The organism is Paracoccus spongiarum, assembly GCF_030732095.1.
GTDB lineage: Bacteria > Pseudomonadota > Alphaproteobacteria > Rhodobacterales > Rhodobacteraceae > Paracoccus > Paracoccus spongiarum.
The window spans coordinates 1-57,671 of the sequence record NZ_JAVAMQ010000014.1 but is presented as its reverse complement, the minus strand read 5'-3'; the positions used below and the strand labels follow the sequence as shown (position 1 = coordinate 57,671).

Genomic DNA, 57,671 nt, shown 5'->3' with positions numbered 1-57,671 from the left:
GTTCACCCAGAACGGCCGCCGCGCCATCCTGAACAAGCTGGTCGAGGCCGAGGGCTTCGAGAAGTTCCTGCATGTGAAATACATGGGCACCAAGCGGTTCGGGCTTGACGGCGGCGAGGCGCTGATCCCGGCGATGGAACAGATCATCAAGCGCGGCGGCGCGCTGGGCGTGAAGGACATCGTGTTCGGCATGCCGCATCGCGGCCGGCTGTCGGTGCTGGCCAATGTGCTGTCCAAGCCCTACCGCGCGATCTTCCACGAATTCCAGGGCGGCAGCTTCAAGCCCGAGGACGTGGACGGCTCGGGCGACGTGAAATACCATCTCGGCGCCAGTTCGGACCGCGAATTCGACGGCAACACCGTCCATCTGTCGCTGACCGCGAACCCCAGCCATCTCGAGGCGGTGAACCCGGTCGTGCTGGGCAAGGCGCGGGCCAAGGGCGACCAGTTGGGCGACATGATCGACCGCACCTCGGTCCTGCCGATCCTGCTGCATGGCGACGCGGCCTTCGCGGGCCAGGGCGTGGTGGCGGAATGTCTGCAACTGTCGGGCATCCGCGGCCACCGGACCGGCGGCACCATCCACATCGTCGTGAACAACCAGATCGGCTTTACCACGGCGCCGCATTTCAGCCGCACCTCGCCCTATCCGACGGACATCGCGCTGATGGTCGAGGCGCCGATCTTCCACGTCAACGGCGACGATCCCGAGGCGGTCGTCCACGCCGCCCGCGTCGCCACCGAGTTCCGCCAGAAGTTCAAGAAGGATGTGGTTCTGGACATCTTCTGCTATCGCCGCTTCGGTCACAACGAGGGCGACGAGCCGATGTTCACCAACCCGGCGATGTATACCAGCATCAAGTCGCACAAATCGACGCTGCAGCTTTATACCGACCGGCTGGTGGCCGACGGGCTGATCCCCGAGGGCGAGATCGAGGACATGAAGGCCGCCTTCCAGGCGCATCTCAACGAAGAGTTCGAGATCGGCAAGGCCTACAAGCCCAACAAGGCCGACTGGCTGGACGGCAAATGGTCGGGCTTCGAACGCGAGGGCGCGGAATATGTGGCTGGCGAGACCGGCATCAGCCCCGAGGTGATGACCCAGGTGGGCCGCGCGCTGACCGCCGTGCCGGATGGCTTCAACCTGCACAAGACGGTCGGACGGCTGCTCGAATCCAAGAGGCAGATGTTCGAGACCGGCGAGGGCTTCGACTGGGCGACCGGCGAGGCGCTGGCTTTCGGTTCGCTTCTGGCCGAGGGGCATGGCGTGCGGCTGGCCGGGCAGGACAGCACCCGCGGCACCTTCAGCCAGCGCCATTCGGCCTTCATCGACCAGAAGACCGAGGATCGCTACTACCCGCTGAACAACATCGCCGAGGGTCAGGCCCGCTACGAGGTCATCGACTCGATGCTGTCCGAATATGCGGTGCTGGGCTTCGAATACGGCTATTCGCTGGCCGAGCCGAACAGCCTCGTCATGTGGGAGGCGCAGTTCGGCGACTTCGCCAACGGCGCGCAGATCATGTTCGACCAGTTCATCTCGTCGGGCGAGAAGAAATGGCTGCGCATGTCGGGCCTCGTGATGCTGCTGCCGCATGGCTGGGAAGGCCAGGGACCTGAACATTCCTCCGCGCGGCTGGAACGCTTCCTGCAGATGTGCGCCGAGGACAACTGGATCGTCGCCAACTGCACCACGCCTGCCAATTATTTCCACATCCTGCGCCGGCAGATGCATCGCGGCTTCCGCAAGCCGCTGGTGCTGGTCACCCCGAAATCGCTGCTGCGCCATCCGCTTGCGGTCAGCAAGGCGGCCGAATTCCAGAGCGGCTCGACCTTCCACAGGATCCTGTGGGACGATGCCGAGCGCGGCAATTCGCCGACCAGGCTGGTCCCCGACGACAAGATCAGGCGCGTGGTGATCTGTTCCGGCAAGGTCTATTACGACCTGCTGAAGGCGCGCGACGAGGCCGGCATCACCGACATCTACCTGCTGCGGCTGGAACAGTTCTATCCCTTCCCCGCCCAGGCGATGGTCAAGGAACTGGGCCGCTTCAAGCAGGCCGAGGTGGTCTGGTGCCAGGAGGAACCCAAGAACCAGGGCGGCTGGACCTTCGTCGATCCCTATCTGGAATGGGTGCTGGAACGGCTCGGCGCCCGGCACAGCCGCGCCCGCTATGTCGGGCGCAACGCCGCCGCCTCGCCCGCTACCGGCCTCGCCTCGCGCCACAAGGCCGAACAGGAGGCCATCGTGGCCGAAGCGCTGAATCTCGAAGGATGATCCGATGACCACCGAAGTCCGCGTGCCCGCACTGGGCGAATCCGTCACCGAGGCAACCATCGCCACCTGGTTCAAGAAGCCGGGCGATGCCGTCGCGGTGGATGAAATGCTGTGCGAGCTGGAAACCGACAAGGTCACGGTCGAGGTGCCCAGCCCCGCCGCCGGCGTCCTGGCCGAGATCGTCGCGGCCGAGGGCGAGACCGTCGGCCCCGACGCGCTGCTGGCGCAGATCGATGAAAAGGGCAGCGGCGCCGCGACCGAAAGCCGGAAAGAAAAACCGCAGGCCGCAGAGGCCAAGAAGACCCCGGAGGGACAGAAGGACATGAGCGGCAATCCCCTGGACGTGATGGTGCCGGCGCTTGGCGAAAGCGTGACCGAGGCGACTGTCGCCACCTGGTTCAAGAAGGTCGGCGATCAGGTCGAGGCCGACGAGATGCTCTGCGAGCTGGAAACCGACAAGGTCTCGGTCGAGGTTCCGGCTCCGGCCGCCGGCGTCCTGGCCGAGATCCTGGCCGAGGAGGGCGCGACCGTCGATGCCAAGGCGCGGCTTGCGGTCATCACCGAAGGCGCGTCGGGCGCGAGGCCCGCGGCCGCCGCCCCCCAGGAAAAGGCCCGCGAGGCCGGCCCCGAAGAGGTGACGCCGCGCGCCGGCGCCGATGTCGAGGACGCCCCCTCGGCGAAGAAGGCGATGGCCGAGAAGGGTGTCAGCCGCGATCAGGTCGAGGCATCGGGCCGTGACGGCCGGGTGATGAAGGATGACGTCGCGCGCGCAGCCTCGGCGCCAAAGCCCGCTGCCGCCGCTGCCCGCGCCCCCTCGCCGGCCGACGATGCCGGCCGCGAGGAACGGGTCAAGATGACGCGCCTGCGCCAGACCATCGCCCGACGCCTGAAGGACGCGCAGAACACAGCGGCGATGCTGACCACCTACAACGAAGCCGACATGTCCGGCATCATGGCGCTGCGCAACGAATACAAGGACGCCTTCGAGAAGAAGCACAAGGTAAAGCTGGGCTTCATGTCCTTCTTCGTGAAGGCCTGCTGCCACGCCCTGAAGGAAGTGCCCGAGGTCAATGCCGAGATCGACGGCACCGATGTCGTCTACAAGAACTTCGTCCACATGGGCGTCGCCGTCGGCACGCCCTCGGGCCTGGTCGTTCCGGTCGTGCGCGATGCCGACCGCAAGGGCTTCGCCGCGATCGAGAAGGAAATCGGCGATCTGGGCGCCAAGGGCCGCGACGGCAAGCTGACCATGGCCGAGATGCAGGGCGGCACCTTCACCATCTCGAATGGCGGCGTCTACGGCTCGCTGATGTCCTCGCCGATCCTGAACCCGCCGCAATCGGGGATCCTCGGGATGCACAAGATCCAGGATCGCCCGGTGGTCGTCGGCGGCCAGATCGTCATCCGGCCGATGATGTATCTGGCGCTCAGCTATGATCACCGGATCGTCGACGGCAAGGGCGCGGTCACCTTCCTTGTCCGCGTCAAGGAGGCGCTGGAAGACCCGCGCCGCCTGCTGATGGATCTCTGATCGCGCCCGCCGCGGCGGGGCCGGATCGCCCGGCCCCGCACCTCCCGAGGTCCTCGATGCCCGCCGGTCCCCATACCCCTCCCGCGCCACGCTCCGATGCCCGGTCCCGCCTTGTCCCCGCCCGGGCGCAGGGCTGCGATCAGGACCGGTGCCACGCCATGAAGCCCCCTTCCCCCCGCCCCAGGCCAGGAGAATGCAGATGCAGATGATCGCCCGTTACAGCGTCGCAGATTACGCCCGCTTCCGCGCCGCCTTCGATGCCGATGCCGAGGATCGGGGCCTGAACGGCCTGTCGCTTCTGCAGCTTTGGCGCGAGGATGACCGCAACGCCTGGGCGCTGTTCAGCGTCGGCGACGCCCGCGCCGCCCGCGCCTGGCTCGAGGGCGCGGCCGCCGTGTTTCATTCGCAGGCCGGTGTGGACGCGACCAGCTTCCACTTCGTGGAAACCGCATGAGCCAGGAACTGACCGTCCTTGCGCTGGCCGCCCTGCTGCAGGCCGCCCAGATCGGCCTGGCTGGCTTCGTCATGAATCGCGATGTCGGCAACGCCTGGAATCTCGGTCCGCGCGACAGCCAGCCCGATTTCTCGCCGCTGACCGGCCGCCTGCGCCGCGCTGTCCAGAACCATTTCGAGGGGCTGATCTTCTTCACCATCGCCGTGCTGGTGGTCGTCCTGGGGGATGCTGCCTCGGGGCTGACGGCGGGCTGCGCCTGGCTCTACCTTGCGGCGCGGGTGCTCTATGTTCCGGCCTACGCCCTCGGCTGGGCACCCTGGCGCTCGGTGATCTGGGCGACCGGCTTCCTGGCCACAATCGCGATGCTGCTTGCGGCCCTGCTGTGATTTGCCCTGGTTCAAATATCCTGCGGGGGTCCGGGGGCGCAAAGCCCCCGGCTGCCGCCACCGAAAGAAGGACATGAAAGATGTATGACCTGATCGTGATCGGCGCCGGCCCCGGCGGCTATGTCTGTGCCATCCGCGCCGCCCAGCTCGGCCTCAAGGTCGCCTGTGTCGAGGGCCGCGAGACGCTTGGCGGCACCTGCCTCAATGTCGGCTGCATCCCGTCCAAGGCGCTGCTGCACGCCAGCCACATGCTGCACGAGACCCATGAGAACTTCGACCGCATGGGCCTGACCGGCGCCAAGGTGAAGGTCGACTGGCGCAAGATGCAGGGCTACAAGGCCGACACCGTTCAGGGCAACACCAAGGGGATCGAGTTCCTCTTCAAGAAGAACAAGATCGACTGGCTGAAGGGCTGGGCCCGGATCGAGGCGCCCGGCAAGGTCCGGGTCGGGGACGACCTGCACGAGACGAAGAGGATCGTCATCGCCACAGGCTCGATCCCGGCCGCGCTGAAGGGGGTCGAAGTCGACAATGCCGGCGGTGTGATCGTCGATTCGACCGGCGCGCTGGCGCTGCCGAAGATCCCGAAATCCATGGTCGTCATCGGCGCCGGGGTGATCGGCCTCGAACTCGGCTCGGTCTATGCGCGCCTCGGCGCCGAGGTGACGGTGATCGAATATCTCGACGCCATCACGCCGGGGATGGATGGCGAGGTGCAGAAGCAGTTCCAGAAGATTTTGACCAAGCAGGGATTGACATTCGTCCTCGGCGCGGCGGTGACATCGGCCGAGGTCCAGAAGGGCAAGGCGCGGCTGACCTACACGTTGAGAAAGGACGACAGCGAACACCAGATCGAGGCCGATTGCGTCCTCGTCGCCACCGGCCGCCGGCCGCAGGTCGAGGGGCTGGGGCTTGACGATCTGGGCGTGACGATGACCGATCGCGGCTTCGTGCAGATCGACGACCACTGGGCCACCAGCGTCGCGGGGATCCATGCCATCGGCGACTGCGTGCCCGGCCCGATGCTGGCCCACAAGGCCGAGGACGAGGGCATGGCCGTGGCCGAGGTGATCGCCGGCAAGCATGGTCATGTGAATTACGGAGTCATCCCCGGGGTCATCTACACAACCCCCGAGGTCGCGAATGTCGGCCTGACCGAAGAGGCCGCGAAGGACAGCGGCCGCAAGATCAAGCTGGGCAAGTTCCCCTTCATGGGCAATGCCCGTGCGAAGGCCGCGATGCAGGCGGAAGGCTTCGTCAAGCTGATCGCCGACGCCGAGACCGATCGCATCCTCGGCTGCCACATCATCGGCCCCAATGCCGGCGAGATGATCCACGAGGTCTGCGTGGCGATGGAGTTCGGCGCCGCGGCCGAGGATCTGGCGCTGACATGCCACGCCCACCCCACCACCTCCGAGGCGGTGCGCGAGGCCGCCCTGGCCTGCGGCGACGGCGCGATCCATGTCTGACGCCACGCCCGTGCCCGCCACGCCCGTGCCCACCGCGACCGTGCCCACCGCGACCATGCCCGCCGCGACCATGCCCGCCGCGACCGGGCTTCCTGCGGGGCGGCTGGCGCGGCGTGGCCTGATCCTCGGCGCGCTTGGCCTTGCCGCTTGCGGCCAGCCGCGCCAGAGGATGCCCTCGGGGCTGCGCAGCACCGGGCTGTACCCCAACGAGACCCCCTATCTGCGGTCGCGCATCAATTTCTGGGCGCGGCATTACGGCGTCCCGGCCGAACTGGTGCAGCGTGTCGTGATCCGCGAATCGACGCACCGCCCCGAGGCGCGCAACGGTCCCTATTACGGGCTGATGCAGATCCTGCCGCAGACCGCGCGCACGATGGGCTATCGCGGGCCGGCCTCGGGGCTGCTGGATGCCGACACCAATCTGCGCTACGGGGTCAAGTATCTGCACGGCGCCTGGCTGGTGGCCGAGGGTGATCCCGATGACGCGGTCAGGTGGTATTCGCGCGGCTACTATTACGAGGCCAAGCGCAAGGGGCTGCTGAAGCGCACGGGCCTGCGCAGCTGACGTGCTGCGGTCGGCAGCCGCGACCGGCGCGGCCCTCGCGCCCTCGCGCCCCCGCGTCACGCCTCGGGCGGATCCCCTGACGTCTGCGCGCGGCGCTTGCGACGCCCGCGCCCGCCCTCGCCCCAGGCATTGAAGGCGAGCTCCGGCAGGTTGACCGTGCCGCGTAGCGATGCATGGTCGTCGGTCGCGTGCGGAATCGCGTTCGCGGCCACGAAATGCTCCTGGAAGCGCGGGGCAAGCGCCGTCTCGACCCGGATGATCCGGCGCACCTCGGCCTCGATCTCGCGGCGTGCCGCCCGCGAACACAGCGCCATCCGCGCGCCCGTGCCCGCGGCGTTTCCGGCGCTGGTCACCCGTTCGGGCGGGCAATCCGGGATCATCCCCAGGACCAGCGCGTGCAGCGGCGAGACATGCGCACCGAACGCGCCCGCCAGCACCACCCGGTCGAGGCTGTCGATCCCGAATTCGTCCATCAACAGCCGCGCCCCGGCATACAGCGCGGATTTCGCCAGCTGGATCGCCCGGATGTCGCCCTGCGTCACCGTGATCTGCGGCCCGCCTTCCGGGTCGCCGCCATGCAGCAGATAGGCCTGCGTGCGGCCCTGCGGCAGGCAGCGCGGGCTGCCGGTCTGCTCGGCCGATCCGATCAGCCCGCTGGCGTCCAGCAGCCCGGCCATCCGCATCTCGGCCACCCCCTCGATGATCCCCGACCCGCAGATGCCGGTGATCCCGACGCCACGGATCGCCTCGGCAAAGCCCGGCTCGTCGGACCAGGGCGCGACGCCGATCACCCGGAAGCGCGGTTCCTTCGTCAGGGGGTCGATGCGGACCCGCTCGATGGCCCCCGGCGCGGCACGCTGGCCACAGCTGATCTGCGCGCCCTCGAAAGCCGGGCCGGTGGGCGAGGAACAGGCCAGCACCCGGGTTCGGTCGCCCAGGATGATCTCGGCATTGGTGCCGACATCGACGATCAGCACCGGCCTGTCCGAACTCTGCGGCGCCTCGGCCAGCACGACGGCCGCCGCATCGGCGCCGACATGGCCGGCAATGATCGGCAGCATATAGAGCCGCGCCGAGGGCGCGATGTCCAGCCCGACCTCGCGCGCGGGCAGGCTCAGCGCATCGGTGGTCGCGGCGGCGAAGGGCGCCTGGCCCAACTCGACCGGATCGATCCCCAGCAGGAGGTGATGCATCACCGGATTTCCGACCAGCACCGCGTCGCAGATCCGCCGCGGATCGACCCCCGCCTCGCGCGCCAGCGCCTCGACCAGCCCGCCCAGCCCGGCGCGGACCGCCTGCGTCATCTCGGCCGCGCCGCCGGGGTTCATCATCGCATGGCTGACCCGGCTCATCAGATCCTCGCCAAAGCGGATCTGCGGGTTCATGATGCCGCAGGAGGCCAGCACCCGGCCGTCGTCCAGCGCCACCAGATGTCCCGCGATCGTCGTCGAGCCGAGATCGATCGCCAGCCCGCACAGCGGCCCCTCGGGCAGCCCGGCCAGCAGATCGACCAGCAGCGGCGGACCTGCGCCCTCGTCATGGACCACCGCCGTCACCGCCCAGTCCGCCGCGCGCAGCACCCCCTGAATGCGGGCCAGCAGGACGGGCTCGGCCCGCAGCCCCCCTATCCCCCATTGAGATTCCAGTGCCTGTCGCAGGCGCTGGAAGTCACCGCCCATCTCGTCCAGACCGGCAGCTGCGACCGCGACATGGAAGGCCCGCACCGCCGGATCCATGGCCATGGCACGCTCGGTCGCGGATTTGCGGATCACCTGCCGGTGCAGCTGGCTTTCCGGCGGCACATCGACCACCAGATCGCCCTGGATGCGGGCCTGGCATCCCAGGCGCCGCCCCTCGGCCAGGCCGCGCAGCCGGTCATAGCGCGCCTCGACCTCGTTCCGGGGCGACAGCGCGTCCTCTTCGACCTGCACGCCATGCTTGGCAAAGGCGCCGCGGCCCGGCACGACCTGGCACCGCGAGCAGATACCGCGTCCGCCGCAGACCGACTCCAGATCCACTCCCAGCCGGCGCGCGGCCTCCAGCACCGTGATCCCCGCCGGAACCCGACCGCGCCGGCCCGACGGCGTGAAGATGACCAGTGGCTCGTCGCGCATGCTGCCCCCCTGCCTCTGTCCGGCCTAGCCGCCGCGACCCCGCGGCGGCCCTACCAAACCGCCGCCGCACGGACCGAAAGCGACGCTTCCGGTCCGTCAGCGCCGGGCCGGGGGTGAATTGCGGCCCGCCGGGACGCAAGAGGGGGCGTCAGCGCCCCCTCGTTCCGCGCCGTCAGGCGCAGATCGTGTCGCGCCGCAACGCGGCGCGTCCGCTAGGATTGCCCTCGGGCCCCGCGCGGATCAGGCACCCTTGTAGATGTCGACCAGCTTCTGCAGCATGTCCAGCGCATCCTCGCGCGACCGCTGGAAGCTGTTGCGCCCGATGATGCTGCCATTGCCACCGCCGTCGCGGATCGCGCGGGCATCGTCGAAGACCGCATCCGCGCCCTTGGCCGCCCCGCCCGAGAACACCACGATGCGCCGCCCGGCAAAGGCCGCCTGCATGCAATGGTCAACGCGCGCGGCCTGGCTCGACACGTCGATGCCGCGATCCTCATAGACCTTCCTGGCTTCGGGCAGCATCAGGTGATCGGTCGACAGCTTGATCTTGATGACATGCGCGCCGATCAGCGCCGCGATCTGGGCCGCATAGGCGGCGATGTCGATGGCCGTCTCGCCGTCCTTGCTGATCGCCTCGCCGCGCGGATAGGACCAGATCACTGTCGCCACACCCTTGGCAGCGGCTTCCTTGCGCATCGCGACGATCTCCTCGAACATGTCCAGCGCCATGTCCGAACCCGGATAGATCGTGAAGCCGATCGCCGCGCAGCCAAGCCGCAGCGCGTCATCGACGCTGGCGGTGATCGCCTGGTTCTTGCCGGCGGAGTCCGACATCAGGCTGTTGGCGCTGTTGACCTTGAGGATTGTCGGGATCTGTCCGGCAAAGCTGTCGGCGCCGGCCTCGATCATGCCCAAAGGCGCGGCGTAGGCATTCAATCCCGCATCGATCGCCAGCTGGTAATGGTAGTGCGGGTCATAGCCCGCCGGGTTCGGCGCGAAGGACCGTGCCGGGCCGTGCTCGAAGCCCTGGTCGACGGGCAGGATGATCATCTTGCCGGTGCCGGCCAGCTTGCCGGTCATCAGCATCCGCGCCAGCTGTGCCTTCACCCCCGGCGTTTCGCCCTCGTAATTCGCAAGGATCCGGCGCACCGTATCGGTCATCTGCATCGACTGTCTCCTCTGGTCATCGCAGGCTGAATAGCATGCGCGCGGGCCAAGGCAACGCTGGTGACGCTAACAGCCCGAGCCGCCGGGAAAACCCCGGTTTCGTCCGCAAAATGCCCGCATTCATAAAAACTTAACCAGTCTTGACTCGCGGCGCTAACGATTAACTTGCATATCTTGAACCGAGGGCCAGACGAAAGGAGGTCTCATGTTCATGAACACATCCCTCGCGCATTACCAGCTGCCCCTGTTCGGGCTGAATTCCCCCGCGCTGTCCACCGAAATAGGTGCCAACCAGCGCAGCGTCTTCCTGCAGCCGATTACCGCCGCAGGCGATACTGCAACCGAAAGCTGGCCGGCCACGATCGAGGTAAAGCCCAAGGACAGCGTGCCCCAGGAATATCGCAACTGGCTTGCGCGCATTACCACCTATCGCGAAGCGACCGGAGTCACCGGCGCCCCCGCGGCGCCTGCCGAAGACGATGCGGGCACGCCGCCCGTCCAAGCCGAAGCCGGTGGAGAATCGCCGGTTGCCGACAACGGCGACCCCGTCGCCGAGCCCGAGGCCCCGCCCCCGGCGGATGCCGGTGGCGCAACCGAACCCCCGGCATCCGGTGGCGAGGCAAGCGGCGGCAGTGCCAACGGCAACGGCAACGGCAATGCCAATGGCAACGGCAACGGCAATGCCAATGGCAACAACTCGCAGAACGGCCAGTCCAGTTCCGCCAACAGCGGCAACGGGTCGGGTTCGTCCTCGGGCGGGCTGCTGGGCCTGTTGCTGGGCTGAAGCCTGCGATGCGAATGACACGACAAGGGGCGGCCCTGGCCGCCCCTTTTGCCCGTCCGTGGCCGGCCCGCCGGCCGGCCGCGCCGGTCAGGTCTGCAGCGCGGCGACGCCCGGCAGGTCCCTGCCCTCCATCCATTCCAGGAAGGCACCGCCCGCGGTCGAGATGAAGGTAAAACCGGCCGCCGCGCCGGCCTTGTTCAGCGCCGCGACCGTGTCGCCACCCCCGGCGACCGAGATCAGCCGGTCCTCGCGCGTCAGCCGCGCCGCCGCCAGCGCCGCGGCATTGGTGGCGCGGTCGAAGGGCTCGATCTCGAAGGCGCCAAGCGGGCCGTTCCAGATCAGCGTGCTGCAGGTTTCCATCGCCTCGGTCAGCGCCTCGACGGTCTGCGGCCCGGCATCGAGGATCATCGCGTCGGCGGGGCACTGATCCACGGGCAGCACCTCGCTGTCGGCCCCCGCCCTGAATTCGCGCGCCACCACGATGTCGCGCGGCAAATGGATGACGCAACCGCCCTGCGCGGCCTTGTCGAGGATCGCGCGGGCGGTGTCGGCCATGTCGCGTTCGGCCAGCGACTTGCCGACCTCGACGCCCTGCGCGACCAGGAAGGTGTTGGCCATGCCGCCGCCGATCACCAGGTGATCGACCTTGTCGAGCAGGTTGGTCAGCAGGTCCAGCTTGGTCGAGACCTTCGCGCCGCCGACCACCGCCATCACCGGCCGCTGCGGATTGCCAAGGGCCGCGTCCAGCGCCTTCAGCTCGGCCTCCATCAGCCGCCCCGCCCCCGAGGGCAGCAGCCGCGCCAGCCCCTCGGTCGAGGCATGGGCGCGATGCGCGGCCGAGAAGGCGTCGTTCACATAGGCCCCGCCCAGCGCCGCCAGCGAGGCCGCGAAGGTGTGGTCATTGGCTTCCTCGCCGGCGTGGAAGCGGGTGTTTTCCAGCAGCGCCACATCGCCGGGCTTCAGCGCCGCGACGACGCGCTTGGCCGGACCGCCGATGCAGTCCTCGGCGAAGGCGACGGGCTGGCCAAGCGCCTGTTCCAGCGCCGGCAGGATCTGGTGCAGGCTCATCGTCTCGACCCGCTTGCCCTTGGGGCGGTCGAAATGGGCCAGCAGCACCGGGATGCCGCCGCGAGCCTGGATATCCTTGACCGTCGGCACGATCTTCTCGATGCGGGTTGCGTCGGTGACGCGCCCCTCCTCCAGCGGCACGTTCAGGTCCACGCGGGTCAGCACCACCTTCCCGTCCAGGTCCATGTCGTCGATCGTCTTGAATTCGGCCATGTCGCGTCCTCTCGGGCTGTGCGGCGTCGGTCTGGCTTGTCCCGCATGGCGCGCGCCTCGTCAACAGGGGCCAGCACCTGACGCGGGCGTGATCCGCCTCGGGGACCATTGCGCGTTGCCCTTGGCCGCGTGAACCCCTAGACCGGGCGACAAACGTGGCAAAGGAGGGCCGCATGGCCGAGATCAAGGATCCCGAAAACACCGTCATCATCCAGCTGAAGGACGGGCCGGTCGTCATCGAACTGCTCAGCGACGTCGCGCCCCGGCATGCGGCCCGCATGAAGGAACTGGCCCGCGCCGGCAAATACGACAACGTCGCCTTCCACCGCGTGATCGATGGCTTCATGGCGCAGACCGGCGACGTTGCCCATGCCAACATGGAAAGCGGCTGGAACCCCGGCCGGGCCGGCACCGGCGGGTCGGACCTGCCCGACCTTCCGGCCGAGTTCTCGAAGCTGCCGCATGACCGCGGCACGCTGGGCGCCGCGCGCTCGCAGAACCCCAACAGCGCCAACAGCCAGTTCTTCATCAACTTCAAGGACAACCATTTCCTCAACGGCCAGTACACCGTCTATGGCCGCGTGATCGAGGGCATGGAGCATGTCGACAGGATCGCCTGCGGCGAGCCGCCGGCAAGCCCGGACCGGATGATCTCGGTCAAGGTGGCCGCCGATGCGTAGCCTGCTGGTGATCCCCGCGCTGCTGCTGGGTGCCGGTGCCGCGCTGGCCCAGGCGCCCGCCGCCGAGGACGGTCCCGGCCCGAACATGGTGATCGAGGTCGCCGCCGCCGACGGCACCCCGCGCGGCACGATCACGCTGGACCTGCTGTCCGAGACCGCGCCCCGCCATGTCGAACGGCTGGTCGAACTGGCCCGCGCGGGCGCCTATGACGGCGTCGTGTTTCACCGGGTGATCGACGGCTTCATGGTGCAGACCGGCGATGTCCAGCACGGCAAGCAGGGCGGCGACACCGCCATGGCCGGCATGGGCGGGTCGGACCTGCCCGATCTCGAGGCCGAGTTCAGCGACCTGTCCTTCCAGCCCGGCACCGTCGGCATGGCCAGGTCGAACGATCCCAACAGCGCCAACAGCCAGTTCTTCATCGACCTGGCCGCGGCGCCGTTCCTTGACGGCAGCTACACCGTGGTCGGCCAGCTGATCGACGGATGGGATGTGCTGAACGCCATCAAGAAGGGCGATTCCACCGCGAATGGCGCGGTCGAGGAACCCGACTACATGGCCCGCGTGACCATCGCGGAGTGACCGCCGCCAGCCGGGTCCGGTGACACGCAAAGGGGCCCTCGCGGCCCCTTTTCGCACTTGCGGCAAAGCGGCCGGCACGCCTATCCTTCGCCCCCATGGACATGCAGCGCGCCGGCGACATCACCGAAATCACCCCCTCGGCGGCGATCGAGACCACGCGCCATGGCTGGCGGGCGAAATGCCTGCAACGGCTTGTGCGGATGGCGCTGCCGGTGCCGCGCAGCTTCGCGATCTGCTCGGACGCGGTTCATGCCATCGCCGGGGGCAATCCGGTTCCGGTCAGCGCGCTGGCCGGGCTGTTCGACCAGGGCGACGGGCTGGTGGGGGTGCGCCCCTCGGCCGCGACGCCCGACTGGGGCGGGCCGGGCACGGTCCTGAATGTCGGCATCAACAACGACAGCCATGCCCGGCTGGCCGAGCGTATCGGCACGCAGAACGCCGACGCGGTCTATCTCAGCTTCGTGCAGAACTATGCCATCCACATCGCCCGGCTGGACCCCGACATGTTCGCGCAGGACGGTCCCGGCGCGCTGGCCGAGGCGCTGCGCTGCTATCGCGACGAGACGGACGAGGAATTTCCGCAGGATCCTTGTCAGCAGCTTGCCGAGGTGCTGCGCTCGATGGCGCGGGCTTGGGACGGGCCGACCGCGCGGCTGCTGCGCCAGGCCAAGGGCGCCCCGGCCGATGCGCCGCTGGGGCTGGTGGTGCAGCACATGGCGCTGGCGATGGGGCCGGGGCTGTCGGGATCGGGCAGCATCCAGTTCATCGACCCGGTCACCGGCATCGCGCGAGTGACCGGGCGCTTTCGCGGCCAGCACCACGGCAGCGCGGTCGGCACGGGGGCCGAGACGCTGTATCTGACCCGCGACCCGCGCGGCATGTCGCTGGAGGAGGTCGCGCCCGAGATCTTCGCCGATCTGGTCCGCTTCGGCGTCGCGGCCCGCGAAAGGCTGCGCGAAGAGATGCAGATCGAATTCGTGGTGACCGAGGGGCGCATCTCGATCATCGACGCCGCGCGGGTCAAGCGCAGCTCGCGCGCCAGCGTCCGCATCGCGGTGGCGCTGGCCGATGACGGGGTGATCCCCCGCCCCGAGGCCGTGATGCGTGTCGAACCCCGCGCTCTGGCCGACCTGCTGCATCATCAGGTCGATCCCCGCGCCCCGCGCGACTTGATCGCCAGCGGCATCAATGCCAGCCCCGGCGCGGCGACCGGCCGCATCGTGTTCTCGGCCGCCGCCGCGCAGGCGTCGGCCGCACGCGACGAGCCCTGCGTGCTGGTGCGCCGCGAGACCGTGCCCGAAGACATCCGCGGCATGCATGCCTCGGTCGCGGTCCTGACCGAGCGTGGCGGCACCACCAGCCATGCGGCGGTGATCGCCCGCGGGCTGGGCCTGCCCTGCATCGTAGGCGCCTCGGGGCTGACCATCGACGGGCGCAACCGCATCCTGCGCGCCGGCGGCCGCAGCTTCCGCGAGGGCGAGGTGGTCACCATCGACGGCACCTCGGGCGAGGTGCTGGCCGGCGCCGCCGCGCTGCTGGAACCGGCGCTGGACGACAGCTTCTCGCGGCTGCTGGAATGGGCGGACGCGGCGGGCGGCATCGGCGTGCGCGCCAATGCCGACACCCCCGAGGACGCGCGGACGGCCCGCAAGTTCACCGCTCAGGGCATCGGGCTGTGCCGCACCGAGCACATGTTCTTCGACATGGACCGCCTGCCGGCCATGCGCGAGATGATCTTTGCCGACAAGCCCGCCGACCGCAAGCTGGCGCTGGACCGGATCCTGCCGATGCAACGCCAGGATTTCATCGCGCTGTTCGAGATCATGGCCGGCCTGCCGGTCACCATCCGGCTGTTCGACCCGCCGCTGCATGAATTCCTGCCGCATGACCGCGAGGGGCTGCGCGAACTGGCCGAGTCGCTGGACCTGCCGCTGTCCGACGTGACCCGGCGCGTCGAGGCGCTGTCGGAGTTCAACCCGATGCTGGGAATGCGCGGGGTGCGCCTTGGCATCACCGTGCCCGAGATCTACGAGATGCAGGCCCGCGCCATCTTCGAGGCCACGGTCGAGGCCAGCCGCAAGGGCGATCCGGTCGTGCCCGAGATCATGATCCCCCTGGTCAGCGCCATGCGCGAGGTCGAACTGGTCAAGACCCGCGTGGACGCGGTGGCGGCGGCGGTGCGCAACGAGCGGCGCGCCGATTTCACCTATCGCCTCGGCGTGATGGTCGAGACACCGCGCGCCGCGCTGCGGGCCGGCGACATTGCCGCGCATTCGGCCTTCCTGTCCTTCGGCACCAACGACCTGACTCAGATGACATACGGCCTGTCGCGCGATGATGCCGGCCGGTTCATGGGCATCTATGTCGGGCAGCGCGTCTATGCCGAGGATCCGTTCCACATCCTCGACCAGGACGGCGTGGGCGAATTGCTGCTGACCGGCGCCCAGCGTGCCCGCCAGCAGAAACCGGGCATCACCATCTCGGTCTGCGGCGAGCATGGCGGAAACCCCGAATCCATCGCCTTCTGCCACGAGGCAGGCTTCGACTACGTGTCCTGTTCCCCGTTCCGCGTGCCCGTCGCCCGGCTGGCCGCCGCCCAGTCGGCGATCCGCGGCCGCCTGGGGCAGCGCGGCTGATCCGGCCGCGGCCTCTGCCCCACCCCTGACGCGGGGCTGATTCGTCCTCGCTGCCCCGGTTTCGCAACTGCAAGTTGTTGATTTTTGGTCCGAAACGGTCCCAATTTCGGGCCCGCTTGCCGAATCCCGCCAGTGCGGCCGGAATCGATGGGCGAGATCTTGCCGGAAAACCGGTTAATTCGGCCTTCGGGGCGACGTGCTGCGAAGCGGCATAGCGGCGCGGCAACCTAAAACCTTATTCATTCCGACGATCTCCGGCGCTGGCCACCTGCTCGCGGCTCTTGCGCCATTCACGACCTGTCAACGTGAATCGTCTATAGGACTGACCATGATTAAGCTGCTCAAGCGGCTGGCGCCCATCTGCCTGTGCGTCGCCGCAACCACCACCCTTTTGCCCGGCGCGTCCCAAGCCGGAGGGAACGGCTCGCTGTTCTCGGCCGATGTCGCGCTGTTCGGCGCGGCGACCGATCCGATGGAACTGCCCCGTCCGAAGCCGCTTCTATACACGGGTGCCGAACCTGTGAAGATCGAAAACGCGCCCGAACAGGTATTTCAGGCCCGTGCATCGACCCGCGTCTCGGCCGACGATGTCGCCTGCATGGCCGAGGCGCTGTATCACGAGGCCCGCGGCGAAGGCGCCAAGGGCCAGGCCGCCGTGGCCGAGGTGATCCTGAACCGCGTCGACAGCGGTGCGTTCCCCTCGACGGTCTGCGGTGTCATCAACCAGCCCAGCCAGTTCAGCTACACGATCGGCGGCCGCAAGCCGATCCGCAACAAGTCAGCCTATCTCCGCGCCCGCGCGATCGCCGAGGCGGCGCTGTCCGGCGCGCCCCGCGTCCTGACCGGCGGCGCGACCTATTTCCACACGCCCGCCGTCCGTCCGGCCTGGTCGCACCGCTTCCAGCGCACCGTCCAGATCGGTCGGCACATCTTCTATCGCCGCGGCCAGCGGATGGCCTCGAACTGAGGCCGTCGCCCGGCCCTTGCGCCGGGCTTGCCTGCGCGGCGATTTTGCTGTGAATGGCACCCATGTCACAGCCCGACCGCATTCACCTGCGCGACCATGTCGTGAACGCCGAAATCGGCGCCTTCCAGTCCGAGCGCGGCCGCACCCAGCGGCTGCGCTTTGCCATCTCGGTCGATCTGCGCACGCCGATCAGCGACAGCGGCGACGATGTCGACCGGATCCTGTCCTATGACGTGCTGACCGAGGCCGTCGACACCGCGCTGGCCGACCGGCGCTACAACCTCGTAGAGACGCTGGCGGAACGGATCGCGGCCGAGATCCTCGCCCATCCTGTCGCGGCGCAGGCCCGCGTCACGGTGGAAAAGCTGGATCGCGGGCCGGGCGCGCTTGGCATCACCATCACCCGCAGCATGCCGACACGCGACGCGCCGGCGCGCAGCCTGCCGGTCGATCTGCTGCTGTGGGACGGCCGCCCCGCCGCCCTGCCGGAGGGCGCGGTCGTGGTCGTACCGGCCAAGGCCCCGGCCGGCGAGACTCTGCCCGGCGAGGCCGGGCGTCGGCTGGCGCTGCTGGCGCTGGACCGCGCGGCCTGGTTTCTTGCCCATGATCTCGGCGTCGAGATCGCCGAGACGCGCACCGAACTGGACGCCGCGATCCGCAGCCGTGCGATGGTGGTCTGGGCGCCGGCCCGGCTGGCGGTCGATGCCCCCGAGGCTGGTGGCGAGCCGGCCGGGCTGGCGCTGTGGCTGGCGCGGCGGCTGGGATCGCGCCGGCTTCTGGTGGCGCAACGCGACGCCGCGGCACTGCCACGGCCCCCGGCCGGCCAGGAGATCCTGATCCTTCACGCGCCGCTGGCCCCGGCCGGCGCGCCGGAGGCCCGCGAATGAGCGGTGAGCGGCGCTATTACCGGCCGCTGCCCGGCCCCGGCCCCGCGCGCTGGCGGCTGGCGGGCGGCTGGACCGGGTTTTCGGGCTTCGAGGTGCTGGCCCGCGGACGGCCGCCAGAACATTGCGACGAGGCGCCCGCCGACATCCTTGCCGCGCTGGCCGCGCCGCGCGCGCCGCTGGCGGGGCTGACGATGGACCGGCCCCGGATCATGGGCATCGTGAACGCGACGCCCGACAGTTTTTCGGATGGCGGGCAGTATGATCCGGCCGCGCAGGCGGAGGCGCTGCTGGACGCGGGGGCCGATCTTCTGGACATCGGCGGCGAATCCACCCGGCCGGGCGCGACCGAGGTGCCCGTTGCCGACGAAATCGCTCGCGTCCTGCCGGTGCTGCGGGCGGTGGCCGGTCACACCCTCCTGTCGGTCGACACCCGCAAGGCGGAGGTGGCCGAGGCCGCCCTGTCGGCGGGTGCGGGGATGATCAACGACGTCTCGGGCTTCGATTTCGACACGGACCTGCCCGGCGTTGCGGCCCGCGCCGGCGTCCCGGTCTGCCTGATGCACGCGCAGGGCCTGCCGGCCGACATGCAGGACGACCCGCGCTATGGCGATGTCGTGCTGGATGTCTACGACGCGCTCGAGGCGCGGATCGCGCGGGCCGAGGCGGCGGGCATCCCGCGCCGCCGCATCATCGTCGATCCGGGCATCGGCTTCGGCAAGACCGAGGCGCATAATCTTGCCATCCTGCGGCGGATTTCGCTGTATCATGGCCTGGGCTGCCCGATCCTGCTGGGGGTATCGCGCAAGCGGCTGATCGGCAGCATCGGCGACAGCCCGGTCGCGACCGGACGCGGCCCCGGCACATTGGCGCTGACCCTTGCAGCCGTGGCGCAGGGGGTGCAGATTCACAGGGTCCATGACGTGGCACAGATCAGGCAGGGACTGCGGCTGTGGCAGGCCGTCACCAACAATGACGAGGCAGGAACATGAGCAGGAAGCTTTTCGGGACGGACGGCGTCCGGGGCCGCGCGAACACGCTGCCGATGACGGCCGAGATGGCGTTGCGGCTGGGGGCCGCGGCGGGGCGCTATTTCCGGCGTGACGGGCGCAACCGGCATCGCGTGGTGATCGGCAAGGACACGCGGCTGTCGGGCTACATGCTGGAAAACGCACTGACGGCGGGGCTGACCTCGACCGGCATGAACGTGCTTCTGCTGGGGCCGGTGCCGACCCCGGCGGTAGGCTATCTGACCCGATCGATGCGGGCCGATCTGGGGATCATGATCTCGGCCAGTCACAACCCGGCCGAGGACAACGGCATCAAGTTCTTCGGCCCCGACGGCTTCAAGCTGTCGGACGCGGCCGAGACCGAGATCGAGGAGATCGTGGCCGGCACCATCGACCCCGCGCAACCCCGCAACATCGGCCGCGCCAAGCGGATCGATGACGGGCGCGGGCGCTATGTCGAATATGCCAAGACCACCTTTCCGGCCGGGCAGCGGCTGGACGGGCTGAAGGTCGTGATCGACTGCGCCAATGGCGCGGCCTATCGCGCCGCACCCGAGGTGCTGTGGGAACTTGGCGCGGATGTGGTGCCGCTTGGGGTCGAGCCCGACGGTCTGAACATCAATGCCGGGGTCGGATCGACCCATCCCGAGGCCTGCGCGGCGGCGGTGCTGGAACATGGCGCGGATCTGGGCATCAGCCTTGATGGCGATGCCGACCGCGTGGTGATCGTGGACGAGCGCGGCCGGATCGCGGATGGCGACCAGATCATGGCGCTGATGGCGGCGCGCTGGGCGGAACGCGGCCGGCTGAAGGGCGGCGCCCTGGTGGCCACGGTCATGTCGAACCTGGGACTCGAGCATTTCCTGTCGGGTCGCGGGCTGCGGCTGGAGCGGACCCGGGTCGGCGACCGCTATGTGGTCGAGCGGATGCGCGAGATGGGCTTCAACCTGGGCGGCGAGCAGTCGGGCCATATCGTGATGACCGACTATGCCACCACCGGCGACGGTCTGATCGCGGCGATGCAGTTTCTCGCGGCGATGGCCGAGACCGGCAAGCCGGCAAGCCAGCTGGCCAGCCAGTTCGCGCCGGTCCCGCAACTCCTGAAGAATGTGCGCTATGCCGACGGCGCCGACCCTCTGGCGGCCGACACCGTCCGTGCGGTGATCGCGCGGGCCGAGGCGCTGCTGGCCGGATCCGGGCGCGTGCTGATCCGCAAGTCGGGCACCGAACCGCTTATCCGGGTGATGGCCGAGGCCGAGGACGAGGTGATCCTGCACGAAGTCGTGGACGGCATCGTGGCAGCGGTCGAACACGCGGCCTGAGATCCCGTCAGCCGGAATCGCCCCGGCCGCGCCACACCAACCGGGCCCCACGGATCGCGCCACACGGACCGCGCCACGGGCGCCGCGGGAAACCCGCGGCGCCTTCTGCGTCCCGCGGTGGCCGGGCTGCCCCTGGCATCCCGGCGGTCCTTCTGGGGCGGCAAGGGCGGGATTCAGGGTTCCAGCGCCGTCGGATCGTGGTCGTAAAGCCAGTCATAGCGGCGCAGCAGCCGGCCGGGCGCAAGCAGGCTGGCCGCGCGCAGCAGCCCATGCGCAACCTGCCGCCTTGGCCCGGTCAGGTGATAATTGCGCGCGTTGGCATCGGCGGCTGCGACGATCCGCGTGGTCCGCGGCCGGCGCAGCGTCTCGAATCGCGCCAGCGCGGCCGCCTGGTCGGGATCGGCATCAAGGCAGGCGGCCAGCACCCAGGCATCCTCGATCGCCATGACGGCGCCCTGCGCCAGAAAGGGCAGCGTCGGATGGGCGGCATCGCCGATCAGCGCGCAGCGACCGTCCTGCCACCTCGGCGCGACCTCGTGGCGGAAGAGGCCCCAGACATGGGTCTCGGCGACGGCCGAAAGCCAGGCCTGCACCGGACCGCCGAAATCGGCGAAGGCCGCGCGCAGATTGGCGGGGTCGTCCTGCCGCGACCAGCCTTCTTCCTGCCATGCGCTCCGTTCCTGCACGGCGACGATGTTGCGCAGCCCCCCGGCCAGCGGATAGCTGACGAGATGGCGGCCGGCGCCCATGAAGATCTGCGCCTCGGGGACGGCGCTGCCATCATCCGGGATCAGCATCCGCCAGGCGGTCTGATGGGTGAAGAACGGCACCGCGCGGCCGTTCAGCGCCGGTCGCACGACGCTGTGCAACCCGTCCGCCCCGATGACGAGGGGCGCGTCGGGCGGAACCTCGGACACCGGGCTGTCGAGCCGGATCCGGACCCCGGCAGCGGCGGCGGCCCTGGCCAGAAGGCCGATCAGCCGCGCCCGGTGGATCAGCCGGAATTCGGCGGCCGGGCGGTGGCGGATCAGGTCCAGCCGCGCCACCGCCGCACCGGCGGAATCGCGCAGCTGGATCGCGTGGCTGCGCAGCGACACCGGCTGCATTGCCTCGCGCAGCCCAAGGGCGGCCAGCACCCGCATGGCGTTGGGCGAGATCTGAAGCCCGGCCCCGACCTCGCGGATCGTCGATGCGCGTTCCAGCACCGTGACATCCGCGCCGCGCCGCGCCAGCGCGATTGCGGCCGTCAGCCCCGCCACGCCGGCGCCGACCACCAAGACCGGACGGGCCTTCAGGGCGCCGCTCATGGCGCTGCGCAACAGGCCGTGGGCGGCCGCCGTGCTGTCGCGATGTCGGGGGCGGCTTGCGGCATCACCTCGCGCCTCGGGCCTGACATTGCCAGGTCGGGCACCCGCACCGGAGGGTGCTGCGCCCGGCCGCGGCAGCGGTCTTGGTCAGTCGTCGCGATGCACGCGCTCGCGGCGTTCGTGCCTTTCCTGCGCTTCCAGCGTCATCGTGGCGATCGGCCGCGCATCCAGCCGCTTGAGGCTGATCGGCTCACCTGTCATCTCGCAATAACCGTATTCGCCGGTCTCGATCCGGCGCATCGCCGCGTCGATCTTGCTGACCAGCTTGCGCTGGCGGTCGCGGGTGCGCAGTTCCAGCGCACGGTCGGTTTCCTCGCTGGCGCGGTCGGCCAGATCGGGCACGGCGCGGGCGCTGTCCTGCAGACCTTCCAGGGTCTCGGCCGACTGATCCAGCAATTCCTGCTTCCAGGCCTCCAGCTTCCGGCGGAAATATTCCAGCTGGCGCTCGTTCATGAACGGCTCGTCCTCCGCGGGGCGATAGTCTTGAGGAAGGAAGGTCTGGGGTTTCATTGGTCCTCCGGCGGCGCCGGGCGGGTCTGAGGTCCGGCACCTTGCGGCCCCCTTAAAGTATGATGTGGAGGTTGTCACTAGCCCAATACACGCTATTTGTGCGTTCAGCGCCCGCGCCCGGCGGGCCGGCCTCGCCGCTGACGCTTCTTCGGCCAAGCTTTTCTCGGGAAAGGAGAGTTTTCATGCAATTCGCCGGAACGGATCGTTACGTTGCGCCACCCGAGCTGGCCATCGCCGTGAACGCGGCGGTCACGCTGGAACGGCCGCTGCTGGTCAAGGGCGAACCCGGCACCGGAAAGACCGAGTTGGCCCGACAGGTCGCCGCCAGCCTGGATCTGCCGATCATCGAATGGCATGTGAAATCAACGACGAAGGCCCAGCAGGGCCTTTATGAATACGACGCCGTCAGCCGGTTGCGCGACAGCCAGCTGGGCGATGCACGGGTGCACGACGTGTCCAACTACATCCGCCGCGGCAAGCTGTGGCAGGCCTTCGAGGCGGATCGCAAGGTGGTGCTCCTGATCGACGAGATCGACAAGGCCGATATCGAGTTTCCCAACGACCTTCTGCAGGAACTCGACCGGATGGAGTTTCACGTTTACGAGACCGGCCAGACGGTCCGCGCGGCGCATCGGCCGGTGGTGGTCATCACCTCGAACAACGAAAAGGAACTGCCCGACGCCTTCCTGCGCCGCTGCTTCTTCCACTATATCCGCTTTCCCGATGCCCAGACGCTGCGTGCCATCGTGGCGGTGCATCATCCGGGGCTGAAGCCCGCGCTGCTGGACGAGGCGCTGCACCAGTTCTTCGAACTGCGCGAGGCGCCCGGCCTGAAGAAGAAGCCCTCGACCAGCGAATTGCTGGACTGGCTCAAGCTGATCCTGGCCGAGGATCTGTCGGCCGCCGACCTGCGGCGCGATGCGGGCGAGTTGCTGCCCCGGCTGCACGGCGCGCTTCTGAAGAACGAACAGGATGTTGCGCTGTTCGAGAAGCTGGCCTTCATGGCCCGCCGGCAGACCCGCTGAACCGGCCCGCGCCGCACCCTGCGCCGCGGTTTCGCGTTGGACTGCCCGCCTGGCCCCCTCTAGTCTGCGGCCCGAAGCAAGGGAGGCTTTCGATGACACAGGGTTTCGACACGACCGCCATTCACGCCGGCGCCGCCGCCGATCCGGCCACCGGCGCCAGACAGGTCCCGATCTACCAGACGACCGCCTATGCGTTCCGCGACGCAGACCATGCCGCGCGGCTCTTCAACCTTCAGGAGGTCGGCTACATCTATTCGCGGCTGACCAATCCGACGGTTGCGGCGCTGCAATCGCGGATCGCGGCGCTCGAGGGTGGCGCGGGCGCGGTCTGCTGCGCCTCGGGCCATGCGGCGCAGATCATGGCGCTGTTCCCGCTGATGGCGCCGGGCCGCAACGTCGTTGCCTCGACGCGGCTCTACGGCGGCACCGTCACCCAGTTCAGCCACACCATCAGGCGGTTCGGCTGGGGCGCGAAATTCGTCGATCTCGACGACCTCGACGCGCTGCGCGCCGCCATCGACGCCGACACCCGCGCCATCTTCTGCGAATCGATCAGCAATCCGGGCGGCTATGTCACCGACATCCCGGCGGTGGCGAAGATCGCAGACGAGGCCGGGATTCCGCTGATCGTCGACAACACGCTGGCGACCCCCTGGCTGTGCCGGCCGATCGAGATGGGCGCGACACTGGTCGTGCACAGCCTGACCAAATACATGACCGGCAACGGTACCGTGACCGGCGGGGTGGTGGTGGACAGCGGCACCTTCGACTGGTCGGCCAGCGACCGTTTCCCCTCGTTGTCGGCGCCCGAGCCGGCCTATCACGGGCTGGTCTTCCACCAGACCTTCGGGGCGCTGGCCTTCACCTTTCACGGCATCGCCATCGGCCTGCGCGACCTCGGCATGACGATGAACCCGCAGGGCGCGCATTACACGCTGATGGGCATCGAGACCCTGGGCCTGCGGATGGAGCGTCACGTCGCCAATGCGGTGAAGGTGGCCGAGTGGCTGGAACAGGACCCCCGCGTGGCCTCGGTCACCTATGCGGGGCTGGCCTCGTCGCCCTGGAACGCGACCGCGAAGCGGCTTTATCCGAAGGGCGCGGGGGCGCTGTTCACCTTTTCGGTCAAGGGTGGCTATGCGGCGGCGGTGCGGCTTGTCGATGCACTGGAACTGTTCAGCCATGTCGCCAACCTGGGGGATGCGCGATCGCTGGTGATCCACTCGGCCTCGACGACCCATCGCCAGCTGACCGAGGATCAGCAGCGGGCGGCGGGCGCGGCGCCCGAGGTCGTCCGCCTCTCCATCGGCATCGAGAATGCCGAGGACCTGATCGCCGATCTCGATCAGGCGCTGGCGACGGCAACCGCCTGATCGCGCCTGCGGGAAAGGGGTGGATACCCCTTTCCCTTTCTCTCTCAACGGCCTGCGGGCCTCAGTTCGATTGCGCCCCGGGCTCTTCCGGCGCCTCGGTTCCGGCCGGCGCATCGGCGGCGTCCGGGGTCTCGGGCGCAGCCTGCCGACCCGCCCGGTCATCGGGTGCGGGCCGATCGCCACCGGGACGCGGCCGTTCGCAATCCGCTTCGCTGCCCAGCAGCGCATAATCGATCTGGACGCTGGTGCTCATCGACAACTCGCCCGGCTGGACCGGCACGGCATCGGGTGCCGCGCCCATCTCGGCGGCCATGCGCGCCATCGGACGCGGCCCCTCGGCCAGCTGGCCGTCGCGCAGCGTCAGGATCGGCCCCAGTCGCAGCCCCGCGGCCTCGGCCAGGACGCCCGCCTTGTGGGCCGCGTCCTCGACCGCCGCGCGGCGGGCATCGTCCTCGGCGGCCTTGCGGTCCTCGCGGGCAAAGCTGATGCCGTTGATCTCGTTGGCGCCCGCCGCCACGATCGCATCCAGCACCACGCCAAGCCGGTCGATCTCGGTCACGCGCACCGCGACCACGTTGCTGGCCTGATAGCCGGTCACCCGCGGTGCCCGGCCCTCGCCGTAATCGACCATCGGGTTCAGGCTCAGCCCCGAGGTCTGGATGTCGCTTTCGGCCACGCCCGCGCCGGTCAGCGCATCGATGACGGCCGTCTGCTGCGTCGCGTTCTGCCGCATCGCCTCGGCGGCCGTCTCGGCCTGGGTGGTCACACCCAGCTGCACGGTGGCGATGTCGGGTGCGATCCGCGATTCCCCCTGCCCGGTCACCGAGAGGCGGCCGGCACGGTGGGCGCCATCCGGCCCGCACATCTGCTGATGACCCATCTTGCGGCCCTTGCCGTCCGTCTCGGGCGAGGCCGCCACGGGGCTCGCTAGCCCGAAGGCAAGCGCCGCCGCGCCGGCCAGCGCGATACGGCCGAGGGGGTGGTGTTTCGGAAGCATTTCCGGTCCTTTCTGGTCGTGGGCGCGCAAAGCGGCGCGCGCCTGCATCCTAGCCCGGCGCCACGCGAATTTGCAGTCACAGATCCGCCAGATTTGCTTTTCTCACCCTACAATTTGCGGTAGACCAAGACAGGCCCCACCAAATCGCGGCAGATCAACTGCCACGCCCAGATCGAGCGACACGTCACATCATGAACCAGCACAGCGCTGCCCCAGAATTCGCCCCGGAATTCGCGATGAGCTTCACGCAGGAGGCCGTCGTGCTGGAACACCGCGACGGCCGCGACTGGAAGACGCTGGGCGAGGCGCGCTTTGCCGGGCGCGAGATGGCCGCACGGCTGGCGGCCCTGCGCGACGAGGCCGGCGCGGCCTCGGACAGCCCCGACACGCTGCTGGTGATCCCGGACGACCAGATCCTCTACACGACCCTGACGGTGCCGATCGGGTCGGACACCGCCGCGGTCATCGGCCGCGCGCTGGAATCCATCACGCCCTACCGGGCGGACGATCTGGCCTTCGACTGGTGCCCGTCGGAACACGGCGACATCGAGACGCTGCGCGTGGCGGCGGTCGCCCGCCGCACCCTGACCGAGGCCGAGGATTTTGCCCGCGCGCAGGGGTTCCGGCCCTTCGGCTTCGTCGCGCGCCCCGACGACGCGCGGTTTGACGGCGCGCCCGATTTCGGCCCCAGCCGTCTGGTCGGCGAGGTCGCGGCCCGCCAGCCCTTCACGCGCCCCGATCTGGGCAGCGCCCGCGTCACCGCGCCCGAGATCCACGAAGAGCCGCAGGCCGGCGCCGAACCCGAGGTGGTCACCCCGACGCCCGCCGCGCCCGAGGGCCGCGCCTTCGCGGCGGCGGTTCTGACCCGGATCGTGCCGCATTATGTCGTGCCGGCAGCCCTCCCTGCCCTTTCCGAACCTGCCGCCGCCGAGGCGCCGCCCGCGGAACCCGCCCCCGCCATCGCGGAACCCGCAGCCGCCGTCGCGGCGCCCGCCGTGATCCGGCATGCCGAGCGGCGCGACGGCGCGCCGCGGCTGTCCGCGCGGGCCGAAGCCGTGCACAACCGCGCCGCCGAGGCCCGCGCCCGTCGCGCCGCCGAGGATGCGGCCGCCGTCAGCCCGCCCGCCGCCCTTCTCGAGCGTCTGCGCGGCATCCGGCCCGGACGCCTGCCGGTGATGATCGGGACGCTGCTGGCCGTGCTGCTTGTGGTGCTGACGCTGTTCGGCGGTTCCGGGCCCGGGGACGACATCGCCGCCACCGACGCCGGCAACCCGGCGACGACCCCGCCCGTCGAGACTGCCACCGCGCCGGCAGCGGATCCGGGCACGCCGACCGCCGGCGCGCCGGTCGCCGCGCTCGCGCCGACGCCACCGGCCGTCGAGACCGCCGGGGCAGACGCGACCAGCCCGGCACCCGCTGCCGTCGAGGCGCCGGTCGGCGCCAATGCCTCCGAGGCCGCCGCGCCCGAGCAGCGGCCCGCCGAGACGGCGGCAACGACGCCTGCCGAAACGGCACCCGCCATGCCCATCGGCGTCGAGGCCGCCCCGGCCCGGACCGCCGCCACCGACAATCCCGCCACCGAAAGCCCCTCCGCCGCGACCACGCCGGCCGACATCGCGCCCGCTCAGGATGCGCTGACCCGCGCGCTGACCGAGGCGCTGGCCCAGAACGAGGCGGCTTCGGGGGCGGTCGCGGCGACCGCGCCCCTGTCCGAAGCCGCCACCGCCGGCAGCGCAGCGCCGCGCGCGACGGCCGCCACGACTGCCGAGGCGGCGGCAACACCCGCCACCGCCCCGCAGGTCGCGGCGGCGGGTAGCGCACCGGCCCCCCGTCTCAGCCGCTCGGCACGGCCGCCGGCCGGCGCGCCGGACCGCGCGGCGGTGCCGGCGGCGCCCGACGCCAGCCCCTCGGTGCCGGCCAATCCCCTGCCCTATGCCCAGCGCGGCGAGGCAGAGCCGCCGCGGGTGGCGGCAACCCGCCCGCGCAGCCGCCCGGCCACGGCAAGCGCCCCCGCCGCGGCCCCCGCGACCGCGATCCCTGCCGCATCCCCTGCTGCCGCGCCGGCCGCGTCGCAGTCGCAGCCTCTGGGCGCGTCCGGCCGCCCCCCGGCCCGCCCCGATCGCCTGACCCAACGCGACGAGGCCCGCCTGGACGCGGGCAGGCTGCAAGAGGGCAGCGCGCCCGACGACGATGCCGCCGCGCCCCTGAGCGCCAGCGAAACCGCCTTCCTGGAAGGCTTGCTGCGCGATTTGCGCACCGCGCAGAACGGCCCGACACGGCCAAGCCGGGCCGAGAGTGCCGTGCTGATGCGGCTGGCCGATGCCCGCCCGCTGCGCAAGCCCGTCGCGGTGGCGCGCCCCTCAGGGGATGCGGTTCGCGCCGCGGTGGCCGAGGCGGTGGCGACGCCGGACCCATCGGCGGCACCCGCCCCATCGCCCGCCTCGGTGCGGCTGGCCAGTTCGGCCCGTCCCGCGGCCCGACCGGGCAGCCGGGCCCAGGTCGACCCAGGCCCCGGCAGTGCCAGCCTGTCCGGCAAGGCGGTCGAGGATGCGATCGCCGCCGCCGTCGCCAACAGTTCTGCCATGCCCGGCGCCGTCGCTTTGACGGCGCTTAGTGCATCTGCCCTTCCGCCACGCCGCGCGGGTCAGGCCGCGGCCGCCGCCATCAGCGCGGTCCCGCAGGCCGCCGCCCCAAGCGCGCAGGACCTGCGCGCCGCCGCCGAGGCGCAGCAGCGCGACGACGCCCTGGCCGAGCAGCGCCGCATGGATGCGGAACTGCAGGCCCAGGCCGAGGCCCGCGCGCGCGCCCAGGCCGCCGCCGACGCGCAGGCCGAGGCCCGTGCCCGCGCCCAGGCCGAAGCCCGCGCCCGCGCCCAGGCCGAGGCCGAGGCCCGCGCCGCCGCAGCGCGCAAGCAGTCCTACACCCCGCCCGAGGCCGAGAACGAACCCGAGGTCGCCGCCCTGCCGAAGGTCGGTCCCGGCCAGGGCGCCGCCTCGGCCACCGCGACCGTGAAGGACGGCATCCAGCTGAGCCGCACCCAGATCATCGGCACCATCGGCGCCGGAAAGGCCAGCCGGGCGCTGGTACGGCTGTCCAACGGGCGCATCATCACCCTGCGCCTGGGCGACCGGATCAATGGCGGCACCATCACCGCCATCGGCAACAGCCGCATCACCTTTGTGAAGGGCGGCCGCCCGCAGGAGCTCGCGGTCCTGAACGGCCAGTGATGGAGAGTTTCCTTCTTCTTGCCACTGTCTACCTGATCACCATGGTGATCGCGGTGCCGATCTCGGCCCGCCTCGGGCTGGGTTCGGTGCTGGGTTACCTCGTCTGCGGCATCCTGATCGGGCCGGTGCTGCAACTGACCGGCAGCGGCATGTCCGACCTTCAGCACTTCGCCGAATTCGGGGTGGTGATGATGCTGTTCCTGATCGGCCTCGAGCTTGAGCCGCGCAACCTCTGGGCCATGCGGCACAAGCTGATCGGGCTGGGCGGCACGCAGGTGCTGCTGTCGCTGGCGGCGGTGGCGGGGATCGCGATGGCCTTCGGGCTTGGCTGGCCTCTGGCGATCACGCTGGGCATGATCCTGTCGCTGAGCTCGACCGCGATCGTGCTGCAGACGCTGTCGGAAAAGGGGCTGATGCAGACGGCGGGCGGACGCTCGGCCTTCTCGGTGCTTCTGACGCAGGACATCGCGGTGATCCCGATGATCGCGCTGATGCCGCTGCTGGCCCCCTTCGGCGGCCCAGACGCCGCGCAGGGCGAGGAGCATATCGGCACCGAATTCATGGCCGGGCTGCCTGCCTGGGGTGCCACCCTTGCCACGCTGGCGGCGGTGGGCACGGTGATCCTGCTGGGCCAGTACCTGATCCGGCCGGTGTTCCGCTTTGTCGTATCGTCGCGCCTGCCCGAGATGGAAACCGCCATGGCGCTGCTGATCGTGGTGGGCATCGCCTCGCTGATGATCCTCGTGGGGCTGTCGCCCGCGCTGGGCACCTTTCTGGCCGGGGTGATGCTGGCCGGGTCCGAGTTCCGCCACGAACTGGAAGCGCAGATCGAACCCTTCAAGGGCCTGCTTCTGGGGCTGTTCTTCATCACCGTCGGCGCCGGGATGGATTTCGGCGTCCTGTTCGACCAGCCGGTGCCGATCCTGTCGGCCACGGCGGGGCTGATCGCGGTGAAGGCCGCGATCCTGTGGCTGATCGCGCGCTGGGCCCGGATGGGCCACAAGGACCGGTCGCTGTTCACCCTGTCGCTGGCCCAGGCGGGCGAGTTCGGCTTCGTGCTGATCTCGTTCGCGGTGTCGCTGGCAATCCTGCCGACCGGCCTGGCGCAATCGGTCCTGCTGGTGGTGGCGCTGACCATGCTGGCCACGCCCCTGCTGTTCATTCTGCACGACCAGGTGATCCGCCGTCTGGGCGACGCCGCGCTGGCCACCCCCGACGACACGATCGAGGAACAGCAGCCCATCATCATTGCGGGGGTCGGCCGCTTCGGACAGGTCGTCAACCGTCTGGTCACCATGTCGGGCTTCCAGACCACCGTGCTGGACCACGATCTCAAGCTGATCCAGCTGATGCGCCGCTTCGGCTTCAAGGGCTATTTCGGCGACCCGACCCGCCCCGAGATCCTGATGGCGGCAGGGCTGGCGCATGCGCGGGTGCTGGTCGCCGCGCTGGACGATCCGGCCGCCAACCTCAAGCTGATCCGCTTTGCCCGCGAGCGTCGGCCCGATCTGCATATCATCGCCCGCGCCCATGACCGGGTGAATGTCTACGAGCTTTACTCGTCCGGCGCCAATGACATCGTGCGCGAAACCTTCGACAGCGCGCTGCGCGTCGGGCGCTATGTGCTGGAGAATGCCGGCCTGTCGGAATTCGAGGCGCATGAGCTGGAAAAGATCTACTACCGCCTCGACCGGGCCTCTCTGCGGGAACTGGCCAAGGTCTGGAAGCCGGGCATCCCGCTGGACCAGAACGCCGATTACGTCAAGCTGAGCCGAGAGTTGAACCGCAGCCTGGAAAGCGCGCTGATGGAGCGGTTTCCGGCCAGTGCCCGGAAGCCGCCGCCCGAGGATGACGACCGCGAGGGGCAGGAACCGGAACACGGGCTGAACCGCAGCCCCGGCGATCGGCGGACCAGCGATCAGCGGCCGGGCGGCCGGCCCTGAGCACGCCGACAGGTCCTGTCAGGGCGCCTCGCCGTCCAGCCGGGTGATGGTCCAGCCCTCCTTCTCCAGCAGGCGCAGGACGCCCTGCTCTCCCGGCAGGTGCAGCGCCCCGAAGCCTGCAACGATGCCCTTGCCGCGCCGCGCCGCCTCGGCCGCGCCTGCGGTCAGCGGGGCGATCCAGTCGCGGTTGCGGCGATCCATCAACTGCGATTGCGCCAGCGCCATCTGCTCGTCGACCTGCGCCCGGCTGAGGCCGGAAGAGGCATAGCCGTCGAAGCGCCCGAATTCCCAGATGCGCCAGACATCGCCTGCGAAATAGGCGTCGGTCAGCGTCACGGCATAGTCGTCGGCATGGGCGGCCGCGGGCAGCGATGCGCGGATCATGTCGATTTCCTGATCCGGGGTCAGGCCAGCGAACAGCGAGAAGACCGTATCCCACGGTTCCAGCGGGCGCACCGGAAGGTCCAGATCCTGCGCCCGGGCGACCAGCAGGCGATCCAGCCCTGCCGGCTGGCCCTCGTCGGCCATGGCCCGCATCATGCAGGGCGAGATGCCCAGCAGCATGGCGACATACCACGGCCGCAGCTTGGCCGTGACGACCGAGGGGGTGCCGCGATCCGCCATGGCCGCGGCCAGCAACCGCCACTCCGGCTGCGACAGCCGTTCGGGCAGGGTCGGGCCGGCGGCATTCACCATCAGGTCTGGGCTTTCAGTCAGCGCGCGGGTCAGCCGGGCTTCTTCCTCGGGACCGGCTTCGACATACAGCGCCGCCGCGCTCCGAAGGTCCGGCTCCAGCCGCTCCATCATCGGGCCATGCCGCGGATCGCCGAAATGATAGGTTCCGACCAGGGTGACGACCTGATCGCCGCGGGTCGCGCGCCACAACAGCCCGCGATGATAGGGCACGACGGCCACCGCAGCGTCGATCTGGGCGCGGCGTTCGTCGGGCATCGCGTCGAACAGGTTGCGGCCGACACATTCCGCGGCCCCCGCCCAGCCCGCAAAGCCCGCCCAGATTGCCAGTACAGCCAACAGATGACCCATTCCGCTTCCCTTCCCGTCCCGCGATCCGGCCGCGTGCCCGAGGCTGGCAGAATTCCGGCCCCGCCGCCAGCCCCCGGGGTTCCCGCCCGAAAAGCTCGCAATCCGACATTGACAGGTCGCCCCCGCTCTCCTAGATCAGCGCCATTGGCACTCACCCGATGTGAGTGCCAACAACGACACTGTAACCTGAAACACGGAGTGTTTTCACATGGCATTCAAACCGCTGCATGACCGCGTGCTGGTTCGCCGCGTCGAGTCGGAAGAAAAGACCAAGGGCGGTCTGATCATCCCCGACAGCGCCAAGGAAAAACCCGCCGAGGGCGAGATCATCTCGGTCGGCGAAGGCGCGCGCAAGGATTCGGGCGAGCTGATCGCCCCCGCGGTCAAGGCGGGCGACCGGGTGCTGTTCGGCAAATGGTCGGGCACCGAAGTCACCGTCGACGGCGAAGAGCTGCTGATCATGAAGGAAAGCGACATCCTGGGCATCATCGGCTGACAGCCGCCCGGATACGCAACTTCACGATAGAAAATTCAGGAGATTCAAATGGCTGGTAAAGAAGTCAAGTTCAGCACCGACGCCCGCGACCGGATGCTGAAAGGCGTCAACATCCTTGCGGACGCCGTCAAGGTCACGCTCGGCCCGAAAGGCCGCAACGTCGTCATCGACAAGTCCTTCGGCGCGCCGCGCATCACCAAGGACGGCGTCACCGTCGCCAAGGAAGTCGAACTGACCGACAAGTTCGAGAACATGGGCGCGCAGATGGTCCGCGAAGTGGCCTCGCGCACCAATGACGAGGCCGGCGACGGCACCACCACCGCCACCGTGCTGGCGCAGGCGATCGTCCGCGAAGGCATGAAGGCCGTTGCGGCCGGCATGAACCCGATGGACCTCAAGCGCGGCATCGATCTGGCCACCTCGAAGGTGGTCGAGTCGATCAAGGCGGCCGCCCGCCCGGTGAACGACAGCGACGAAGTCGCGCAGGTCGGCACCATCTCGGCCAATGGCGAGACGCAGATCGGCCGCTTCATCGCCGATGCGATGCAGAAGGTCGGCAACGAGGGTGTCATCACCGTCGAAGAGAACAAGGGGATGGAGACCGAGGTCGAAGTCGTCGAAGGCATGCAGTTCGACCGCGGCTACCTGTCGCCCTATTTCGTCACCAATCCCGACAAGATGGTCGCCGATCTGGAAGACGCCTACATCCTGCTGCACGAGAAGAAACTGTCGTCGCTGCAGCCGATGGTGCCGCTGCTGGAAGCCGTCATCCAGTCGGGCAAGCCGCTGGTCATCGTCGCCGAGGATGTCGAGGGCGAGGCCCTGGCCACGCTGGTCGTCAACAAGCTGCGCGGCGGCCTGAAGATCGCGGCCGTCAAGGCGCCGGGCTTCGGCGACCGCCGCAAGGCGATGCTGCAGGACATCGCGATCCTGACCGGTGGTCAGGTCATCAGCGAGGACCTGGGCATGAAGCTTGAGAATGTCGGCATCGACATGCTGGGCCGCGCCAAGAAGGTCACGATCAACAAGGACAACACCACCATCGTCGACGGCGCCGGTGAGAAGTCCGAGATCGAGGCCCGCGTCAGCCAGATCCGCCAGCAGATCGAGGAAACCACCTCGGACTACGACAAGGAAAAACTGCAGGAACGCGTGGCCAAGCTGGCCGGCGGCGTTGCCGTGATCCGCGTCGGCGGCATGACCGAAGTCGAGGTGAAGGAGCGCAAGGATCGCGTCGATGACGCGCTGAACGCGACCCGCGCGGCCGTGCAGGAAGGCGTGGTCGTCGGTGGCGGCGTGGCGCTGGTGCAGGGTGGCAAGACGCTGGACGGCCTGAGCGGCGCGAACAGCGACCAGGACGCCGGTGTGGCCATCGTCCGCCGCGCGCTGGAGGCTCCGATGCGCCAGATCGCCGAAAACGCCGGCGTCGACGGCGCCGTGGTGGCCGGCAAGGTCCGTGAATCCTCGGACAAGGCCTTCGGCTTCAACGCCCAGACCGAAGAATATGGCGACATGTTCAAGTTCGGCGTGATCGACCCGGCCAAGGTCGTGCGCACCGCACTGGAAGACGCAGCCTCGGTCGCCGGCCTGCTGATCACCACCGAAGCCATGATCGCCGAGAAGCCCGAACCCAAGGGCGCCGCTGGCGGCGCCGGCATGGGCGGCATGGGCGGCATGGGCATGGACGGCATGATGTAATCAGGCCGCTGCCCAGAGGCGGAACGGGAAAGGGCGCCCCTTCGGGCGCCCTTTCTGCTGTCGTCTGCCCGTCGGGCGGTGCGAAAGCCTTTCGCCCGGTGCATGGCGGCCATTCGGCAGGGCGTCTAACCGACAGACTGTCTCGCGCCTAGATTGATGCCACGCCGCAGCACTGCGGAGGATGTTCAGGAGAAACGACATGCACGCAAAGAAACTCGCCGGAGCACTTCGTGCGTTCTTCGATGGCCTTGTCCGGGCCCGCATCGGGGCCACGCCGCGGCTGGATCTGGAACTGAGGCAGGGCGCGCGCTGAGCGCACACCCCGCCCCACGCCGGGTCAACCGGGCTGCCTTCACGTGAAGATGAAGTAGGTCGAGCAGACGATGGCCACGATGGCCGCCCCGGCAGGCTTGGCCGCCGCCCAAGGGGTCATGTCCACCGCACGACTGTCCCGGGCCTCATATTCCGGTCTCATCGGACGCATCTTTCCGATCCACAGCATGATGCAGACATTCATGACGAAAAGGATCGCCATGACGTTCAGGAAATGCGGATAGCTTTCGGCGCCGACGATGTTTTTCAACCCGAACTGGCTGAGAATGTAGAGACCCACGCCCGAGGCGAGACCGATCTTGGCCGCGATGGGCGGAACGTGACGGGTAAAGACACCCACCAGGATGATCGTCAGGATCGGGATGCTGTAGCAGCCGTTGACCTCCTGCAGATAGCCGAACAGGCTCTGGGGTGCCTTGGCGATGAAGGGTGCGATCGTCATCGAGGCGATGGCCAGCAGCCAGCCGAAATTCTTGCCGGCCGCCACGACCTGCTCGTCGCTGGCCTCGGGCCTGAAGTACTGGCGATAGATGTCGACGCCGAACAGGGTGACCGAGCTGTTCAGCGCCGAGTTGAACGAGCTGAGGATCGCCCCGAACAGCACGGCCGCGAAGAAGCCGCGCAGCCAGAAGGGCAGCACCTCGGTCACGAGCCGCGGATAGGCCTGGTCGGCAACCTCGAGTTCTCCCTGAAAGAGATGCCAGGCGATGATGCCCGGCAGCACGACGATGATCGGGCCGAAGATCTTCAGCACCGCCGCGAAGATCAGGCCCTTCTGCCCCTCTTGCAGGTCGCGCGCGCCCAGGGCGCGCTGGATGATTGCCTGGTTGGTGCCCCAGTAGAACAGTTGCACCAGCATCATGCCGGTGAAGATCGTCGCGAACGGGATCGACGAATCCCGCCCGCCGATGGCCTCGAACTTCTCGGGGTTCTCGGTCCACAGGACGGAAATTCCCTCGAACACGCTGCCGCCGCCGATGGCCATCAGACCGAATACCGGGATCAACAGGCCGCCGATGAACAGCCCCACGGCGTTGATCGTGTCCGAGACGGCAACCGCCTTGAGGCCGCCGAAGATCGCGTAGATCGAGCCCACAATACCGATGGCCCAGACCGTTATCCAAAGCGCCGCCGTTTCGCCGACCCCCAGCACCGCGGGCACGTCGAACATCGTCGACATGGCCAGCGCGCCCGAATACAGCACGATCGGCAAAAGCACGATCACATAGCCCGACAGGAACAGCAGGGACGTGATCGTCTTGGTCTGCGCGTCATAACGCTGTTCGAGAAAGCCCGGGATCGTCGATATTCCCGATCGCAGGTAACGCGGCAGAAGCACCAGGGCCGTCACCACCATGGCGATGGCGGCCAGGGTTTCCCAGGCCATCACCAGAATTCCCTCGCTGTAGGCCTGCCCCGTGAGGCCCACGATCTGTTCGGTCGAGAGGTTCGTCAGCAGAAGCGAACCGGCGATCACCGGCGCCGTCAGCGACCGCCCGCCCAGAAAGTAACCTTCCGAATGATGCTCGTCGGTGCCCTTCGTCCAGTAATAGGACAGGATTGCAACCAACGCGGTGAAGCCCAGAAAAACGATGAAGTTGAACGCTCCCATCCTCTGCCTCCATTCTGAAATGTGAAACCTAAAGCGCTAACATAACGCTGCCGCAGTCGTGCGAATCAACCTTGCCGGGCGCGGCAGCCCCTGTCCTCGGGCTGGCGTTGACTTCGCCGGACGGCTTCACCAGCATTGCCGCAAAGAGGAGTTCCGCATGAAAACCGCACTCGTTACAGGCGCCGCACGCGGCATCGGGCTGGCCACGGCACGGCTGTTTGCCGCAGAGGGCTGGCAGGTCGCACTGGTCGATTGCGACGGCGCCGAGCTTGAGGCCGTAGCGCCCGGCATCACCGGCGGGTTTGCCGTCACCTGCGACATCGCCGACCCGGATCAGGTCGCCGCGACGGTCGCCGCGGTACTGAAGCGGACAGGCCGCATCGACGCGGTGGTGAACAATGCCGGCATCGCCGATTTCGGGCCGATCGAGGCGACGGGGTTCGACCGCTGGCGCGCAGTGATGGCCGTCAACCTCGACGGCACCTTCCTGGTCAGCCAAGCCTGCATCCCGGCGCTGAAGCGTCAGGGCGGCGCCATCGTCAACATCGCCTCGATCTCGGGGCTGCGCGCCTCGACGCTGCGGGTTGCCTATGGCACCTCGAAGGCGGCGGTCATCCACCTGACCCGGCAGCAGGCGGCCGAGCTGGGCGAATACGGCATCCGCGCGAATTGCGTGGCCCCCGGCCCGGTCAGGACCAAGCTGGCGATGGCCGTCCACAGCCCCGAGATCATCGCCGCCTATCACGACGCCATCCCGCTGAACCGCTATGGCACCGAGGACGAACTGGCCCAGGCCATCGTCTTCCTGGCCGGCGACCGCGCAAGCTATGTCACCGGGCAGGTGCTGGCGGTGGATGGCGGTTTCGAATCAACGGGGGTAGGGCTGCCGGCGCTGCGTGCGCGCGGCGGCGATCAATCCTGAACGCGCGGCTCGACGCCCATCGCGCTGCACAGCGCCTTGAACCGGACATGGGCGACCTCGCCCATCAGCTGCCGCCCGGTCGGGGTCAGCCGCAGATGCAGTTCCGACTTGCCCGGCAGATAGCGCAGCGACGCGGCATCCTTGGGATCGTCGATCGCGAACATCGCGCCAAAGCGCATGGCCTTGCCGAGGATCTCGGCATCGCGGATCTGATCCTCGTCCAGCAGCCGGAACAGCGGCGCCATCGGTGAATTGGCGCGGCTGTTCTTGTAGCGGTGCAGCAGCGCAAGGCCCAGAAAGACCCGTTCGGGATGGCTCAGCGCTGCCATGTTGGCACGCGTCACATTGTCGAAGCAGGCGTCCGCCCGATAGTCGGGGTGGGCGCGCCACGCGGTGTCATGCAGCAGGCAGGCGGCCCGCACCAGCCTGTCGCGCTGCGGCGCCACATCCGCGTAGATCGGCAGCAGGAACTGGTACAGCTTCTTGCCGAAGCCGGGCATCCGGGCCATCTGCCGTTCGGTAAAGCGGGCGGCCTCGATCAGCGGATCGCGCTTGCGCAGGCTTTCGGCCATCTGTTCGTACAGAAGCCCCTCGCGGATGCCATAGCTGGACACCGCCAGTTCCGCCGGCGAGAACGCCTCGACCAGCGCCGACAGCACCTGCGAGGCCAGCGGCACCAGTTCCATCCGCGAGGCCGAGATGTCGACCTGGTTGCGCAGCGTTCCCAGATCGCTGTCACCGATCCACGCCACGGTATCGGCCACCTCCTTGGGCGACATGCGATATTCGTGCAGCACGGTCATCGGATAGGATTGCCGTTCCATGTCCAGCCGGGCGATCGCCCGCCACGACCCGCCGACAAGGTAGATGCGTTCGTGATGGGTGCCCATCTGCGCGGCCAGATCGGCCATGATCTTGCGGACGTGCTTCTTCAGCCCGTCCTTGCCGCCCTTGACCTGCTGCAGCCGGAACGGACCCAGGGGCGAGGTGACGCGCTGCCCGACCTGGCCATCCGCCACCTCGGCCAGTTCCATCGAGTTGCCGCCGATATCGCAGACCAGCCCCTTCGCGTCCGGCCAGCCCAGCAGCACCCCCTGCGCCGACAGCCGCGCCTCTTCCTCGCCGTCGATGACATGCAGCCGCAGCCCTGTCTCGCGCTCGACCCGGCGCTGGAAGTCGGGGCCGTCCTCGGCCTCGCGCACCGCCGCCGTTGCCACGCAGGTCAGAGGTTCGATGTCCATGCCCTTGGCCAGAACTGCAAAGCGGCGCAGCGCCTCGAACCCGCGCTCGACGCCCGCGGGGTTCAGCCGGCCGGTCGCCGCCATCTCGGCGCCCAGACCGGCCATCACCTTCTCGTTGTAGAAATAGGCCGGCGAACGCGCGGCGCCGTCGAACACGACAAGGCGGATCGAGTTGGACCCCACATCGACGACGCCGACCCGGGACAAGGCCCGCTTGGGCAGTTTGGCGAACATCTTGCCGAAGGGTTCGATGGTCTTTCCGGTGGTCGTTGTCACGCCGTTCATCGCCAAGGCTCCCGTTCGCGCGTCGGGTCGTTAATGGCCCGTCGACGCGCCCCGGTCAATCCGGGGCGTGCGTCAAGGCCGGAACGTCCCGCGCGCCCGCCGTGCCGCGCCCGGAAAGTGACGGGTTTTCCATGAAGAAGCGATGACAGTTGAACAGGTCGTCGCGGCCGTCTGGCAGATAGCGCACGAAGCGGCCATCGGGATGCAGCAGCCAGCTTTGCGCCTCGTCGGCCATGTTCGCGGCCATGATCTGGCTGAGGATCTGCGACTTGACCGTCTCGTTGATGCATTCCACCAGCGTCTCGACCCGCCGCGACAGGTTGCGGCCCATCCAGTCGGCCGAGGAAAAGAACACCCGCGCCTTGCCCGAGGGCAGGCCCTGGCCGTTGCCAAAGCACACGATCCGCGAATGTTCCAGATAGCGGCCGACGATCGACTTTACCCGAATGTTTTCGGACAGGCCCTTGATTCCGGGTCGAATTCCGCAGATCCCGCGGATCACGAGGCTGATCCGGACGCCGGCGGCGCTGGCGTCATACAGCGCCTCGATCACGTCGCGCTGGATCAGCGAGTTCATCTTGGCCCAGATTGCGGCGGGCCGGCCCTGCCGCGCGAACTCGGCCTCGCGGGCGATCAGTTCCAGCAGCCGTTCCTTCAGGTCCAGCGGCGAGATCGCGAGGTTTTCCAGGTTCTCGGGCTGCACATAGCCCGAGAGATAGTTGAACACCCGCGTCGCGTCCCGGCCCAGGGCCGGGTTGCAGGTGAACAGCGACAGGTCGGTATAGATGCGCGCGGTGATCGGGTGATAGTTGCCGGTCCCGTAATGCGTATAGGTCACAAGGCTTTCGCCCTCGCGGCGGACGACGGCGCTGATCTTGGCATGGGTCTTGTAGTTCACGAAGCCATAGACGACATGCGCCCCGGCCCGTTCCAGCCGCCGCGACTGGCGGATATTGGCGGCCTCGTCGAAGCGGGCCTTCAGCTCGACCAGCGCGGTGACGGACTTGCCGGCCTCGGCGGCCTCGCACAGCGCCTCGACGATGGGGCTGTCGCGGCTGGTGCGATACAGCGTCTGCTTGATCGCCAGGACGTCGGGATCGCGCGCCGCCTGCTGCAGGAAGCGCACCACCATGTCGAATGTCTCGTAGGGATGGTGCAGCAGCATGTCCTTTTGCCGGATCGCGGCGAACATGTCGCCGTGATGGTCCTGCACCCGTTCGGGAACGCGCGGGGTGAAGCCGGGCCACAGCAGGTCGCGGCGGTTTTCCAGCACCAGTTCGCGCAGATCGGCCATGCCCAGCAGGCCCTCGACCTCGATCACCTCGTCGGGGCTGACCTGCAACTCGTCCATGATCACCCGGCGCAGGCGGTCGGGGGCGCCGGCTGTGATCTTCAGCCGGATCACGCTGCCGCGGCGGCGGCGCTTCAGCGCCGTCTCGAATTCGCGGACCAGATCCTCGGCCTCTTCCTCGACCTCCAGATCACTGTCGCGCAGCACCCGGAAGGCGCAGTGGCCGGCGTCGCGATAGCCCGGGAACAGGCTCGACAGATGCATCAGCAGCAGTTCTTCCAGCCGCAGGAAGCGCGACCCGCCCGGCAGCGGCACAAAGCGCGGCAGTTGCGCGGGGATCGGCAGCAGCGCCTGCATCTGGCGTCCGTCGGTCTGGCGCGCAAGCTCCAGCGCCAGCGAGAAGCCGGTATTGGGGATGAAGGGAAAGGGATGCGCCGGGTCGATGGCCAGCGGCGACAGCACCGGCAGCACCCGCGCCTCGAAATAGCTGCGCCCGAATTCCTGCTCGGCGCGGGTCAGCTGGGATCGCTGCGGCAGCACGATCCCGGCCTCTTCCAGTTCGCGCTGCAGGCGGTTCCAGACCCCCTGCTGCGCCCCCATCAGCCGGCGGGCATCGGCGTTGATCAGGGCCAGCTGCTCGGCCGGGGTCAGACCGTCATCCGAGGGGGTGGTGTTTCCCTCGCGCACCAGCTCGCGCAGGCCGGCCACGCGGACCGTGTAGAATTCGTCCAGGTTGGTGGCGCTGATCGACACGAAGCGAAGCCGTTCCAGCAGCGGCACCCGCGCGTTGCGGGCCTCGTCCAGCACCCGCCAGTTGAAGCTGAGCCAGCTGATCTCGCGATTGAAGAACCGGGCGGGACCCTGCGGCACACCGCCGGGCAATTCGCGGGGTTCGGGGAAGGGGTTTCGGAGGAAATCGGCCTGGGTCATCGTGCTTCGCGTGGCAGGGGGGCGGCGCGATCATGCGTCGGCGGCCGACAGCTTGTCCAGCAGATCGGCGGCGATTCTGCGCGTGACGGGGCCGCGTGCGGCCATCGCGGCACGGTCGATCCCGGCGACCAGCCGCCGGGCCAGCCCCAGATCGCGATCCATGTGCAGCACCAGCCAGTCGATCAGCCCCGCCGGCACCGCCAGCTGGCGATCCGCGAACAGCTTGACCAGGACCGCGGCCAGCAGCGCCTCGTCGGGGGGGCCAAGGCGGACCTGCGGCATCGCGTCCATGCGCGAGCGCAGGTCGGGCAGCACCAGCCCCCAGTCGCGCGGCGGGGTGCGCGCCGTCATGAGCAAGAGGCAGTCCCGCGGCCCGCAGAGGTTCCACAGGTGGAACAGCGCCTGTTCGGCCCCCGCGGCGCGACCGGTGCGGTCGGCGTCCTCGACCACCAGCGCGGCCCCCTCGGCGGCCAGAAGGTCGGCGGCCTCGGGGCGCAACGCCGCAGCCTTGATGCGCCGCGCGCCGTTCTCGGCCGCCCAGAAGGCGGCCATATGCGATTTTCCGGCGCCGTCGGGGCCGATCAGCAGCATCCGCCCCTGCGGCCAGTCCTGCGGCGCGTCCAGCGCGGCCAGCGCCGCCTCATTGGCGGGCGCGGGCAGGAAATCGCCCCGCGCGTGGGCGGGCGGCGTGGTCAGGTCAAGCGTCAGCTGGCGCGACACGCCGCCACCTCAGTCGGGGCGGCGGTGCAGGTCGTCCTGCATCAGCTCGAGCTGGGCATTGGCCAGTGACCGGTCCGCGGCCAGCCGCGCCTGGCGCAGTTCGGTCGCCGCGGTGCCGCGCGGCGCGATCTCGACCAGCAGCGGGGCCGAAGGCGCCGGCGGCAGGCCCTGGCCGGTATACAGCGCGCTTTCGCGATAGCGTTCGATCGCGAAACGGGCCAGCACGCCCAGCGATGCCGCCAGCGGCACCGCGGCGACCAGCCCGACAAAGCCGAACAGCGCGCCAAAAACCGACAGCGCCAGCAACAGCCAGACCGGATGCAGGCCGACATGGCCGCCGACGATCTTGGGTTGCAGATAGTTCCCCTCGACGACCTGGCCGAGGCCGAAGATCGCCACCACCGCGCCGATCCACAGGGGATCGCCCCAGAAGCTGAACAGCGCCACCCCGATCGCGGTCGCGCCGCCGATCAGCACGCCGACATAGGGAATGAAGGACAGCATCGCCGCCATGATGCCGATGAAGAAGCCGAAAGGCAGCCCGACCAGCATCAGCGCCAGCGCATACCAGGTGCCGAGGATCAGGATCACCAGCCCTTGTCCGCGCACGAAGCCCGACAGCGCGGCGTCGATGTCGGAGGCCAGCCGGCGCAGGGTCGGCGCATGTTCGCGCGGCAGCAGCCGGTCGATCTGCGCCACCATCCGGTCCCAGTCCAGCAGCAGGTAGAAGGCCACGACCGGCACGATGACCAGCAGGGCCAGCGTGCTGATGACGCCGCCCAGCGAGGTCATCAGGGTCTGGGCGACATTGCTCCACTGTTCGCCCATGGCCTTGCCGAGATCGGTCAGGGCGGTGCCCAGGGTGCCGTCCTTGGGCAGCAGTTCGGGAAAGCGGGCGGTGACAAAGCCGCGGGCCTGCTCGATCATCTGCGGCGCGGTCTCGATCAGGGCGGCGGCCTGGCGGATCAGGATCGGCACGATCAGCAGCATGACGGCCGCAAACAGAAGCACCGCCGCGACCGAGATCACCACCACCGCCATGGTCCGCGACAGCCCCGCCCGTTCCAGCCGGTCGGCCACCGGGTCCAGCAGATAGGCGACGCCCGCGCCCAGGATGAAGGGCAGCACCGCCTGCCCCAGAAGCCACATCACCAGCAGCAGCAGCAACGCCGAGACGCCCCACCACATCACCTGCTTGCGCACCGGAATGTTCATCGCCAAGGGCCCCTGCCGCCGTTTCAGCCTATGTGGCCGGTTGTCCGGGGCGTTGCAAGGGTAGGCTGGGCGCTGGCTGATTCGGGCGGCGGGGTGGCCTGTAATTGTCGGGATCGACACGCCAACGACGCCACTCTTGCTGAAACTGCTCTTTCAATTCCCAACCAGCCCAGTGAGAAGGCCGCAAAATCACATCCGGCAAGCTGACGCTCGCATCACCGAAGCTGTTCTCGACCTGCCACTGCATAACTTGAACGTTTTTCAGATTCACATCCTGAAATGCGGCGCGGTGAACAGGTGTACCGACAAAGTTTGTTTCCGCATCCAATTGCACCCTCCGGAACAGCGTTTCATTCAACTGCGCCGCGCCGCCAAAATTGGTTCCTTGCAAGCGTGCGCCGCGCAGCACGGCACCCTTGAGCGCAGAAGCGACAAATACCGCCCCTTGCAAGCAGGCCGCTCCCAACTCCGCCCCGTGAAGCTTCGCACTGGCGAAGACCGCCTCCTCCGCACGAACGGCCTGAAGTATCGCGCCGGCCATCTGCGCGGCCCGAAAATCCGCCCCTTCCTACCTTGCATCCTTAAGAAGTGCGCCCTCTAAATTGGCCCATCCAAAGAACGCACATGCACCAGACGCTTCTGCGAGCCCTGCGCCCTTCAAAGAAGCTTTCTTCAGCTCTGCTCCGATCAACCTCGCGAGGCCCAAGGACGCGCCATCGAGCCGTGCATCGGAAAGCTTTACCCCCCTCAAGGCGCCCTGGCGTCAGAAGCACCCCTTGCAACGTTGCCGACGTCAAATTCGCCCCTTCCAACCGCGCGCCGCAAAAGTTCGCCCCGTCCAGTCGTGCCCCATCCAGCCGCGACCCCGCCAGACGGAATCGCGACATGTCGGCGCCTTGCAGGCAGGTGCGACGCAGATCGAGCCTGTAGCCGTCATATCGGCTCAGTTCGTCGCGCCAGTCTTCGATCTTTCGCTTGAAAGCCTCGATAACGGCGGCGCCATGCGGTTCACCTTCGATCGGCTCCGGCAGCTCCGGGCAGGATTTGGCAAAGACCCAGGGGGCTTCGATCACATCCTCCTGCCCATGCGCAGCCTCGATCCGGCGCTGTTTGTCGGACCGGCGTTCCAGAATGCGCAGCGCCAGCATGATGTCTTCGCGCGGGCCGGGCAGCGATGAGTACCAGTCGCGCAGGTTGCCTCCCTCGTGCCCGCGCAGGTTCACATATTTCAGATGGGTGTCGCGCTGTTCGGGCGTGGCGTCATCGGGCAGCGGGTCCAGATCGCCCAAGGGAAACTCCACGGCGTCGCTGGCCGGGGCGTTGTTGCGGATATAGGCGCAGATGATCTCCATCACCCGGACATGGTCGCGGCCCTTGTCATAGGCGGTCGAATCCTGCGCGATGCGCTCCAGTGACAGCAACCCGCCGATGCGGACCTCCAGATTGGGCGCGGTGGTTTCCACGCCGTCCTTCTTGACGGTCTTTTCGGCGCCCAACTGCTCGACCGCCTTGGCCAGACGGTCGGTCAGGTGGCCCTCTTTCTGGAATTCCAGCGCGCGGTGGCGGATCACCGTGTTCCAGATCAGGAAGGGCGCCGACAGCAGCGCCACGATCAGCGCGCCGGTGCCAAGCGAGCCTTCGCCGCCGCCGATGGTGCGGACAAGCAGAACCATGGCAGAGATCAGCGCGCCAAGAAACAGCAGGCCCAGCAGCACCGCCACCAGCCCGCCGAGGGGCCGCGCCACCGACCAGTCCGGTGCCCGGCGGACGCCGAGCCAGTCCAGCAGGGTCACGGGGCGCTTGTGTCCGGGCATCGAAACTCTCGCGGTCAGTCCGCGGTCAGTATGGCCGTCGATGCACCGTCGCCACAAGCCTGCGTCTTGCCCCCTGCCCGCGCGTGCCCTACACCGGTCCGAAACGCTTTGATGAGGCCGCCCATGCGTCTGTCGCGCTATTTCCTGCCCGTGCTGAAGGAAGATCCCAAGGAGGCGCAGATCGTCAGCCACCGGCTGATGCTGCGCGCCGGCATGATCAAGCAGCAGACGGCGGGGATCTATTCCTGGCTGCCGATGGGCTTCAAGGTGCTGCGGCGCATCGAGCAGATCGTCCATGAGGAACAGGCCCGCGCCGGCCATATCCCGATGCTGATGCCGACGCTGCAACCGGCCGATCTGTGGCGCGAAAGCGGCCGCTATGACGATTACGGCGAGGAAATGCTGCGCGTGACGGATCGCCACAAGCGCGACCTGCTGTATGGCCCGACCAATGAGGAGATGATCACCGACATCTTCCGCGCCCATGTCGGCAGCTACAAGGACCTGCCGCTGACGCTGTATCACATCCAGTGGAAGTTCCGCGACGAGATCCGGCCGCGCTTTGGCGTGATGCGCGGGCGCGAGTTCCTGATGAAGGACGGCTACAATTTCAACCTGACCAAAGAGGCTGCGCTGCACGCCTACAACCGGCATCTGGTCAGCTATCTGCGCAGCTATGAGCGGATGGGGCTGCAGGCCATCCCGATGCGCGCCGATGGCGGTCCGATCGGCGGCGACTACACCCATGAATTCCTGGTGCTGGCCGAGACCGGCGAATCCGAGGTCTTCTATGACAGCCAGATCACCGACCTGACCTTCGGCGACCGCGCCATCGACTATGACGATGTCGCGCAGTGCCAGGCGGTTCTGGAGGAATTCACCTCGCGCTATGCCCGCACGGACGAGACCCATGACGCGGCGCTCTTCGCGCAGATCCCCGAGGATCGCCGGCGCAGCGCCCGCGGCATCGAGGTCGGCCAGATCTTCTATTTCGGCACCAAGTATTCCGAACCGATGGGCGCCACCGTGGTCGGCCCCGACGGCGCCCGTGTGCCGGTCCACATGGGCAGCCACGGCATCGGCGTTTCGCGACTGCTGGGCGCGATCATCGAGGCCAGCCACGACGACAAGGGCATCATCTGGCCCGAGGGCGTGACGCCCTTCCATGTGGGCATCGTCAACCTGAAACAGGGCGATGTCTCGACCGACAGTGCCTGCGAGGCGATCTATGCCGAGTTGCGCGCACGCGGCCTGGACCCGCTGTATGACGACCGCGACGAACGCGCCGGCGCCAAGTTCGCCGGCATGGACCTGATCGGCCTGCCCTGGCGGATCACCGTCGGGCCGCGCGGGCTGGCCAGCAACAAGGTGGAACTGACCAGCCGCCGCAGCGGCGAAAGCGAAGAGATGTCGCCGCAAGAGGCCGTCGCGCGGGTGCAGGCGATCTACGCGCCGGTCCTGGGACAGGCGGCGCCGGCGTGACCGGCGCGCTGCGACTGGCCGCGGCCGCCTGCTGCGCGGCCGCGCTGTCGCAGTTCCCCGCCTTCTCGGACCAGTATCTGCAGCGGCTTGGCGGTCAGATCGACGCGCTGTCGGCCGTTGCCGACCGTTTCGATGCCAGCGCAGCCGCGGCCGGGATGACCCGCGAGGCCGCATTGGCGGATCTGCAGGGCAGCGCCTTTCGGGCGGCCCATCAGGCCGACATGCGCCTGGCCTTCCGGCGCCTCGAACGCCTCCGCGCCGATCACCAGATGCTGCGGATCGCCACGCCGATGGAACGGATCCTGCTGCCACACCGGCTGCGCGATCCCCAGACGCTGGCGGCGACCTGGGGCGACTTCGCCCCCGCCCTGCCGGTATCGGTGGCCGGGGTGGTCGCCGCGCTGATCGGCGCGGTGGCCGGCTGGCTGATCGCGGGGGTCGTGCTGCTGCCCTTCCGGACCCGCCGCCGCGACCGCCTCGGCTGGCGCTGAGGCAAGGCGGCGGATCGTCGCAAAACTGTCTCGAAAGCCAGAAATTACCTTGCGACAACCAGCTTTTCTTTTGGGAATGGGGCTTCTAACCTGCCCCTCAGGACATTGTTCCAACTGGGAGACAAACCAATGAAAAAACTGCTTCTTGCGTCCGCTGCCGCGGCCCTCTTCGCGGGTGCCGCCGGCGCCGAGGAAGTCAAGATGGGCATCTCGCTCGGCTTCACCGGACCGCTGGAATCGCTGGCCGGTCCGATGGACAAGGGCGCGCAGCTGGCGATGAAGGAGGTCAGCGACTCGGGCAAGCTGCTGGACGGCTCGACCGTGACGGTGGTGACGGGCGACTCGACCTGTGCCGACGCCGCCGCCGCGACCGCGACGGTGGAACGGCTGATCACCGCCGAGGGGGTGCGCGGCATCGTCGGCGGCATGTGCTCGGGCGAGACGATCGCCTCGCTGGAAAACGTCGCCAAGGCGAACGGGATCGTGATGATCTCGCCCTCGGCGACCTCGCCGGCGCTGTCGGACATCGAGGATAACGGGCTGTTCTTCCGCACCGCCCCATCGGATGCGCGGCAGGGCGAGGTGATGGCCGACATCCTGACCGGAAAGGGCATCATGTCGGTCGCGGTGACCTATACCAACAACGATTATGGCAAGGGCCTGGCCGACAGCTTCCAGGCGGCCTACGAGGCCAAGGGCGGCAAGGTCACCGTGAACGCGCCGCATGACGACGGCAAGGCCGACTATTCGGCCGAGGTGGCGGCGCTGGCGGCGGCGGGCGGCGATGCGCTGGCGGTCGTGGGCTACATCGACCAGGGCGGCGCCGGCGTGACCCGTGCGGCGCTGGACACCGGCGCCTTCTCGACCTTCATCTTCCCCGACGGCATGGTCGGCACCGCGCTGGAAGAGAAGTTCGGCGCCGAGACGGCAGGCTCGATCGGCATCAACCCGGCATCGGAAGGCGATGGCCGCGACAAGTTCAACGAGATGGCCGAGGCCGCGGGCTTCGATCCGCATTCGCCCTATGCGGGCGAGGCCTATGATGCCGCCGCGCTGATGCTGCTGGCGATGCAGGCTGCGGGATCCTCGGACCCGGCCGCCTACAAGGACAAGATCACCGAGGTGGCCAACGCCCCGGGCGAGCCGATCCTGCCGGGCGAACTGGGCAAGGCGCTGGAGATCCTGGCGGGCGGGGGCGACATCGACTATGTCGGCGCCAGTTCGGTCGAGATGGTCGGCAACGGCGAAAGCGCCGGCACCTTCCGCGAGACCGAGATGAAGGACGGCGCGCTGGCGGTCATCGGCTTCCGCTGATCCGCGCGGCATGAATCTGGCCCGGCGCCGCCCACGGCGCCGGGCCGTTCGTCACAGGCGTGGCGCGGCCGGTGGCCGGCGCGGCGCGGGGCTCGCAGGGACGGAAGGCAACCATGATCCGGGTCGAGGACCTTCATCGCCATTTCGGCGGCTTCCGCGCCGTCGATGGCGCCAGCCTGACAATCGAGACAGGCTCGATCACCGGCCTGATCGGCCCGAACGGGGCGGGAAAATCGACGCTGTTCAACGTCATCGCCGGCGTGCTGCCGCCCACCTCGGGCCGGGTGTTCATGGATGGCGAGGACATCACCGGCCTGCCCCCGCACGCGCTGTTCCACCGCGGGCTGTTGCGGACCTTCCAGCTGGCCCATGAATTCGCCTCGATGACCGTGCGTGAAAACCTGATGATGGTGCCCGGCGGCCAGGCCGGCGAAACGATCCTGAACACCTGGTTCCGCCGCGGACGGATCCAGCGGGAAGAGGCCGAACTGCGCCGCAGGGCCGACGAGGTGCTGGACTTCCTGACCATCCGGCACCTGACCCACGAGAAGGCCGGCAACCTGTCGGGCGGCCAGAAGAAGCTGCTGGAACTTGGCCGCACGATGATGGTCGACGCGAAGGTGGTGTTCCTCGACGAGGTCGGCGCCGGCGTGAACCGCACCCTGCTGGGCACCATCGGCGACGCGATCGTGCGGCTGAACCGCGAACGCGGCTATACCTTCTGCGTGATCGAACACGACATGGATTTCATCGGCCGGCTTTGTGATCCGGTGATCGTCATGGCCGAGGGCAAGGTGCTGGCCGAGGGGGCCGCCGACGCGATCATGCGCAACGAGGACGTCATCGAGGCCTATCTGGGCACCGGGCTGAAGAACAAGGTCAAGGCCGAGCGGGCCGGAGGCGCAGCATGACCGAAACCCTGACCACCCCCGCCGCGGGGTCTGCGACCGGCGACCCGGCCCGCCCCTACCTGTCCGCAACCGGGATGCGCGGCGGCTATGGCAAGGCCGACATCCTGCATGGCTGCACGCTGAATGTCGACAAGGGCCAGATCGCCGTCATCGTCGGCCCCAATGGCGCCGGAAAGTCCACCGCGATGAAGGCCGTGTTCGGGATGCTGCCGCTGCGCGAGGGGCGGGTGACGCTGGACGGTCAGGACATCACCACGCTGAGCCCGCAGGAGCGGGTGCGCCGTGGCATGGGCTTCGTGCCGCAGGTGAACAATGTCTTTCCCTCGATGTCGGTCGAGGAGAACCTCGAGATGGGCGCCTTCATCCGCCGCGACGAGATCGCCGAGACGATGCAGCAGGTCTATGACCTGTTCCCGATCCTGCGCGACAAGCGGCGCCAGCCGGCGGGCGAGTTGTCGGGCGGCCAGCGCCAGCAGGTCGCGGTGGGTCGCGCGCTGATGACCCGGCCCAGCCTGCTGATGCTGGACGAGCCGACTGCCGGGGTCAGCCCGATCGTGATGGACGAGCTGTTCGACCGCATCATCGAGATCGCCCGCAGCGGCATCTCGATCCTGATGGTCGAACAGAACGCGCGGCAGGCGCTGGAGATCGCCGATATCGGCTATGTCCTCGTGCAGGGCACGAACCGCTTCACCGACAGCGGGCAGGCCCTTCTGGCCGATCCCGAAGTCCGCCGCACCTTCCTGGGGGGCTGAGCCTTGGACATCCTGAACGCCATCGTGGCTATCCTGAACTTCGTCGTCATCCCCGCCGCGGCCTACGGGGCGCAACTGGCGCTGGGTGCGCTGGGGGTGACGCTGATCTACGGCATCCTGCGCTTCTCGAATTTCGCGCATGGCGACACCATGGCCTTCGGCACCGCCATAACCATCCTCGTGACATGGGCGCTGCAGGCCGCGGGGATCGGGCTTGGCCCGCTGCCCACGGCGCTGCTGGCCCTGCCCGTCGGCATCGCCGCCACGGCCGTGCTGGTACTGCTGACCGACCGCGCCGTCTATCGCTTCTACCGGGTGCAGAAGGCCGCCCCGATCATCCTCGTCATGGCCTCGGTCGGGGTGATGTTCGTCATGAATGGCCTGACCCGCCTGGTGATCGGCGTCAACGAACAGCAATTCGCCGACGGCGCCCGCTTCGTGATCGACGTGCGCAGCTTTCGCGAGATGACCGGACTGGCCGAGGGGCTGGCGCTGAAGACGACGCAGCTGCTGACCGTCGTGATCGCCGCGCTGGTGGTCTGGGCGCTGTTCTGGTTTCTGAACCGCACCAAGTCGGGCAAGGCGATGCGGGCCTATTCCGACAACGAGGACCTGGCCTTGCTGTCGGGAATCGACCCCGAGAAGGTGGTGCGGCTGACCTGGATCATCGCGGCCTCGCTGGCGACCATCGCCGGCGTGCTTTACGGCCTGGACAAGGCCTTCCGGCCCTTCAACTACTTCCAGATCCTGCTGCCGATCTTTGCCGCGGCCATCGTCGGCGGGCTGGGCAATCCGCTTGGCGCCATCGCCGGCGGATTCCTGGTCGCCTTCTCCGAGGTGGCGATCACCTATCCCTGGCTGAAGATCGCGGGCTATCTGGCGCCCGGCTGGCAGCCCGAAGGGCTGCTGCAGCTGCTGGGGACGGAATACAAGTTCGCTGTCAGCTTCGTCATTCTGATCGTCGTGCTGCTGTTCAGGCCAACCGGTCTGTTCCGCGGCAAGTCCGTGTAGGAAAGGGCCGGCCATGTCCAGCAACCGCCAAGCCGCCGCCGTCAGCCCCTGGCGCGCCCCGATCCTGTTCGCGATCCTCGCGCTGCTGTTCGTGATGGAGGGCACGATGCGCAACGCGATGTTCTCGGGCAGCTGGAACACCGCGCTGGGCATCCTGAACATGGGGCTGATCTCGGCCATCACCGCGATGGGCGTGAACATGCAATGGGGCTATGCGGGGCTGTTCAATGTGGGCGTCGTGGGCTTTCTGGCGCTTGGCGGCCTTGCGCCGGTGCTGATCGCCCTGCCCCCGGTCGAGGGGGCATGGTCGGCGGGCGGATCGCGCCTGCTGATCGCGCTGGCGGTCGGGCTGGGCACGCTGGCCTTGGCCGCGCAGGCCTGGAAGCGGCTGTCCTCTGGGCGCGGGCTTGCGGTGACGGCGATCCTGTTGGCGGGCTTTGTCCTCTACCGGTGGCTGTTCGACCCGGCGGCCACGGCGATCGAGGCGAACAACCCCGCCCGCTATGGCAACCTTGGCGGGCTTGGCCTGCCCGTCCTGCTGTCCTGGGCGGTCGGCGGGCTGTTCGCCGCGGCGGCGGCATGGGCGGTCGGCAAGGTCGCGCTCGGGCTGCGCTCGGACTATCTGGCCATCGCGACGCTGGGCATCGGCGAGATCATCGTGGCGATGCTGCGCAACGAGGACTGGCTGGCCCGCGGGGTCAAGAATGTCAGCTCGATCCCCCGCCCGGTACCCTACGAGATCGATCTGCAGCAGAACCCGGATTTCGTCGATTTCGCCGGCCGGTGGGGGTTCGCGGCGGCCGAAGCCTCGGGGATCTGGGTCAAGCTGTGCTACATGTCGCTGTTCCTCGTGGTGCTGCTGCTGGTCATCCTGCTGGCCGAACTGGCGCTGAAATCGCCCTGGGGCCGCATGATGCGCGCGATCCGCGACAACGAGACCGCAGCCGAGGCGATGGGCAAGGATGTCACCGCGCGGCATCTGCAGATCTTCGTGATCGGTTCGGCGGTGATCGGCATCGCCGGCGCCATGATGATCACGCTGGACGGGCTGATGGCCCCGACAGGCTACAATCCGCTGCGCTATACCTTCCTGATCTGGGTCATGGTGATCGTCGGCGGCTCGGGCAACAACTGGGGGGCGGCGCTTGGGGCGGTGCTGATCTGGTTCCTGTGGATCAAGGCCGAGGTCTGGGGCCCGGCGCTGATCGGGGCGCTGACCGCGCCGCTGCCCGACGGGGCGCTGAAGGCGCATCTGCTGGACAGCGCCGCGCATATGCGCTTCATCGCCATGGGCCTGTTGCTGCTGCTGGTGCTGCGCTTCGCACCGCGGGGCCTGGTACCCGAGAAATAGGGCCGGACGCCGCAGATCGCGACCCCGCCCGCATGGCAGGGTCGCGGCGCATGGGGCGCGCGATCAGGCGCAGTCGTTGCCCAGCACCACGCTCCACCACATGCGCCCGTCGGGGCCCTGCGCAACGCCGGCGCCGACCTCGTCGCTCAGCTGGCCCAGCAGCTCGACCCGCTGCGGCTCGGACCGCAGCCAGCTGGCCACGACGCCGCCGGGCTGGCCACCGACCGAGATCAGCTGCGCCACGCCGCAGGTCGGGTAGCCGGCGGCCCGTGCCCGATCCACGACATTGGAGCCGTTCGACCCGGCGACCGTCGCACGCCCGGTGGCGGCCATGTCGCAGGCATGGGACTGGGCGATCTGCACAAGCTGGTCGCTGCTCGCAAGGACCGTCTTGCCTTCTGCGGCACGGGCGGCATTCACCGCGTCGGCCATCTGCTGCTGCGCGGCCGCGTTGCCGGCGCAGCTGGCCGCCAGCGCCTGTTCGGCGGGCGCGACGACCGGCCCGACCTCGCCGATGGCCAGATCGTTGCCACCGGGCGCGGACTCGCAGCCCGCCAGCGCGGCGATGGACAGAAGGGTGACGGCAATCGGTTTGACAGACATGGCGACCTCTGGCTGAGCGGCTTGACAAGATTGACAAATTGCAACGTCGCGCGCGCGCCGCAGGTTCCGCGCCGGGCCATCGGCCCGCTTGGGCCTTGCACGCCCGCGCGACCAACCTTAAAGCGCATCCATGACCCAGCACCAGCGCCTTCTGATCATCGATTTCGGCTCACAGGTGACCCAGCTGATCGCGCGCCGCCTGCGCGAGCTGAACGTCTATTGCGAGATCCGGCCCTTCAACACCGTCACCGACGAGGCCCTGCGGGCCGATCCGCCGCAGGCGATCATCCTGTCGGGCGGTCCGGCCAGCGTGACCGAGCCGGGCAGCCCGCGCGCCCCGCAGGCGGTGTTCGACCTGGGCGTGCCGGTCTTCGGCATCTGCTATGGCCAGCAGGTGATGATGCAGCAGCTTGGCGGCAGCGTCGAGGCCGGCCACCACGCGGAATACGGCCGCGCCTTCATCTCGCCCGCCCCGGGCCATACCGGCGACGGCATCTTCGCGGGCCTCTTCGGCAGCGGCCGCGAGGAGGTCTGGATGAGCCATGGCGACCGGGTGACCGAGATGGCGCCCGGCTTCGAGGTGATCGGCACCTCGCCCAACGCGCCCGTGGCGATGATCGCAGACGAGGCCCGTGCCTTCTACGCCGTGCAGTTCCACCCCGAGGTGCACCACACCCCCAACGGCCGGGTCATGCTCGAGAATTTCGTGCGCCTCGCCGGCTTTACCGGCGACTGGACGATGGCCAGCTACAAGGACGAGGCGATCCGCAAGATCCGCGACCAGGTCGGCGACCGCCGGGTGATCTGCGGGCTGTCGGGCGGCGTGGACAGCAGCGTGGCGGCGGTCCTGATCCACGAGGCGATCGGCGACCAGCTGACCTGCGTCTTTGTCGATCACGGCCTGCTGCGGCTGAACGAGGCCGACGAGGTCGTGTCGATGTTCCGCGACAACTACAACATCCCGCTGATCCATGCCGACGAGGCCGACCTGTTCCTGTCGGCGCTGGAGGGCGTCAGTGATCCCGAAGTCAAGCGCAAGACCATCGGCCGCCTGTTCATCGACGTGTTCCAGCGCGAGGCAGGCCGCATCGAGGGCGCCGAATTCCTGGCCCAGGGCACGCTGTATCCCGACGTCATCGAAAGCGTGTCGTTCAGCGGCGGACCCTCGGTCACCATCAAGTCGCACCACAATGTCGGCGGCCTGCCCGATAAGATGGGGCTGAAGCTGGTCGAGCCCCTGCGCGAACTGTTCAAGGACGAGGTCCGCGCCCTCGGCCGCGAGCTGGGCCTGCCCGAGACATTCATCGGTCGCCACCCCTTCCCCGGCCCCGGCCTCGCCATCCGCTGCCCCGGCGAGATCACCCGCGACAAGCTGGAGATCCTGCGCAAGGCCGATGCGGTCTTCATCGACCAGATCCGCCGGCACGGGCTTTATGACGAGATCTGGCAGGCCTTCGTTGCGATCCTGCCGGTGCGGACGGTGGGCGTGATGGGCGACGGACGGACCTACGACTATGCCTGCGCCCTGCGCGCCGTCACCAGCGTGGACGGGATGACCGCCGACTACTACCCCTTCAGCCACGACTTCCTTGGCGAGACCGCGACGCGCATCATCAACGAGGTCCGCGGCATCAACCGCTGCACCTACGACATCACGTCGAAACCGCCCGGCACGATCGAGTGGGAATAATTTTTGCCCATCCGAGGGTATCCCAAACTACGCCAGAATACGACATAACCACCTGAAAAACAAAAATATTTCAGCCGAGACCTATCGATAGCTATCGGTGGGCAGCAAGCGCGTCTGTCGTGCCCGCTGACGGATCTTGCCCCCGTTGATCATCCGGAAAATCGAAAGTACCGTCATAGCGACCGAGGCTATTGACGGTACTTTTTTCAGTCTAACATGCTGAACATAAACAGATATTACCGTCAAAAGCCTCGAAAATATGCGTGACGGTACTTTTCCGCGAGGAGGCCCAGAATGTTGACGGATGCGGAACTCAAGTGCCTGAAACCAAAAGCCAAAATGTACAAAGTGACCGATCGTGACGGCATGTATGTGCGTGTCGCGCCGACAGGCGGCATCTCGTTCAGGCTCGACTATCGGCTGAACGGCAGGCGGGAGACTGTCCATCTCGGCAAGTACGCCCGAGATGGGATCTCGCTCGCCCGGGCGCGGGAATTGTGCCTGGACGCGAAACGCATGATCGCCGAGGGGCGGTCCCCCGCCATCGAGAAGCAGCGGGAGAAGCGCCGGATCAAGGAGGCCGAGAGCTTCGGCGAGTTCGGCGAGAAGTGGCTGACGGGCGCGCCTATGGCGGACAGCACGCGCGCCATGCGCCGCGCCATATTCGAGCGTGAACTCAAGCCGGTCTGGCAGAACCGTTTGCTGACCGAAATCACGCCTGATGACCTGCGCGCCCACTGCGCCAAGATCGTGGAACGGGGCGCGCCCGCGACGGCCATCCATGTGCGGGATATCCTGAAGCAGATCTACGCCTTCGCCATCCTCCACGGCGAGAAGGTCGCGAACCCGGCCGATGACGTTGGTCCTGCCTCGATCGCCACCTTTACGCCGAAGGACAGGGCGCTGTCGCCGACCGAGATCCGCATCATGCTCAAGCAGCTCGAGCATGTCGCGACGCTGCCGACGATCCGTCTCGGCATGAAGCTCTACCTCCTCACCATGGTCCGGAAGAGCGAACTACAGGACGCGGTCTGGGATGAAGTCGATTTCGAAAACGCCGTCTGGACGATCCCGAAGGAGCGCATGAAGCGATCGAAGCCGCACAATGTCTACCTGTGCCGGCAGACCCTCGACATCATGATCGCGCTCAAGACCTGCGCCGGTAATTCCCGGTAGCTGCTGCCTTCCCGGTACGATGCGGATGCGCCGATGTCGCGGGCGACCTTCAACCGGGTCACTTACGCTGTCGTCGAACAGGCCAAGAAGGAGGGGCTGCCGCTAGAGCCGTTCACCGTGCATGACCTACGCCGCACGGGCTCGACGCTGCTCAATGAGCTGGGCTTCAACCGCGACTGGATCGAAAAGTGCCTGGCGCACGAGGACGGGCGTTCATCACGCGGCGTCTACAACAAGGCCGAATACGAGGTTCAGCGTCGCCACATGATGCAGGAATGGGCCGACACCGTCGATGCCTGGGTCGAAGGGCGGAAGTATGTTCCGACGCTGCTGCCGACAGTCATGCCGTCTATCGCGCTCGATCCTGCCCTTTGACTGGGCGGGACTTGCGCTTGGTGACGTCGGGATGCTGTGCGCGAGGGATTGGCTTCGCGCGCCGCGCCAGCAACCAGGCGTGGACCTCGGCGAGGTCCCAGACGATGCAGCGCGGCGACAGCGCGAAGCGGCGTGGGAATTCGCCGCGCTGCTCCATCTCGTAGATTGTGCTGTCGGCTAGGGGCACCATCTCGCGCAGTTGGTGCCGCCGGATGGTCTTCCTGATCTCCAAAGGCTCGCTCTGACCCATACCCAATCTCCTTAGCGGCTGTCGCTGGCGATTGAGAACGATAGGTGCCGATGCCGGAAGTCCCTCCCGAGTGGCGTGCAGAAATTTCGGGCTCTGGCGTAGAAATCGGCGGGTCATTTTCAGTCCTGACAGCGCGGCCGGACATCCGTCAGCCCACAGAATCTGCACGACTCGCCGCACGCGTTCCGCGCCGTAATTGCGCTGTTCAGATCACGCACCATTTACTGCTTGCACCGGTGAGATGCGATCCGGAAGTCCGCTAGCGACGTAGCAACAGTCGAATGTGTGACACTTAAGGATTTCGTGGGCGGCGGTAGCGAGGAGGCGGAGAAGACCCATAATCTGATCGGAACAGTTCTCGGGGGCTGACGGGGCTACGTTTGCAAAGACCTTTGCATCATGGGGAACCATCGTGCCGAGATCGAAGATCGAGCTACGCCATGTGCGTTACATCATCGCTGCTGCGGAAAGCGGCAGCTTCCGGCGCGCGGCGCAAGATCTCGGCGTCGAGCAGTCGGCGATCAGCCGCCGCATCCGGGATGTCGAGGATGAGATCGGCGCACAGCTGTTCCGCCGTTATCCTGCCGGCGTCGACCTGACAGACATCGGCAAACAATTTCTGAATCAGGCCGCCCCTGGGGCGCGCCAGATCGGATCGGCGCTCGACGGTGCAAGAACGGTGGCGAACAGAGGACGGAATCTTCGGATCGGCGTGTTCGGGCCTCTGACCATGGGCTTTCTGTCTGAGCTCTTCGGGGCCTTTCGGGGTGACCGCCCGGGGGTCAAGCTGCGGTTCAGCGAGGGCAGCTGTCCCGAACTCATCGCGGCCGTGCGGCGGGGGCAGCTTGATGTCGGTGTCGTCGCCGAAGCATCGCCCGGGAAGGGCTTTGACGTGACGCATTTGTGGGCTGAGCCCGTGTATGTGGCATTGCCGGACGGCGACCCACTCGCCGATCAGAAGGCGCTCCGGTGGAATGACCTGCGTGATCGGCACTTTGTGGTGACTGATTTACCGACTGGCGATTTCGCGAAGGGTCACCTTCACCGGCTTGTCGTCGATGATCGGGCCGAGCTTCAGCTTGGTCATCACAACCCTCCATAAGGTTCGAGCACGAGGTCGCGGGTGACGATAACGCGCACGGGGAACCCCGGTCTGATCGTCAGGGTCGGCGCGACATTCAGTTGCCGACGGATGATCTGCTGGCCTGCGTCGTTGATGGTGTCCTGCCCGCCGTTGCGGATCGCCCGGAGCAGCCGATCCTGATCGTCAACGGCGAGTTCGGCACCGACCGACAGCAGTGTCGACAGGCCGGCAGCCTTGGCGAGATCCCACCAATGATAGTCGACGCCATCCTGAAGCCCCGCATAGCCTTGCGCGTCGGCTCCGGGTTGACGTTCCAGGACGATCGAACGACCATTCGGGAGGATGAGCCGCTTCCAGACAAGCAGCACCCGGCGCTGACCGAAACCGACATCGTTGCTGTACTCGCCGATCAGCCGCGTACCCTGTGGGACGAGCAGGATGCGCCCGGTCGGGCTGTCGTAGACATGCTCCGTAACCTGCGCGGTGATCTGGCCCGGCAGGTCGGATCGGATGCCGGTGATGAGGGCCGCGGCGATGACGGCGCCGGTCTGAAGCACATAGGGTGATGCCGGACCCATCACGCGATCTGGCGAGACCGTGCGGCGGTCCACGCCCGCATTCAGGAACGCGAGCTGGCGATCCTGCGCCGTTGGTGCGCTTGGCTGGCCCGGAAGGCCCAGACCGGCGAGGCTCGGGCTGCCCGGTCCGCCAGCTGTCACAATCGGAGCTGCGGCGCGCGCCTCCGTCTGGAAGAAGACGCGGCTCGTTCGGGCAGCTTCTTCTTCCGCGCGCCTGCGCTGCTCAACCGGATCGACGGCGGGCGCTGCCGCCATCGGCGGCGTGACGGGCTGGCCACGATTCTGCGCATCGAGGATGGGGCGCCCCAGATCCCCAGGAAGCGGAGGCCCAAGCACCGGACCGGTATAGTCGCGTGGCAGGCCGGCGAGCCCGTCCGCGGTTCGCCGGTTCTGCGTGGAGTACAGCTCCTCACTGCCAGGGCCGATATTGCGCGTCTGAAGCGCAT

47 protein-coding genes and 4 pseudogenes (1 of these 51 running past the window's edge) are annotated in these 57,671 nt (G+C 68.2%); 31 read left to right on the top strand and 20 right to left on the bottom strand.

Annotated features, from left to right (window positions below):
- From Q5Y72_RS14450 to Q5Y72_RS14425, 6 genes are all read left to right on the top strand, one after another.
- Positions 1-2,278: the 3' portion of a 2-oxoglutarate dehydrogenase E1 component gene (locus tag Q5Y72_RS14450; protein ID WP_305964129.1), read on the top strand. It extends 689 nt beyond the left edge of the window; 2,278 of the gene's 2,967 nt are visible here — the last part of the coding sequence; its start codon lies beyond the left edge, outside the window; the stop codon is at positions 2,276-2,278.
- A 4-nt stretch (positions 2,279-2,282) separates the two neighbouring features.
- A complete protein-coding gene (odhB, locus tag Q5Y72_RS14445; RefSeq protein ID WP_305964128.1) occupies positions 2,283-3,809 on the top strand; it encodes a 2-oxoglutarate dehydrogenase complex dihydrolipoyllysine-residue succinyltransferase in 1,527 nt (508 codons plus the stop codon).
- Between the two features lie 199 nt (positions 3,810-4,008).
- Positions 4,009-4,263: a hypothetical protein gene (locus Q5Y72_RS14440; protein WP_305964127.1), complete on the top strand. Its 255-nt coding sequence runs from the start codon at positions 4,009-4,011 to the stop codon at positions 4,261-4,263.
- Complete coding sequence (locus Q5Y72_RS14435) at positions 4,260-4,649, top strand: MAPEG family protein (RefSeq protein ID WP_305964126.1); 390 nt, start codon at positions 4,260-4,262, stop codon at positions 4,647-4,649. The genes Q5Y72_RS14440 and Q5Y72_RS14435 overlap by 4 nt, the downstream gene beginning before the upstream one ends.
- A gap of 80 nt (positions 4,650-4,729) precedes the next feature.
- Positions 4,730-6,118 (top strand): dihydrolipoyl dehydrogenase, encoded by a 1,389-nt coding sequence (lpdA, locus tag Q5Y72_RS14430; RefSeq protein ID WP_305964125.1) that lies wholly within the window; start codon positions 4,730-4,732, stop codon positions 6,116-6,118.
- Between the two features lie 70 nt (positions 6,119-6,188).
- Positions 6,189-6,683: a transglycosylase SLT domain-containing protein gene (locus tag Q5Y72_RS14425; RefSeq protein ID WP_371930838.1), complete on the top strand. Its 495-nt coding sequence runs from the start codon at positions 6,189-6,191 to the stop codon at positions 6,681-6,683.
- Between the two features lie 56 nt (positions 6,684-6,739).
- Here the strand turns inward: Q5Y72_RS14425 and Q5Y72_RS14420 are convergent, their stop codons facing one another.
- A complete protein-coding gene (locus tag Q5Y72_RS14420; protein ID WP_305964124.1) occupies positions 6,740-8,797 on the bottom strand; it encodes an ASKHA domain-containing protein in 2,058 nt (685 codons plus the stop codon).
- A 240-nt stretch (positions 8,798-9,037) separates the two neighbouring features.
- The gene (locus Q5Y72_RS14415; protein ID WP_305964123.1) at positions 9,038-9,964 is read right to left on the bottom strand and encodes a class I fructose-bisphosphate aldolase; all 927 of its coding nucleotides are present in this window, start codon (positions 9,962-9,964) and stop codon (positions 9,038-9,040) included.
- A 211-nt stretch (positions 9,965-10,175) separates the two neighbouring features.
- Here Q5Y72_RS14415 and Q5Y72_RS14410 point away from each other — a divergent pair, with 211 nt between their 5' ends.
- Entirely contained in the window at positions 10,176-10,748 is a 573-nt protein-coding gene (locus Q5Y72_RS14410; RefSeq protein ID WP_305964122.1) for a hypothetical protein, read from the top strand.
- A gap of 87 nt (positions 10,749-10,835) precedes the next feature.
- Here Q5Y72_RS14410 and Q5Y72_RS14405 read toward each other — a convergent pair whose 3' ends face one another.
- A complete protein-coding gene (locus Q5Y72_RS14405) occupies positions 10,836-12,029 on the bottom strand; it encodes a phosphoglycerate kinase (RefSeq protein WP_305964121.1) in 1,194 nt (397 codons plus the stop codon).
- Between the two features lie 173 nt (positions 12,030-12,202).
- On the opposite strand from Q5Y72_RS14405, the gene Q5Y72_RS14400 reads away from it, so the two are divergent.
- The 7 genes from Q5Y72_RS14400 to glmM all read left to right on the top strand — a co-directional run bounded on the left by Q5Y72_RS14400 (position 12,203) and on the right by glmM (position 20,111).
- Positions 12,203-12,709, top strand: coding sequence for a peptidylprolyl isomerase (locus Q5Y72_RS14400; RefSeq protein WP_305964120.1), 507 nt, complete (start codon positions 12,203-12,205; stop codon positions 12,707-12,709).
- Positions 12,702-13,292 (top strand): peptidylprolyl isomerase, encoded by a 591-nt coding sequence (locus Q5Y72_RS14395; RefSeq protein WP_305964119.1) that lies wholly within the window; start codon positions 12,702-12,704, stop codon positions 13,290-13,292. Before Q5Y72_RS14400 ends, Q5Y72_RS14395 begins: the two co-directional genes overlap by 8 nt.
- Positions 13,293-13,387: 95 nt before the next feature.
- Positions 13,388-15,928, top strand: coding sequence for a putative PEP-binding protein (locus tag Q5Y72_RS14390; RefSeq protein WP_371930836.1), 2,541 nt, complete (start codon positions 13,388-13,390; stop codon positions 15,926-15,928).
- A 328-nt stretch (positions 15,929-16,256) separates the two neighbouring features.
- On the top strand, positions 16,257-16,895 hold the full coding sequence (locus Q5Y72_RS14385) for a cell wall hydrolase (RefSeq protein WP_305964118.1): 639 nt from the start codon (positions 16,257-16,259) through the stop codon (positions 16,893-16,895).
- 62 nt (positions 16,896-16,957) lie between these two features.
- Complete coding sequence (locus Q5Y72_RS14380; RefSeq protein WP_305964117.1) at positions 16,958-17,782, top strand: dihydroneopterin aldolase; 825 nt, start codon at positions 16,958-16,960, stop codon at positions 17,780-17,782.
- Positions 17,779-18,771, top strand: coding sequence for a dihydropteroate synthase (gene folP, locus Q5Y72_RS14375; RefSeq protein WP_305964116.1), 993 nt, complete (start codon positions 17,779-17,781; stop codon positions 18,769-18,771). Before Q5Y72_RS14380 ends, folP begins: the two co-directional genes overlap by 4 nt.
- Positions 18,768-20,111, top strand: coding sequence for a phosphoglucosamine mutase (glmM, locus tag Q5Y72_RS14370; RefSeq protein ID WP_305964115.1), 1,344 nt, complete (start codon positions 18,768-18,770; stop codon positions 20,109-20,111). Before folP ends, glmM begins: the two co-directional genes overlap by 4 nt.
- Positions 20,112-20,284: 173 nt before the next feature.
- On the opposite strand, the gene Q5Y72_RS14365 is transcribed toward glmM, so the two are convergent.
- Together Q5Y72_RS14365 and dksA are read right to left on the bottom strand one after the other, a co-directional pair.
- A complete protein-coding gene (locus Q5Y72_RS14365; protein WP_504222734.1) occupies positions 20,285-21,418 on the bottom strand; it encodes an FAD-dependent oxidoreductase in 1,134 nt (377 codons plus the stop codon).
- Positions 21,419-21,565: 147 nt separating this feature from the next.
- Positions 21,566-21,988, bottom strand: coding sequence for an RNA polymerase-binding protein DksA (dksA, locus tag Q5Y72_RS14360; RefSeq protein ID WP_305964113.1), 423 nt, complete (start codon positions 21,986-21,988; stop codon positions 21,566-21,568).
- Positions 21,989-22,170: 182 nt separating this feature from the next.
- Between dksA and Q5Y72_RS14355 the strand changes: the two genes are divergently transcribed.
- Positions 22,171-23,013, top strand: a complete 843-nt coding sequence (locus Q5Y72_RS14355; RefSeq protein ID WP_305964112.1) for an AAA family ATPase — start codon at positions 22,171-22,173, stop codon at positions 23,011-23,013.
- Positions 23,014-23,105: 92 nt separating this feature from the next.
- Complete coding sequence (locus tag Q5Y72_RS14350) at positions 23,106-24,386, top strand: O-acetylhomoserine aminocarboxypropyltransferase/cysteine synthase family protein (protein WP_305964111.1); 1,281 nt, start codon at positions 23,106-23,108, stop codon at positions 24,384-24,386.
- A 61-nt stretch (positions 24,387-24,447) separates the two neighbouring features.
- On the opposite strand, the gene Q5Y72_RS14345 is transcribed toward Q5Y72_RS14350, so the two are convergent.
- Positions 24,448-25,383, bottom strand: coding sequence for an SIMPL domain-containing protein (locus Q5Y72_RS14345; protein WP_305964110.1), 936 nt, complete (start codon positions 25,381-25,383; stop codon positions 24,448-24,450).
- 191 nt (positions 25,384-25,574) lie between these two features.
- Here Q5Y72_RS14345 and Q5Y72_RS14340 point away from each other — a divergent pair, with 191 nt between their 5' ends.
- Together Q5Y72_RS14340 and Q5Y72_RS14335 are read left to right on the top strand one after the other, a co-directional pair.
- Positions 25,575-28,610, top strand: coding sequence for a hypothetical protein (locus tag Q5Y72_RS14340; RefSeq protein ID WP_305964109.1), 3,036 nt, complete (start codon positions 25,575-25,577; stop codon positions 28,608-28,610).
- The gene (locus Q5Y72_RS14335) at positions 28,610-30,553 is read left to right on the top strand and encodes a monovalent cation:proton antiporter-2 (CPA2) family protein (RefSeq protein WP_305964108.1); all 1,944 of its coding nucleotides are present in this window, start codon (positions 28,610-28,612) and stop codon (positions 30,551-30,553) included. The genes Q5Y72_RS14340 and Q5Y72_RS14335 overlap by 1 nt, the downstream gene beginning before the upstream one ends.
- Before the next feature lie 18 nt (positions 30,554-30,571).
- Here the strand turns inward: Q5Y72_RS14335 and Q5Y72_RS14330 are convergent, their stop codons facing one another.
- Positions 30,572-31,597, bottom strand: coding sequence for a TraB/GumN family protein (locus Q5Y72_RS14330; protein ID WP_305964107.1), 1,026 nt, complete (start codon positions 31,595-31,597; stop codon positions 30,572-30,574).
- A 208-nt stretch (positions 31,598-31,805) separates the two neighbouring features.
- On the opposite strand from Q5Y72_RS14330, the gene groES reads away from it, so the two are divergent.
- Positions 31,806-32,093 (top strand): co-chaperone GroES, encoded by a 288-nt coding sequence (groES, locus tag Q5Y72_RS14325; RefSeq protein WP_305964106.1) that lies wholly within the window; start codon positions 31,806-31,808, stop codon positions 32,091-32,093.
- Between the two features lie 48 nt (positions 32,094-32,141).
- Positions 32,142-33,791: a chaperonin GroEL gene (gene groL / locus Q5Y72_RS14320; protein WP_305964105.1), complete on the top strand. Its 1,650-nt coding sequence runs from the start codon at positions 32,142-32,144 to the stop codon at positions 33,789-33,791.
- A gap of 352 nt (positions 33,792-34,143) precedes the next feature.
- Here the strand turns inward: groL and Q5Y72_RS14315 are convergent, their stop codons facing one another.
- Positions 34,144-35,736 carry a solute:sodium symporter family transporter gene (locus tag Q5Y72_RS14315; protein ID WP_305964104.1) on the bottom strand — a complete coding sequence of 531 codons (1,593 nt, stop codon included), beginning with the start codon at positions 35,734-35,736 and terminating at the stop codon, positions 34,144-34,146.
- Between the two features lie 157 nt (positions 35,737-35,893).
- On the opposite strand from Q5Y72_RS14315, the gene Q5Y72_RS14310 reads away from it, so the two are divergent.
- A complete protein-coding gene (locus Q5Y72_RS14310) occupies positions 35,894-36,658 on the top strand; it encodes an SDR family NAD(P)-dependent oxidoreductase (protein ID WP_305964103.1) in 765 nt (254 codons plus the stop codon).
- On the opposite strand, the gene Q5Y72_RS14305 is transcribed toward Q5Y72_RS14310, so the two are convergent.
- The 8 genes and pseudogenes from Q5Y72_RS14305 to Q5Y72_RS19930 all read right to left on the bottom strand — a co-directional run.
- A complete protein-coding gene (locus Q5Y72_RS14305) occupies positions 36,649-38,184 on the bottom strand; it encodes a Ppx/GppA family phosphatase (RefSeq protein WP_371930835.1) in 1,536 nt (511 codons plus the stop codon). The two genes, Q5Y72_RS14310 and Q5Y72_RS14305, sit on opposite strands and share 10 nt — an antisense overlap.
- A 55-nt stretch (positions 38,185-38,239) precedes the next feature.
- Positions 38,240-40,405, bottom strand: a complete 2,166-nt coding sequence (locus tag Q5Y72_RS14300; RefSeq protein ID WP_305964102.1) for an RNA degradosome polyphosphate kinase — start codon at positions 40,403-40,405, stop codon at positions 38,240-38,242.
- A gap of 30 nt (positions 40,406-40,435) precedes the next feature.
- Entirely contained in the window at positions 40,436-41,125 is a 690-nt protein-coding gene (locus Q5Y72_RS14295; protein WP_305964101.1) for a P-loop NTPase family protein, read from the bottom strand.
- A gap of 9 nt (positions 41,126-41,134) precedes the next feature.
- Positions 41,135-42,340 carry an AI-2E family transporter gene (locus Q5Y72_RS14290; protein WP_305964100.1) on the bottom strand — a complete coding sequence of 402 codons (1,206 nt, stop codon included), beginning with the start codon at positions 42,338-42,340 and terminating at the stop codon, positions 41,135-41,137.
- Positions 42,341-42,368: 28 nt separating this feature from the next.
- The gene (locus Q5Y72_RS14285) at positions 42,369-42,791 is read right to left on the bottom strand and encodes a pentapeptide repeat-containing protein (protein WP_305964150.1); all 423 of its coding nucleotides are present in this window, start codon (positions 42,789-42,791) and stop codon (positions 42,369-42,371) included.
- 3 nt (positions 42,792-42,794) lie between these two features.
- A pseudogene (locus tag Q5Y72_RS14280) lies at positions 42,795-42,890 on the bottom strand (hypothetical protein); the annotation flags it as partial.
- Positions 42,891-42,908: 18 nt separating this feature from the next.
- A complete protein-coding gene (locus Q5Y72_RS19935) occupies positions 42,909-43,046 on the bottom strand; it encodes a pentapeptide repeat-containing protein (RefSeq protein WP_371930834.1) in 138 nt (45 codons plus the stop codon).
- A 79-nt stretch (positions 43,047-43,125) separates the two neighbouring features.
- Positions 43,126-43,227 (bottom strand): annotated as a pseudogene (locus Q5Y72_RS19930) (pentapeptide repeat-containing protein); the annotation flags it as partial.
- 1,050 nt (positions 43,228-44,277) lie between these two features.
- Here Q5Y72_RS19930 and proS point away from each other — a divergent pair.
- The 7 genes from proS to Q5Y72_RS14240 all read left to right on the top strand — a co-directional run bounded on the left by proS (position 44,278) and on the right by Q5Y72_RS14240 (position 51,469).
- Entirely contained in the window at positions 44,278-45,636 is a 1,359-nt protein-coding gene (proS, locus tag Q5Y72_RS14270; RefSeq protein WP_305964098.1) for a proline--tRNA ligase, read from the top strand.
- A complete protein-coding gene (locus Q5Y72_RS14265) occupies positions 45,633-46,127 on the top strand; it encodes a DUF2937 family protein (RefSeq protein ID WP_305964097.1) in 495 nt (164 codons plus the stop codon). Before proS ends, Q5Y72_RS14265 begins: the two co-directional genes overlap by 4 nt.
- A gap of 129 nt (positions 46,128-46,256) precedes the next feature.
- On the top strand, positions 46,257-47,441 hold the full coding sequence (locus tag Q5Y72_RS14260; protein ID WP_305964096.1) for an ABC transporter substrate-binding protein: 1,185 nt from the start codon (positions 46,257-46,259) through the stop codon (positions 47,439-47,441).
- Between the two features lie 113 nt (positions 47,442-47,554).
- Positions 47,555-48,352: an ABC transporter ATP-binding protein gene (locus Q5Y72_RS14255; RefSeq protein WP_305964095.1), complete on the top strand. Its 798-nt coding sequence runs from the start codon at positions 47,555-47,557 to the stop codon at positions 48,350-48,352.
- A gap of 74 nt (positions 48,353-48,426) precedes the next feature.
- Positions 48,427-49,107 (top strand): ABC transporter ATP-binding protein, encoded by a 681-nt coding sequence (locus tag Q5Y72_RS14250; protein ID WP_305964149.1) that lies wholly within the window; start codon positions 48,427-48,429, stop codon positions 49,105-49,107.
- A gap of 3 nt (positions 49,108-49,110) precedes the next feature.
- Positions 49,111-50,118, top strand: a complete 1,008-nt coding sequence (locus Q5Y72_RS14245; RefSeq protein WP_305964094.1) for a branched-chain amino acid ABC transporter permease — start codon at positions 49,111-49,113, stop codon at positions 50,116-50,118.
- 13 nt (positions 50,119-50,131) lie between these two features.
- A complete protein-coding gene (locus tag Q5Y72_RS14240; RefSeq protein WP_305964093.1) occupies positions 50,132-51,469 on the top strand; it encodes a branched-chain amino acid ABC transporter permease in 1,338 nt (445 codons plus the stop codon).
- Positions 51,470-51,532: 63 nt separating this feature from the next.
- Here Q5Y72_RS14240 and Q5Y72_RS14235 read toward each other — a convergent pair whose 3' ends face one another.
- Complete coding sequence (locus tag Q5Y72_RS14235) at positions 51,533-52,072, bottom strand: CAP domain-containing protein (protein WP_305964092.1); 540 nt, start codon at positions 52,070-52,072, stop codon at positions 51,533-51,535.
- Between the two features lie 130 nt (positions 52,073-52,202).
- Here Q5Y72_RS14235 and guaA point away from each other — a divergent pair, with 130 nt between their 5' ends.
- Both guaA and Q5Y72_RS14225 read left to right on the top strand, forming a co-directional pair.
- Complete coding sequence (guaA, locus tag Q5Y72_RS14230) at positions 52,203-53,762, top strand: glutamine-hydrolyzing GMP synthase (RefSeq protein ID WP_305964091.1); 1,560 nt, start codon at positions 52,203-52,205, stop codon at positions 53,760-53,762.
- Positions 53,763-54,056: 294 nt separating this feature from the next.
- A pseudogene (locus Q5Y72_RS14225) lies at positions 54,057-55,313 on the top strand (tyrosine-type recombinase/integrase).
- Here the strand turns inward: Q5Y72_RS14225 and Q5Y72_RS14220 are convergent.
- Complete coding sequence (locus tag Q5Y72_RS14220; RefSeq protein WP_011579843.1) at positions 55,288-55,563, bottom strand: helix-turn-helix transcriptional regulator; 276 nt, start codon at positions 55,561-55,563, stop codon at positions 55,288-55,290. The pseudogene Q5Y72_RS14225 and the gene Q5Y72_RS14220 sit on opposite strands and share 26 nt — an antisense overlap.
- 412 nt (positions 55,564-55,975) lie before the next feature.
- Between Q5Y72_RS14220 and Q5Y72_RS14215 the strand changes: the two are divergent.
- Positions 55,976-56,572, top strand: a pseudogene (locus Q5Y72_RS14215) (LysR family transcriptional regulator); the annotation flags it as partial.
- On the opposite strand, the gene Q5Y72_RS19925 reads toward Q5Y72_RS14215, so the two are convergent.
- Complete coding sequence (locus Q5Y72_RS19925) at positions 56,573-56,650, bottom strand: DUF2274 domain-containing protein (RefSeq protein ID WP_371930837.1); 78 nt, start codon at positions 56,648-56,650, stop codon at positions 56,573-56,575. It abuts the pseudogene before it with no gap.
- The coding region (locus Q5Y72_RS14210) for a TraB/TrbI/VirB10 family type IV secretion system protein (RefSeq protein ID WP_305964089.1) at positions 56,650-57,671 on the bottom strand (1,022 nt) is incomplete at its 5' end. The genes Q5Y72_RS19925 and Q5Y72_RS14210, both read right to left, overlap by 1 nt.

Coding starts and splice junctions, on each gene's coding strand:
- odhB (WP_305964128.1), top strand. CDS start 2,283: ATGACCACCGAAGTCCGCGTGCCCGCACTGGGCGAATCCGTCACCGAG.
- Q5Y72_RS14440 (WP_305964127.1), top strand. CDS start 4,009: ATGCAGATGATCGCCCGTTACAGCGTCGCAGATTACGCCCGCTTCCGC.
- Q5Y72_RS14435 (WP_305964126.1), top strand. CDS start 4,260: ATGAGCCAGGAACTGACCGTCCTTGCGCTGGCCGCCCTGCTGCAGGCC.
- lpdA (WP_305964125.1), top strand. CDS start 4,730: ATGTATGACCTGATCGTGATCGGCGCCGGCCCCGGCGGCTATGTCTGT.
- Q5Y72_RS14425 (WP_371930838.1), top strand. CDS start 6,189: ATGCCCGCCGCGACCGGGCTTCCTGCGGGGCGGCTGGCGCGGCGTGGC.
- Q5Y72_RS14420 (WP_305964124.1), bottom strand. CDS start 8,797: ATGCGCGACGAGCCACTGGTCATCTTCACGCCGTCGGGCCGGCGCGGT.
- Q5Y72_RS14415 (WP_305964123.1), bottom strand. CDS start 9,964: ATGCAGATGACCGATACGGTGCGCCGGATCCTTGCGAATTACGAGGGC.
- Q5Y72_RS14410 (WP_305964122.1), top strand. CDS start 10,176: ATGAACACATCCCTCGCGCATTACCAGCTGCCCCTGTTCGGGCTGAAT.
- Q5Y72_RS14405 (WP_305964121.1), bottom strand. CDS start 12,029: ATGGCCGAATTCAAGACGATCGACGACATGGACCTGGACGGGAAGGTG.
- Q5Y72_RS14400 (WP_305964120.1), top strand. CDS start 12,203: ATGGCCGAGATCAAGGATCCCGAAAACACCGTCATCATCCAGCTGAAG.
- Q5Y72_RS14395 (WP_305964119.1), top strand. CDS start 12,702: ATGCGTAGCCTGCTGGTGATCCCCGCGCTGCTGCTGGGTGCCGGTGCC.
- Q5Y72_RS14390 (WP_371930836.1), top strand. CDS start 13,388: ATGGACATGCAGCGCGCCGGCGACATCACCGAAATCACCCCCTCGGCG.
- Q5Y72_RS14385 (WP_305964118.1), top strand. CDS start 16,257: ATGATTAAGCTGCTCAAGCGGCTGGCGCCCATCTGCCTGTGCGTCGCC.
- Q5Y72_RS14380 (WP_305964117.1), top strand. CDS start 16,958: ATGTCACAGCCCGACCGCATTCACCTGCGCGACCATGTCGTGAACGCC.
- folP (WP_305964116.1), top strand. CDS start 17,779: ATGAGCGGTGAGCGGCGCTATTACCGGCCGCTGCCCGGCCCCGGCCCC.
- glmM (WP_305964115.1), top strand. CDS start 18,768: ATGAGCAGGAAGCTTTTCGGGACGGACGGCGTCCGGGGCCGCGCGAAC.
- Q5Y72_RS14365 (WP_504222734.1), bottom strand. CDS start 21,418: ATGAGCGGCGCCCTGAAGGCCCGTCCGGTCTTGGTGGTCGGCGCCGGC.
- dksA (WP_305964113.1), bottom strand. CDS start 21,988: ATGAAACCCCAGACCTTCCTTCCTCAAGACTATCGCCCCGCGGAGGAC.
- Q5Y72_RS14355 (WP_305964112.1), top strand. CDS start 22,171: ATGCAATTCGCCGGAACGGATCGTTACGTTGCGCCACCCGAGCTGGCC.
- Q5Y72_RS14350 (WP_305964111.1), top strand. CDS start 23,106: ATGACACAGGGTTTCGACACGACCGCCATTCACGCCGGCGCCGCCGCC.
- Q5Y72_RS14345 (WP_305964110.1), bottom strand. CDS start 25,383: ATGCTTCCGAAACACCACCCCCTCGGCCGTATCGCGCTGGCCGGCGCG.
- Q5Y72_RS14340 (WP_305964109.1), top strand. CDS start 25,575: ATGAACCAGCACAGCGCTGCCCCAGAATTCGCCCCGGAATTCGCGATG.
- Q5Y72_RS14335 (WP_305964108.1), top strand. CDS start 28,610: ATGGAGAGTTTCCTTCTTCTTGCCACTGTCTACCTGATCACCATGGTG.
- Q5Y72_RS14330 (WP_305964107.1), bottom strand. CDS start 31,597: ATGGGTCATCTGTTGGCTGTACTGGCAATCTGGGCGGGCTTTGCGGGC.
- groES (WP_305964106.1), top strand. CDS start 31,806: ATGGCATTCAAACCGCTGCATGACCGCGTGCTGGTTCGCCGCGTCGAG.
- groL (WP_305964105.1), top strand. CDS start 32,142: ATGGCTGGTAAAGAAGTCAAGTTCAGCACCGACGCCCGCGACCGGATG.
- Q5Y72_RS14315 (WP_305964104.1), bottom strand. CDS start 35,736: ATGGGAGCGTTCAACTTCATCGTTTTTCTGGGCTTCACCGCGTTGGTT.
- Q5Y72_RS14310 (WP_305964103.1), top strand. CDS start 35,894: ATGAAAACCGCACTCGTTACAGGCGCCGCACGCGGCATCGGGCTGGCC.
- Q5Y72_RS14305 (WP_371930835.1), bottom strand. CDS start 38,184: ATGAACGGCGTGACAACGACCACCGGAAAGACCATCGAACCCTTCGGC.
- Q5Y72_RS14300 (WP_305964102.1), bottom strand. CDS start 40,405: ATGACCCAGGCCGATTTCCTCCGAAACCCCTTCCCCGAACCCCGCGAA.
- Q5Y72_RS14290 (WP_305964100.1), bottom strand. CDS start 42,340: ATGAACATTCCGGTGCGCAAGCAGGTGATGTGGTGGGGCGTCTCGGCG.
- proS (WP_305964098.1), top strand. CDS start 44,278: ATGCGTCTGTCGCGCTATTTCCTGCCCGTGCTGAAGGAAGATCCCAAG.
- Q5Y72_RS14260 (WP_305964096.1), top strand. CDS start 46,257: ATGAAAAAACTGCTTCTTGCGTCCGCTGCCGCGGCCCTCTTCGCGGGT.
- Q5Y72_RS14255 (WP_305964095.1), top strand. CDS start 47,555: ATGATCCGGGTCGAGGACCTTCATCGCCATTTCGGCGGCTTCCGCGCC.
- Q5Y72_RS14250 (WP_305964149.1), top strand. CDS start 48,427: ATGCGCGGCGGCTATGGCAAGGCCGACATCCTGCATGGCTGCACGCTG.
- Q5Y72_RS14240 (WP_305964093.1), top strand. CDS start 50,132: ATGTCCAGCAACCGCCAAGCCGCCGCCGTCAGCCCCTGGCGCGCCCCG.
- Q5Y72_RS14235 (WP_305964092.1), bottom strand. CDS start 52,072: ATGTCTGTCAAACCGATTGCCGTCACCCTTCTGTCCATCGCCGCGCTG.
- guaA (WP_305964091.1), top strand. CDS start 52,203: ATGACCCAGCACCAGCGCCTTCTGATCATCGATTTCGGCTCACAGGTG.
- Q5Y72_RS14220 (WP_011579843.1), bottom strand. CDS start 55,563: ATGGGTCAGAGCGAGCCTTTGGAGATCAGGAAGACCATCCGGCGGCAC.
- Q5Y72_RS19925 (WP_371930837.1), bottom strand. CDS start 56,650: ATGACCAAGCTGAAGCTCGGCCCGATCATCGACGACAAGCCGGTGAAG.